Annotated in this window: 51 protein-coding genes (2 of these 51 running past the window's edge); 20 read left to right on the top strand and 31 right to left on the bottom strand. The window is 64.9% G+C overall.

Annotated features, from left to right (window positions below; translation table 11 throughout):
• Positions 1-1580, bottom strand: partial view of an LPS-assembly protein LptD gene (locus ACCD07_RS12805; RefSeq protein WP_413447534.1) — the 5' portion only. The gene continues 682 nt to the left of window position 1, outside the view; only the first 1580 of its 2262 coding nucleotides appear in the window; its start codon is at positions 1578-1580; the stop codon falls past the left edge of the window.
• A 107-nt stretch (positions 1581-1687) separates the two neighbouring features.
• Here ACCD07_RS12805 and ACCD07_RS12800 point away from each other — a divergent pair, with 107 nt between their 5' ends.
• The 5 genes from ACCD07_RS12800 (at position 1688) to ACCD07_RS12780 (ending at position 6747) form a co-directional block, all read left to right on the top strand.
• A complete protein-coding gene (locus ACCD07_RS12800; RefSeq protein WP_353404363.1) occupies positions 1688-2743 on the top strand; it encodes an aminoglycoside phosphotransferase family protein in 1056 nt (351 codons plus the stop codon).
• A gap of 10 nt (positions 2744-2753) precedes the next feature.
• Positions 2754-3488: an N-acetylmuramate alpha-1-phosphate uridylyltransferase MurU gene (murU, locus tag ACCD07_RS12795; RefSeq protein WP_176655725.1), complete on the top strand. Its 735-nt coding sequence runs from the start codon at positions 2754-2756 to the stop codon at positions 3486-3488.
• On the top strand, positions 3488-4822 hold the full coding sequence (locus tag ACCD07_RS12790) for an aminopeptidase P N-terminal domain-containing protein (protein WP_413447533.1): 1335 nt from the start codon (positions 3488-3490) through the stop codon (positions 4820-4822). Before murU ends, ACCD07_RS12790 begins: the two co-directional genes overlap by 1 nt.
• Positions 4819-5958, top strand: a complete 1140-nt coding sequence (locus ACCD07_RS12785) for a UbiH/UbiF/VisC/COQ6 family ubiquinone biosynthesis hydroxylase (protein ID WP_413447532.1) — start codon at positions 4819-4821, stop codon at positions 5956-5958. The genes ACCD07_RS12790 and ACCD07_RS12785 overlap by 4 nt, the downstream gene beginning before the upstream one ends.
• Positions 5959-6123: 165 nt before the next feature.
• Positions 6124-6747, top strand: a complete 624-nt coding sequence (locus tag ACCD07_RS12780) for a hypothetical protein (RefSeq protein ID WP_413447531.1) — start codon at positions 6124-6126, stop codon at positions 6745-6747.
• Between the two features lies 1 nt (position 6748).
• Here the strand turns inward: ACCD07_RS12780 and ACCD07_RS12775 are convergent, their stop codons facing one another.
• The 4 genes from ACCD07_RS12775 to ACCD07_RS12760 form a co-directional block, all read right to left on the bottom strand.
• Complete coding sequence (locus tag ACCD07_RS12775; protein WP_353404372.1) at positions 6749-7513, bottom strand: SDR family oxidoreductase; 765 nt, start codon at positions 7511-7513, stop codon at positions 6749-6751.
• A gap of 98 nt (positions 7514-7611) precedes the next feature.
• Positions 7612-9090 (bottom strand): NAD(P)(+) transhydrogenase (Re/Si-specific) subunit beta, encoded by a 1479-nt coding sequence (locus ACCD07_RS12770; RefSeq protein ID WP_353404373.1) that lies wholly within the window; start codon positions 9088-9090, stop codon positions 7612-7614.
• The gene (locus ACCD07_RS12765) at positions 9087-9416 is read right to left on the bottom strand and encodes an NAD(P) transhydrogenase subunit alpha (RefSeq protein ID WP_176655730.1); all 330 of its coding nucleotides are present in this window, start codon (positions 9414-9416) and stop codon (positions 9087-9089) included. Before ACCD07_RS12765 ends, ACCD07_RS12770 begins: the two co-directional genes overlap by 4 nt.
• Before the next feature lie 26 nt (positions 9417-9442).
• Entirely contained in the window at positions 9443-10555 is a 1113-nt protein-coding gene (locus ACCD07_RS12760; protein WP_353404375.1) for a Re/Si-specific NAD(P)(+) transhydrogenase subunit alpha, read from the bottom strand.
• 274 nt (positions 10556-10829) lie between these two features.
• Here ACCD07_RS12760 and ACCD07_RS12755 point away from each other — a divergent pair, with 274 nt between their 5' ends.
• Both ACCD07_RS12755 and mnmA read left to right on the top strand, forming a co-directional pair.
• Positions 10830-11327, top strand: a complete 498-nt coding sequence (locus tag ACCD07_RS12755; protein WP_176655732.1) for an NUDIX hydrolase — start codon at positions 10830-10832, stop codon at positions 11325-11327.
• A 14-nt stretch (positions 11328-11341) separates the two neighbouring features.
• Positions 11342-12448: a tRNA 2-thiouridine(34) synthase MnmA gene (gene mnmA, locus ACCD07_RS12750; protein ID WP_176655733.1), complete on the top strand. Its 1107-nt coding sequence runs from the start codon at positions 11342-11344 to the stop codon at positions 12446-12448.
• Here the strand turns inward: mnmA and ACCD07_RS12745 are convergent.
• From ACCD07_RS12745 to ACCD07_RS12735, 3 genes are all read right to left on the bottom strand, one after another.
• Positions 12445-12876: a response regulator gene (locus ACCD07_RS12745; protein ID WP_353404376.1), complete on the bottom strand. Its 432-nt coding sequence runs from the start codon at positions 12874-12876 to the stop codon at positions 12445-12447. The two genes, mnmA and ACCD07_RS12745, sit on opposite strands and share 4 nt — an antisense overlap.
• A gap of 34 nt (positions 12877-12910) precedes the next feature.
• Positions 12911-13687 carry a 5'-3' exonuclease gene (locus ACCD07_RS12740; RefSeq protein ID WP_176655735.1) on the bottom strand — a complete coding sequence of 259 codons (777 nt, stop codon included), beginning with the start codon at positions 13685-13687 and terminating at the stop codon, positions 12911-12913.
• 66 nt (positions 13688-13753) lie between these two features.
• Positions 13754-14425: a glutathione S-transferase gene (locus ACCD07_RS12735; RefSeq protein ID WP_413447530.1), complete on the bottom strand. Its 672-nt coding sequence runs from the start codon at positions 14423-14425 to the stop codon at positions 13754-13756.
• A 149-nt stretch (positions 14426-14574) separates the two neighbouring features.
• On the opposite strand from ACCD07_RS12735, the gene ACCD07_RS12730 reads away from it, so the two are divergent.
• On the top strand, positions 14575-16185 hold the full coding sequence (locus ACCD07_RS12730) for an FMN-binding glutamate synthase family protein (RefSeq protein WP_413447529.1): 1611 nt from the start codon (positions 14575-14577) through the stop codon (positions 16183-16185).
• 13 nt (positions 16186-16198) lie between these two features.
• Here the strand turns inward: ACCD07_RS12730 and ACCD07_RS12725 are convergent, their stop codons facing one another.
• From ACCD07_RS12725 to ACCD07_RS12715, 3 genes are read right to left on the bottom strand one after another with little or no spacing between them, the layout of a single operon-like run.
• The gene (locus ACCD07_RS12725) at positions 16199-16474 is read right to left on the bottom strand and encodes a DUF6587 family protein (protein WP_176655738.1); all 276 of its coding nucleotides are present in this window, start codon (positions 16472-16474) and stop codon (positions 16199-16201) included.
• A gap of 2 nt (positions 16475-16476) precedes the next feature.
• A complete protein-coding gene (gene feoB, locus ACCD07_RS12720) occupies positions 16477-18378 on the bottom strand; it encodes a ferrous iron transporter B (protein WP_176655739.1) in 1902 nt (633 codons plus the stop codon).
• Between the two features lie 3 nt (positions 18379-18381).
• On the bottom strand, positions 18382-18648 hold the full coding sequence (locus ACCD07_RS12715; RefSeq protein ID WP_176655740.1) for a FeoA family protein: 267 nt from the start codon (positions 18646-18648) through the stop codon (positions 18382-18384).
• Positions 18649-18875: 227 nt separating this feature from the next.
• Between ACCD07_RS12715 and ACCD07_RS12710 the strand changes: the two genes are divergently transcribed.
• Positions 18876-19088, top strand: a complete 213-nt coding sequence (locus ACCD07_RS12710; protein ID WP_353404379.1) for a bacterioferritin-associated ferredoxin — start codon at positions 18876-18878, stop codon at positions 19086-19088.
• A gap of 67 nt (positions 19089-19155) precedes the next feature.
• Positions 19156-19818 (top strand): energy transducer TonB, encoded by a 663-nt coding sequence (locus tag ACCD07_RS12705; RefSeq protein WP_353404380.1) that lies wholly within the window; start codon positions 19156-19158, stop codon positions 19816-19818.
• Between the two features lie 9 nt (positions 19819-19827).
• On the opposite strand, the gene ACCD07_RS12700 is transcribed toward ACCD07_RS12705, so the two are convergent.
• Together ACCD07_RS12700 and ACCD07_RS12695 are read right to left on the bottom strand one after the other, a co-directional pair.
• Positions 19828-20346, bottom strand: a complete 519-nt coding sequence (locus tag ACCD07_RS12700) for a pyridoxamine 5'-phosphate oxidase family protein (protein ID WP_353404382.1) — start codon at positions 20344-20346, stop codon at positions 19828-19830.
• A gap of 69 nt (positions 20347-20415) precedes the next feature.
• Positions 20416-21096, bottom strand: coding sequence for a Fe2+-dependent dioxygenase (locus tag ACCD07_RS12695; RefSeq protein WP_176655744.1), 681 nt, complete (start codon positions 21094-21096; stop codon positions 20416-20418).
• Positions 21097-21269: 173 nt separating this feature from the next.
• Here ACCD07_RS12695 and bfr point away from each other — a divergent pair, with 173 nt between their 5' ends.
• Complete coding sequence (gene bfr, locus ACCD07_RS12690; RefSeq protein WP_176655745.1) at positions 21270-21743, top strand: bacterioferritin; 474 nt, start codon at positions 21270-21272, stop codon at positions 21741-21743.
• 3 nt (positions 21744-21746) lie between these two features.
• On the opposite strand, the gene ACCD07_RS12685 is transcribed toward bfr, so the two are convergent.
• The 6 genes from ACCD07_RS12685 to ACCD07_RS12660 all read right to left on the bottom strand — a co-directional run bounded on the left by ACCD07_RS12685 (position 21747) and on the right by ACCD07_RS12660 (position 29999).
• Complete coding sequence (locus ACCD07_RS12685) at positions 21747-23072, bottom strand: MFS transporter (protein WP_353404384.1); 1326 nt, start codon at positions 23070-23072, stop codon at positions 21747-21749.
• Positions 23069-24010: a PfkB family carbohydrate kinase gene (locus ACCD07_RS12680; protein WP_353404386.1), complete on the bottom strand. Its 942-nt coding sequence runs from the start codon at positions 24008-24010 to the stop codon at positions 23069-23071. Before ACCD07_RS12680 ends, ACCD07_RS12685 begins: the two co-directional genes overlap by 4 nt.
• A 34-nt stretch (positions 24011-24044) precedes the next feature.
• Positions 24045-25904, bottom strand: a complete 1860-nt coding sequence (locus ACCD07_RS12675) for an alpha-amylase family protein (RefSeq protein ID WP_413447528.1) — start codon at positions 25902-25904, stop codon at positions 24045-24047.
• Positions 25894-28176 carry a TonB-dependent receptor gene (locus tag ACCD07_RS12670; protein WP_413447527.1) on the bottom strand — a complete coding sequence of 761 codons (2283 nt, stop codon included), beginning with the start codon at positions 28174-28176 and terminating at the stop codon, positions 25894-25896. The genes ACCD07_RS12675 and ACCD07_RS12670 overlap by 11 nt, the downstream gene beginning before the upstream one ends.
• Positions 28177-28340: 164 nt before the next feature.
• Positions 28341-29387 (bottom strand): LacI family DNA-binding transcriptional regulator, encoded by a 1047-nt coding sequence (locus ACCD07_RS12665; RefSeq protein ID WP_413447526.1) that lies wholly within the window; start codon positions 29385-29387, stop codon positions 28341-28343.
• Positions 29388-29390: 3 nt separating this feature from the next.
• Positions 29391-29999, bottom strand: coding sequence for a glutathione S-transferase N-terminal domain-containing protein (locus ACCD07_RS12660; RefSeq protein WP_176655751.1), 609 nt, complete (start codon positions 29997-29999; stop codon positions 29391-29393).
• A 110-nt stretch (positions 30000-30109) separates the two neighbouring features.
• On the opposite strand from ACCD07_RS12660, the gene purB reads away from it, so the two are divergent.
• The 5 genes from purB (at position 30110) to ACCD07_RS12635 (ending at position 33994) form a co-directional block, all read left to right on the top strand.
• Positions 30110-31486 carry an adenylosuccinate lyase gene (gene purB / locus ACCD07_RS12655; protein ID WP_176655752.1) on the top strand — a complete coding sequence of 459 codons (1377 nt, stop codon included), beginning with the start codon at positions 30110-30112 and terminating at the stop codon, positions 31484-31486.
• A gap of 134 nt (positions 31487-31620) precedes the next feature.
• Complete coding sequence (locus ACCD07_RS12650; protein WP_413447525.1) at positions 31621-32145, top strand: cytochrome b; 525 nt, start codon at positions 31621-31623, stop codon at positions 32143-32145.
• 26 nt (positions 32146-32171) lie between these two features.
• Positions 32172-32717 carry a YceI family protein gene (locus ACCD07_RS12645; RefSeq protein ID WP_176655754.1) on the top strand — a complete coding sequence of 182 codons (546 nt, stop codon included), beginning with the start codon at positions 32172-32174 and terminating at the stop codon, positions 32715-32717.
• Between the two features lie 22 nt (positions 32718-32739).
• Positions 32740-33306 carry a YceI family protein gene (locus tag ACCD07_RS12640; protein WP_176655755.1) on the top strand — a complete coding sequence of 189 codons (567 nt, stop codon included), beginning with the start codon at positions 32740-32742 and terminating at the stop codon, positions 33304-33306.
• Positions 33307-33427: 121 nt separating this feature from the next.
• Positions 33428-33994, top strand: coding sequence for an NADPH-dependent FMN reductase (locus ACCD07_RS12635; protein ID WP_176655756.1), 567 nt, complete (start codon positions 33428-33430; stop codon positions 33992-33994).
• On the opposite strand, the gene ACCD07_RS12630 is transcribed toward ACCD07_RS12635, so the two are convergent.
• Positions 33995-34738, bottom strand: coding sequence for a hypothetical protein (locus ACCD07_RS12630; protein WP_413447524.1), 744 nt, complete (start codon positions 34736-34738; stop codon positions 33995-33997).
• A gap of 194 nt (positions 34739-34932) precedes the next feature.
• Between ACCD07_RS12630 and ACCD07_RS12625 the strand changes: the two genes are divergently transcribed.
• Genes ACCD07_RS12625 through ACCD07_RS12615 form a run of 3 tightly spaced genes read left to right on the top strand, consistent with a single transcriptional unit; the run spans position 34933 to position 39714 of the window.
• The gene (locus ACCD07_RS12625) at positions 34933-36621 is read left to right on the top strand and encodes a M14 family zinc carboxypeptidase (RefSeq protein ID WP_413447523.1); all 1689 of its coding nucleotides are present in this window, start codon (positions 34933-34935) and stop codon (positions 36619-36621) included.
• A gap of 7 nt (positions 36622-36628) precedes the next feature.
• Positions 36629-38782, top strand: a complete 2154-nt coding sequence (locus ACCD07_RS12620) for an FUSC family membrane protein (protein ID WP_413447522.1) — start codon at positions 36629-36631, stop codon at positions 38780-38782.
• Between the two features lie 17 nt (positions 38783-38799).
• Positions 38800-39714 carry an EamA family transporter gene (locus ACCD07_RS12615; protein ID WP_413447521.1) on the top strand — a complete coding sequence of 305 codons (915 nt, stop codon included), beginning with the start codon at positions 38800-38802 and terminating at the stop codon, positions 39712-39714.
• Here the strand turns inward: ACCD07_RS12615 and ACCD07_RS12610 are convergent.
• Positions 39711-41060, bottom strand: a complete 1350-nt coding sequence (locus ACCD07_RS12610; RefSeq protein ID WP_413447520.1) for a diguanylate cyclase — start codon at positions 41058-41060, stop codon at positions 39711-39713. The genes ACCD07_RS12615 and ACCD07_RS12610 overlap by 4 nt on opposite strands.
• 226 nt (positions 41061-41286) lie before the next feature.
• Here ACCD07_RS12610 and ACCD07_RS12605 point away from each other — a divergent pair, with 226 nt between their 5' ends.
• Positions 41287-41538, top strand: coding sequence for a hypothetical protein (locus tag ACCD07_RS12605; protein WP_353404398.1), 252 nt, complete (start codon positions 41287-41289; stop codon positions 41536-41538).
• A 202-nt stretch (positions 41539-41740) separates the two neighbouring features.
• Here the strand turns inward: ACCD07_RS12605 and ACCD07_RS12600 are convergent, their stop codons facing one another.
• From ACCD07_RS12600 to astC, 10 genes are all read right to left on the bottom strand, one after another.
• Complete coding sequence (locus ACCD07_RS12600; protein WP_176655762.1) at positions 41741-43201, bottom strand: APC family permease; 1461 nt, start codon at positions 43199-43201, stop codon at positions 41741-41743.
• Between the two features lie 342 nt (positions 43202-43543).
• On the bottom strand, positions 43544-44053 hold the full coding sequence (locus ACCD07_RS12595) for a DUF1993 domain-containing protein (protein WP_176655763.1): 510 nt from the start codon (positions 44051-44053) through the stop codon (positions 43544-43546).
• 59 nt (positions 44054-44112) lie between these two features.
• Positions 44113-44637: an EF-hand domain-containing protein gene (locus ACCD07_RS12590; RefSeq protein WP_413447519.1), complete on the bottom strand. Its 525-nt coding sequence runs from the start codon at positions 44635-44637 to the stop codon at positions 44113-44115.
• A gap of 98 nt (positions 44638-44735) precedes the next feature.
• Entirely contained in the window at positions 44736-45725 is a 990-nt protein-coding gene (locus tag ACCD07_RS12585) for a succinylglutamate desuccinylase (RefSeq protein ID WP_413447518.1), read from the bottom strand.
• A gap of 4 nt (positions 45726-45729) precedes the next feature.
• Positions 45730-50454 carry an NAD-glutamate dehydrogenase domain-containing protein gene (locus tag ACCD07_RS12580; protein ID WP_413447517.1) on the bottom strand — a complete coding sequence of 1575 codons (4725 nt, stop codon included), beginning with the start codon at positions 50452-50454 and terminating at the stop codon, positions 45730-45732.
• A gap of 120 nt (positions 50455-50574) precedes the next feature.
• Positions 50575-51912 (bottom strand): N-succinylarginine dihydrolase, encoded by a 1338-nt coding sequence (astB, locus tag ACCD07_RS12575; protein WP_176655767.1) that lies wholly within the window; start codon positions 51910-51912, stop codon positions 50575-50577.
• A 9-nt stretch (positions 51913-51921) separates the two neighbouring features.
• Complete coding sequence (astD, locus tag ACCD07_RS12570) at positions 51922-53394, bottom strand: succinylglutamate-semialdehyde dehydrogenase (RefSeq protein ID WP_413447516.1); 1473 nt, start codon at positions 53392-53394, stop codon at positions 51922-51924.
• Positions 53387-54445: an arginine N-succinyltransferase gene (gene astA / locus ACCD07_RS12565; protein WP_413447515.1), complete on the bottom strand. Its 1059-nt coding sequence runs from the start codon at positions 54443-54445 to the stop codon at positions 53387-53389. Before astA ends, astD begins: the two co-directional genes overlap by 8 nt.
• 13 nt (positions 54446-54458) lie before the next feature.
• The gene (locus ACCD07_RS12560; RefSeq protein WP_413447514.1) at positions 54459-55496 is read right to left on the bottom strand and encodes an arginine N-succinyltransferase; all 1038 of its coding nucleotides are present in this window, start codon (positions 55494-55496) and stop codon (positions 54459-54461) included.
• A 144-nt stretch (positions 55497-55640) separates the two neighbouring features.
• A protein-coding gene (gene astC, locus ACCD07_RS12555; RefSeq protein ID WP_413447513.1) for an acetylornithine/succinylornithine family transaminase crosses the window boundary here: on the bottom strand, positions 55641-56509 show its 3' portion. It continues 376 nt past the right edge of the window; only the last 869 of its 1245 coding nucleotides appear in the window; the start codon falls outside the window, past its right edge — the gene reads right to left on this strand; its stop codon occupies positions 55641-55643.

The raw sequence follows: 56509 nt of genomic DNA, 5'->3' as shown, positions 1-56509 counted from the left end.
AAGGTGGCCGCGTCGGTGTCGAAGGTGGGGAAGCGGCTCTGGTCGCGGTACGGCGTGTTGACGTAGAACAGCCGCGGCTCCAGCGTCTGGGTCATGTCCTTGCCGCCGAACTTGATGTCGCGCTCGAACACCAGGCCCGAGTCCAGCGAGAACGTGGGCACCGCGCGCGACAGGTTTTCCGACTTCTGCGTGCCGTAGGAATCGAGCTGGTAGCTGCCCAGGTTGACCATCACCTTGGGCGTGACGAAGTAGCTCGGCCCGACGATCGGATAGCTCAGCTGCGGGATCGCCACCAGGCGGGTGCCGTTGATCAGGGTCGGGTGGTAGAAGCGCGTCAGCTCGGAATCGAAGGCCCAGTCGAAGCCGCCCGCCACGTCGTACTGCGCGGCGTGGAAATTGACCGCCGGCAGCCGGTCGTAGGGACGCGAGACGAACAGCGTCGGGTCGACCACCGATTCCGGATCCTGCAGCACCTGGTACTTCTGCACGCGCGCGGTCAGGGTCCAGAAGTCGCCGTGATAGTCGGTGCGCAGTTCGCGCAGCAGCTGGCGCTCGGTCGAGCTCGACACGGTCTTGGAAAAGTCGTTCGGGTAGTTGTCGTCCGACGCCGCGCGGATGCTCCAGCCGTACGACCAGCTGGGGCTCAGGTCCTGGGTGTGCGTGGTCCGTATCATCCAGCGGTCGCTCTGGTCGTTCGGATTGGCCTTGGCGTACTCGCGGTCGTGCGGCATGTACTCGATATACGTCTCGCCCTGGTACAGGCCGCCGGCGGTCTCGCCCAGATAGCGGCCGCTGGCGCCGAGCTGGATGCCGCGGTTGGAGATGATTTTCGGATACACGGTCAAGTCGCGGTTGGGCGCGATATTGAAGTAGTACGGCACCGTCAGCTCGGCGCCGTTCTTGGAGCCGAAGCCCGGCGTCGGCGACAGCCAGCCGGAGCGGCGCGCGCCCGACAGCGAGAACGACATGGCCGGCGTGCCCAGGATCGGCACGTCCTTGAAATAAATGATGGTCTTGCCGGCCGTGCCGACGTCGCGGCCGGAATCGAGGTTCAGCGTGTTCGAGCGCAGATACCAGTCCGGGTTGTAGCCCTCGCAGGTGCTGTAGGTGCCGTTGACCACCACCGCCTCGTCTTCGTTGATGAAGTTGATGCGCTCGGCCTTGCCCTGGGCGTGGTTCGCTTCCAGCTTGTACGTCGGGTTGAGCATATAGCCCTTGCCCGTGTCCATGTTCAGCTTGAGCTCGTCGCCGGTGAAATAGTCGCCGAAGCGCCAGATCTTGACGTTGCCCTTGGCTTCGACCTCGTCCTCGACCTGGCGGTAGCAGGCGGTGTCGGCCTTGACGCGGGTCTTGTCCTTGACCAGCTCGGCGTCCCGCTCCAGCGTGATTTCCCGTTCCGGGCGGCCGCCGATGTCCTCGGCCTGGACCGTGGTGACGGCGTTCTTGTCCTCCACCCGCGGCGCGCGCGGCTTGGGCGCGCCGGTCTGGGCGTAGCTCGGCGCTGCCGAAACGGTGACGATGGCAGTCAGGGCATACGCCCAGCGTTGCGAGGTAGAGGGGGGGGCCAGTAGCCAGCGCATGCAACTCATGAAAAGAAGGGATGAAACACCATGACAGGCGATTTTTTGATTTGAATCCCTTATTATATGGGAATCTTCACCTGATACCGGTTTCCACGGCTCGCTTAATGTCTTTATTACAGAATTTAACTTCCGATACATCTTCCGACCCCCGCCTCGAACAGCTGACCGCCTGGCTGGCGACCTTGGGCGTGGTCGACGTGGCCAGCGCCCGTCCGGCCTCGGCCGACGCCAGCTTCCGCCGCTACTTCCGCGTCGATGTATTGCCGAATCAACAAGCCGCGCTGGGCGCCACGCTGATCGTCATGGACGCGCCGCCGGAGCGCGAGAACGTGCTGGCCTATGTCAAGCTGGACGAAATGCTCACCCATGCCGGCGTGACGGTGCCGCGCATCGTCGCCACCGACTACGAGCGCGGCTTCATGCTGATGTCCGACCTGGGCGTGACCACCTACCTGCAGGTGCTGGACCACGACAACGCCTCGACCATGTACGCCGAGGCGCTGGAGGCGCTGGTCAAGTTCCAGCTGACCAGCCAGCCGGGCGTGCTGCCCGAGTACGACCGCGCCTTCCTGCTGCGCGAAATGAACCTGTTTCCCGAGTGGTACATCGGCCAGCACCTGAAGGCCACCCTGAGCGACAAGCAGGCGGCCGAGCTGCAGGGCGTGTTCGAGGCCATCCTGGCCAACGTCACCGCCCAGCAGCAGATCTACGTGCACCGCGACTTCCATTCGCGCAACCTGATGTGGATGGACGCCGGCAACCCCGGCGTGCTGGATTTCCAGGACGCGCTGTACGGCCCGATGACCTACGACCTGGCCTCGCTGCTGCGCGACGCCTACGTGCAGTGGGACGAGGAGCTGGTGCTGGACTGGGCGATCCGCTACTGGCAGCACGCCAAGGCGGCCGGCCTGCCGGTCAACCAGGACATCGACGCCTTCTACAAGGACTTCGAATACATGGCCCTGCAGCGCCACCTGAAGATCCTCGGCCTGTTCTGCCGCCTGAACTACCGCGACGGCAAGGCCCAGTATCTGGGCGACCTGCCCACCGTGATGGACTACGTGCGCAAGACCGCCGGCCGCTACAAGGACCTGAAGCCGCTGCTGCGCCTGCTCGACACGCTGGAAGACAAGCAGCCGCAAGTCGGCTACACCTTCTGAGGCGGCGCGCATGAAAGCCATGATCTTCGCCGCCGGACGCGGCGAACGGATGCGTCCGCTGACCGACACCACGCCCAAGCCGCTGCTCAAGGTACGCGGCCGGCCGCTGATCGTCTGGCATATCGTCAATCTGGTGCGGGCCGGCATCACCGAGATCGTCATCAACCATTCGCACCTGGGCCAGCAGATCGAGGCGGCGCTGGGCGACGGCAGCCAGTTCGGCGCGCGGCTGATGTACTCGCACGAGCCGGTCGCGCTGGAGACGGCCGGCGGCATCGCCCAGGCCCGCCACCTGCTGGGCGAGGAGCCGTTCGTCGCCGTCTCGGGCGACATCTATATTCCCTACTTCGACTTCGAGCAGGTCAAGGACGTGCTGCACGACAAGGACATGTGGGGCAACCCCTACCCCGCCGACCAGCGCGACATCTGCTGGCTGTACCTGGTGCCGAATCCGGACTTCCTGCCGGACGGCGATTTCGGCCTGACGATGTACTCGCTGACCAACGACGGCTCGCCGAAATGGACCTTCGGCAACATCGGCGTCTATCGTCCCGAAATGTTCGACGGCATCGCGCCCGGCGCACACGCCAAGCTGGGACCGCTGATCCGCGCCTACGCCGACAAGAAACAGGTCGGCGGCGAGGTCTACCAAGGCGAGTGGCACAACCTCGGCACCGTGCAGCAGCTCGACCTGCTGAACGCGCCTATCGCCCCCCGCGCACGCGGCGCCAAGGGCGTGCAGTGATGGCGGCCGCCTTGCAAGTCCACATTGAGCGCCGCGCGCGCCTGCTGGCCCACATGCCGCCCGGCGCGGTAGCCGTGCTGCCGACCGCGCCGGAAGTGACGCGCAACAGCGACAGCGAATACCTGTACCGCCACGACAGCTACTTCTACTATCTGACCGGCTTCACCGAGCCGGACAGCGTGCTGGTGCTGGTGGCCGCGCGCGGCGATGCACCGGCCCGCGCCATCCTGTTCTGCCGCCAGAAAAATCTCGAGCGCGAAATCTGGGAAGGCTTCCGCCACGGCCCCGAGGGCGCGCGCGCGGCCTTCGGCTTCGACGCCGCCCACGCCATCGAAGATCTCGACGGCGAGATAGTCAAGCTGCTGGCCGACGCGCCGGCGCTGTACTACGCGCTGGGCAGCCCGCTGGATGCGCAGGTCAGGCTGTGGCTGGCCAACGTGCGGCGCATGGCGCGCACCGGCGTGAGCGCGCCGGCCAGCGCGGTCGACCTGCTGCCGCTGCTGGACGAAATGCGCCTGTTCAAGGACGCCGGCGAACAGGCGACCATGCTGAGCGCCGCGGCCATCTCGTCGCAGGCCCACGCGCGGGCGATGCGGGCCGCGCGGCCAGGCATGTACGAATACGAACTCGAGGCGGAACTGCTGTACGAGTTCCGCCGCAACGGCGCGCAGGCGCCGGCCTACAACTCCATCGTCGCGGCGGGCGCCAACGCCTGCGTGCTGCACTACAGCGCCAACAGCGCGCAGAGCAGGGACGGCGACCTGGTGCTGATCGACGCCGGCTGCGAGCTCGATGGCTACGCCTCCGACATCACGCGCACCTGGCCGGTCAACGGCCGTTTCAGCGCGCCGCAAAAACGCCTGTATGAACTGGTGCTGGCGGCGCAGTCGGCCGCGCTGAAGGCGATCGCCCCCGGCCTGCCCTACTCCGGCGGCCACGAGGCGGCGGTGCAGGTGCTGGCGCAGGGCATGCTGGACCTGGGGCTGCTCGACAAGAACAGCCACGGCAGCCTGGCCGACATCATCGCCGACAAGCGCTACCTGCAGTTCTACATGCACGGCACCGGCCACTGGCTGGGCATGGACGTGCACGACGTCGGCCAGTACCGCGACACCGCCGCCGAAGGCAAGCCGTCGCGCGCGCTGCAGCCGGGCATGGTGCTGACGGTGGAGCCGGGCATCTATGTGCGTCCGGCGGAGGGCGTGCCCGAGGAATACTGGAACATCGGCATCCGCATCGAGGACGATGTGCTGGTGACGCACAGCGGCCACACCATCCTCAGCACCGCGCCCAAGGCCGTCGACGAGATCGAGCAACTGATGCGGCAGCAATGACGGATTCCACTTTCGACGTCGCCATCTGCGGCGCCGGCCCGGCCGGCATGGCGCTGGCCGCGCTGCTGGCCAGGCGCGGCATGGCCCCGAACCGCATCGCGCTGATCGATGCCAGGACGCTGGGGCAGGCCGGCAAGGATCCGCGCTCGATCGCGCTGTCCTGGGGCAGCCGCCAGATACTGGAAGACATCGGCGCGTGGCCGGTGGCGGCCACCGCCATCCACCAGATCCACGTGTCGCGCCGCGGCCAGTTCGGCCGCAGCCTGATCGACCGCGACGAGCACAAGCTGCCGGCGCTCGGCTACGTCACCCGCTACGGCGATCTGGTGACCGCCCTGGGCGCCGCCTGCGAACGGGCCGGCATCGTCATGCTGCGTCCCGCCCGCGTGCAGGCGATCAACGAAGGCGACGACGCCGTCGCGCTGGCGCTGGACGCCGCCGGCACCGCGCGGTCGCTGCACGCAGCCATCGTGGTGCAGGCCGAAGGCGGCTTGTTCAGCGACCAGGAAAGCAAGGCCCGCCGCCACGACTACCAGCAAACCGCGATCATCGCGCAAGTACGTGCCAGCCGGCCGGTCGAGCATCGCGCCTACGAACGCTTTACCGGGCAAGGCCCGCTGGCGCTGCTGCCGCAAGGCGACGAATATTCATTGGTCTGGTGCGTGCGCCCCGAGTCGGCGGCGCGCCTGCAAGGCCTGGACGATGACGCCTTCCTGGCCGAACTGGGCGCCGCGTTCGGCGAGCGCCTCGGCCGCTTCACGCACGCTTCTCCGCGCCTGGCTTTCCCGCTCGGCCTGAACGCGGATCCGCGCGGCACCGTCCGCACCGTCGCCATCGGCAACGCCGCGCAAACGCTGCATCCGGTCGCCGGGCAGGGCCTCAACCTCGGCCTGCGCGACGTCACCGTGCTGGCACGGCTGCTGGCGCAAGGCGCCAATCCGGCGATGCTGGCGCAATTCACCGAACTGCGCCGCCAGGACCGCGACACGACCGTACGCCTGACCGACACCATGGCCCGCGTTTTCGCCAACGATTCGCCGGCCCAGGCGCTGCTGGGCCTGTCGCTGGCCGCCATCGACATGATCGGCCCCGCCCGCGGCGTGCTGGCCGAACTGATGATGTACGGCCGCCGTTGACCTGAGAACACACAGGTGGGCTAGCCCGCCCAACTCCCTGTGGTAAACCCTCGCTTTCGACCTCTCTTTTCCTCTCTTTTTCTTGCCTTACCTCGCTTTTTGAACTTCTTCCAAAATTTGCGGTCTAAAGAAATGAAAAGTGAAGAAAAGAGAGGAGAAAGCAGAATGTTTACCACAGTGAGCGTGCAGTTCTCTACTGATACCCTGCTCCGGCTGGTCGAGCGGCTGCGCCGCGACGGCGGCGTGCAGGACTTGTCCGAAGCAATGAACGCGGCGCTGGAATTCTGGCTCGACGCCAAAAAGGCGCTGCCTCCCGGCTCCGATCCTGGCAACGTGCGCGGCTACCAATGGAAATCGTTGTTTCTGCCTGAAGGCACGATCCTGCGATCGTGGAGTTATGGAGAGCACAACTACGCACGAGTGGAAGGCGACAAGATCATTCACGAAGGGCAATCTGTGACGCCCAACGAATTTGCCCGCTCCTTCGCGCGCACCGCGCGCAACGCCTGGTTCGACCTGTCCGTCAAATTCCCGGGCGAAAAGCATTTCAAGATGGCGAACCTGCTGCGCAAGGAGCAGGCGAAGCAGGAAGAGCTGCGGACGCAAGCGCAGCCCGGGGCTGCGGCTGCCGTGGTCTCTGTCGTGCCCCCGTCTTTACCCGTCCCGGTCCAAGTCAAGCCGGCACCGGAGCCATCCCCCGCTCCGGCCAGAAATACCGACCACGAGCCGGGATGGAATCTTCCAGAGCGGCGCAAATTCCGCTACCGCCTGGAAGACGTGGCCTACTAGACTAGGTGCGGGTGATCGAAGCGCCGCCGTCGACCAGCGAGGCGGTGCCGGTGACGAAGGACGAGTCGTCCGACGCCAGGTACAGCACCGAGCGCGCCAGCTCTTCCGGCTGCGCCACGCGTTTCAGCGCATGCAGGTTGGTGACGAAGGAGGTCGACTCCGGCGTATCGTTCATGTCGCGATACATCGCCGTATCGACGGCGCCCGGCAGCACCGCGTTCACGCGCACGCCCTGCGGGCCGTATTCCGCCGCCAGCGCCTGCGTCAGCCCGATCAGGCCGGCCTTGCTGGCCGCGTAAGCCGCCACGCCCGGGAAGGCGAAGCTGTAGCCGACGAAGGTCGAGGTGAAGATCACCGAACCGCCGCCATGCTTGATCATTTCAGGAACCTGGTGCTTGGCGCCGAGGAAGGCGCTGGTCAGGTTGGCGGCGAGGGTGTCGTTCCAGCCCTGCTCGGAAACGCCGGTGGTTGCGCCCATTTCGCCCAGCGTGCCGGCGTTGTTGTAGGCGATGTCCAGGCGGCCGTAGGCTTCCACCGCGGCGGCGACCAGTTGCGCGTTGAACGATTCGGAAGTGACATCGCCGGCCAGCGCGATGGCGGCACCGCCGTCGGCGACGATTTCAGCAACGAGGGTATCGAGTTCGGCCTGGCGGCGCGCGGCCACCACGACTTTGGCGCCTTCGGCGGCGAACAGTTTGGCGGTGGCGCGGCCGATGCCGGAAGATGCACCGGTGACGATGGCGACTTTGTTTTGCAAGCGGTTCATGGTGAGGCTCCTTGTGGTGGGTTGATGTAGCCATGGTAGGCTTCACCAACACCACCAACAATCACCTCAAAGCTAAGACATCATTCACAAAATGTGAATTACTCCACAGCCTTGACCATGTCCTCGATGACCTTCTTCGCATCGCCGAACACCATCATGGTGTTGGCCTGGTAGAACAGCTCATTGTCCAGGCCCGCGTAGCCGGAGGCCATCGAACGCTTGTTGACGATGATGCTCTTGGCCTTGTAGGCCTCCAGGATGGGCATGCCGGCGATCGGCGATTTCGGATCTTTGGCGGCCGGGTTGACCACGTCGTTGGCGCCGAGGATCAGCACCACGTCGGTCTGGCCGAATTCGCCGTTGATATCCTCCATCTCGAACACCTGGTCGTACGGCACCTCGGCTTCGGCCAGCAGCACGTTCATGTGGCCCGGCATGCGGCCCGCCACCGGGTGGATCGCATACTTGACGGTCACGCCCTTGTGCGTCAGCTTCTCGACCAGCTCCTTCAGCGAGTGCTGCGCGCGCGCCACGGCCAGGCCGTAGCCAGGCACGATGATCACGCTTTCGGCGTTGGCCATGATGAACGAGGCGTCGTCCGCCGAACCGGATTTGACCGGACGCTGTTCCTTCGAACCGCCGCCGCCCGCTTCCGCCGGCGCGCCGCCGAAGCCGCCCAGGATCACGTTGAAGAACGAACGGTTCATCGCCTTGCACATGATGTACGACAGGATCGCGCCGCTTGATCCGACCAGCGACCCGGCGATGATCAGCATCGCGTTGTTCAGCGAGAAGCCGATGCCCGCCGCCGCCCAGCCGGAGTACGAGTTCAGCATCGACACCACCACCGGCATGTCGGCGCCGCCGATGGGGATGATGATCAGCACGCCGAGCACGAAGGCGATCGCGGTCATGATCAGGAACGGCACCCACGCCGGCTCGTTGCCGCCGGCGAAGCAGAACGCCAGGCCCAGGCCGACCATGACGATGGCCAGGATCAGGTTCAGCATGTGCTGGCCGGCAAAGCTCACCGGCGCGCCCTGGAACAGGCGGAACTTGTACTTGCCCGACAGCTTGCCGAACGCGATCACCGAACCGGAGAACGTGATCGCGCCGACGAAGGTGCCGATGAACAGCTCGATGCGGTTGCCGAACGGCAGCGCCTCGCCCACGGCGGCGATGCCGAAGGCGTGCGGTTCCGACACGGCGGCCACCGCGATGCAGACGGCGGCCAGGCCGATCAGCGAGTGCATCGCCGCGACCAGTTCCGGCATCTTGGTCATCTCGACCTTCTTCGCCAGCACCGCGCCGATGCCGCCGCCGACGATGACGCCCAGCGCCACCAGGCCGAGGCCCATGCCGCCGGAAGTGCCCGCCACGGCGGCCGCCGTCGCTTCCGCCTTCAGCTTCAGGATCAGCGCGATCGTGGTGACGGCCGCGATGGCCATGCCCGACATGCCGAACGCATTACCGGTACGCGCCGTGGACGGCGACGACAACCCTTTCAGCGCCTGGATAAAGCACACCGATGCGATGAGATACATCATCGTCACCAGGTTCATGGAGATGAAATTCATGCGTGCTCCTCCTTGATGGCCACGACGGGCTTCGCCTTGGGCTCTTTTTTCTTGAACATCTCCAGCATGCGCTGCGTGACCAGGAATCCGCCGAACACGTTGACGGCGGCCAGCGCCACCGCGACGGTGCCGGCGACCTGCCCGATCACGCCTTCGGTCAGCGAGGCGGCCAGCATGGCGCCGACGATGATGATCGCCGAGACGGCGTTGGTGACCGCCATCAGCGGCGTATGCAGCGCCGGCGTGACGGTCCAGACCACGTGGTAGCCGACATAGATGGCGAGCACGAAGATGATCAGATTGATGATGGTGTGGCTGACTTCCATGATGGTTCTCCTTCTTATTTTCTTACTTATTTTCGTAACAATTCGCCGCCGGAGCACAGCAGCGTGGCCTTGATGATTTCGTCTTCGCGGTCGATCACCAGCTTGTCTTCCTTGTCGATGATCAGCTTGAGGAAGTCCAGCACGTTGCGCGCGTACAACGCCGACGCGTCGGCCGCCACCAAGGTCGCCAGGTCCGGCTCGCCGACGATGTGCACGCCGTGCCTGACCACGGTTTTACCGAGTTCCGACAACGGGCAGTTGCCGCCCTGCGACACGGCCAGGTCGACGATCACCGAGCCCGGCTTCATGGCCTTGACCGTCTCCTCGGAAATCAGCACCGGCGCAGGACGCCCCGGTATCAGCGCGGTGGTGATGATGATGTCGGCCAGCTTGGCGCGTTCGTGCACCAGCTCGGCCTGGCGGCGCATCCAGTCCGCCGGCATCGGCCGCGCATAGCCGCCCACGCCCTTGGCGATTTCCTTTTCCTCGTCGGTCAGCAAAGGCACGTCGATGAACTTGGCGCCCAGCGACTCCACCTGCTCCTTGACCGGCGGCCGCACGTCCGACGCCTCGATGACCGCGCCCAGCCGCTTGGCCGTCGCGATCGCCTGCAGGCCGGCCACGCCCACGCCCATGATCAGCACCCGCGCCGCCTTGACGGTGCCGGCGGCGGTCATCAGCATCGGCATGAAGCGCTGGTAGGTGTTGGCCGCCACCATCACCGCCTTGTAGCCGGCGATGTTGGCCTGCGACGACAGCACGTCCATCGACTGCGCGCGGGTGATGCGCGGCACGGCCTCCAGCGCGAACGCCTGCAGCCCCGCCGCCGCCATCGCCGCGTTGTTGTCCGCGTCGAAGGGGTTGAGCATGCCGATCACCACCGTGCCGGCCTTGATCAGCGCCCGTTCCTCGGCGCTGGGGGCGCGCACCTTCAGAACCACGTCCGCCGCGTAGGCTTCCGCCGCGCCAACGATTTGTGCGCCCGCCGCCGCATAGGCCTCGTCGGTCACCGAGGCCGAAATGCCGGCTCCCGATTGCACGACCACCTGATGCTTGGTTGCGAGTTTCTTGACTGTCTCGGGCGTTGCCGCGACCCGGGTCTCCCCCGGCCGTGTCTCGGCCGGTATGCCTATTCTCATGCTGCCTCCAAAAGGATTAATAAACTGACTAGAATCTAACACGGAATGCCGGGACAGCAACGCCCCTCGTTGGCCCCATCATACCCAATGAATTTTTATCAATAAATAGCGGTTTCATCACATCATTTATTACTATTTATCATGAATTGCCCGCTAAAAGCTTAATCCGACACAAAGCTTGTATCTTTTTGCTACGTTCCCGCCATTCGCCAGCGGCGTTCCAGACCAAATGCCAGGAACAGGCTAAAATGTCGGCTCTTTTCAAGGATGACTCATGCCGCGTATCTGGAAACCCTCTGTGACTGTTGCCGCCATCGTGGAAAAGGATGGCAAGTTCCTGCTGATCGAAGAAGAGACCAGCGACGGCATCCGCATCAACCAGCCGGCCGGCCACCTGGACCCGCACGAATCGCTGGAACAGGCGGTGATCCGCGAAACGCTGGAGGAAACCGCCTACGACTTCACGCCGACCGCGCTGGTGGGCATGTATATGTCGCGCTACACCTCCAACCGCACCGGCGAGGAAGTGACGTATCTGCGCTTCACCTTCTGCGGCGTGCCGGGCGCCCAGCACGACCGGCCGCTGGACGAGGGCATCCTGCGCACCATGTGGCTGACGCGCGACGAACTGGCCGCCTGCGCCGACCGCCACCGCAGCCCGACCGTGCTGCAGTGCGTCGACGAATACCTGGCCGGGCGCCGCGCCCCGCTGGAACTGATACAAACCCACACCTCGGTGTACAAGCAAGCGGTGAGCACCGCGAATGGATAGGCAGGATTAGCAAGATGAGCAAGAAAAAAGTCGTCATCGGTATGTCGGGCGGAGTCGATTCCTCGGTCGCGGCGTGGATGCTCAAGGAACAGGGCTACGACGTGGTCGGCCTGTTCATGAAGAACTGGGAAGACGACGACGATTCCGAATACTGCTCGACGCGCCAGGACTGGATCGACGCGGCCAGCGTGGCCGACGTCATCGGCGTCGACATCGAGGCCGTCAACTTCGCCTCCGAATACAAGGACCGCGTGTTCGCCGACTTCCTGCGCGAATACCAGGCCGGCCGCACGCCCAACCCGGACGTGCTGTGCAACGCCGAGATCAAGTTCAAGGCCTTCCTCGACCACGCCATGCACCTGGGCGCCGACCTGATCGCCACCGGCCACTACGCGCGTGTGCGCCGGAACGGCGAGCGCCACGAGCTGCTGAAGGCGGTCGACCACACCAAGGACCAGAGCTATTTCCTGCACCGGCTGAACCAGGCCCAGCTGTCGAAGACGCTGTTCCCGCTGGGCGAGATCCCCAAGACCGAGGTGCGCAAGATCGCCGAGAAGCTGGCGCTGCCGAACGCGGCCAAGAAGGATTCGACCGGCATCTGCTTCATCGGCGAGCGGCCGTTCCGCGAATTTTTGAACCGCTACCTGTCGTACAAGCCGGGCCCGATGAAGACGCCGGACGGCAAGGTGGTCGGCGAGCACGTCGGCCTGAGCTTCTACACGCTGGGCCAGCGCAAGGGCATCGGCGTCGGCGGCATGAAGGCGTACAAGAACCCTGACGGCAGCAGCGACGCCTGGTACGTGGCGCGCAAGGATGTGGCCGAGAACACGCTGTACATCGTCCAGGGCCACGAGCATCCGTGGCTGCTGTCGTCGCGGCTGCGCGCCGACCAGGCCAGCTGGATCGCCGGCGAGGCGCCGTCGGCGCGCGCGATGTCGGCCAAGACCCGCTACCGCCAGGCCGACGTGGCGTGCGAGCTCGCCCCGGAAGGCGATACCGATTTCGCGTTGAAGTTCATGGATGCCCAGTGGGCGGTGACGCCGGGCCAATCGGCCGTGCTGTACGACGGCGACGTCTGCCTCGGCGGCGGCATCATCGACAGCTCGACCTTCGTCGGCTAAGCCGGCGCGCCGTCGTCCGCCTGCGGCGCATCGGCGGCCTTCGCCAGCGCCGCGCGCTGGCGCTTGACCATCGCGATCACCGTGTTGCGTATCGTATTGAGCACGGTGTCGGCCTTGAACGGCTTGACGATGAAGCCGTTCACGCCCATCGCGTGCGCGGCCTGCACGGTGGCCGCGTCGAATTCGCTCGAGACCATGAAGATCAGGGTCTTCGGCCAGTTGGTCTTGATTTCGCGCACCACGTCCTCGCCGTTTTCGATCTGCTCGCGGGCGATGCAGACGATGTGCGGATGATGCTTGATCAGCAGCGCCAGGCCGCTGGCGCAGGTGTGGGTCTGGCCCACCACGTCGTAGCCGCCGTCCAGCAGCACCGTGTTGAGCAGCCCGCGTGCGACGGCGCTGGTGTCGATAATGACCGCTTTTAACATCTTGCAAACCTTGTTCTAGTGGCCGCGTGCGCGCCTAGAAAGTCTCCCAGGCCAGCATATTCCAGGTCACCCCGACCCGCACGTCCGTTTTTAATTGCACCAATTGTCGAGAAAGATACAGCATTTCGCGTTCTTTTCGTAGTGTTTCGCCCAGCGTGTCCTTCAGAATCCCGGCGCCGGCCATGATCGCGTCCAGAGTGCCGTATGTACGCAACAGTCGGGCCGCCTTCTTGACGCCGACCTTGGACACGCCGGGGATGGAATCGGTGGCGTCGCCCATCAGCGCCAGCAGGTCCGGCAGCTGCTCGGGCGGCACGCCCCACTTCCGCTCGACCCAGGCGTGGTCGTGCCATTCGCTCTTGAAATGGTCCCACACGCGGGCGCCCTGCGCGATCAGGCCGTGCAGGTCCTTGTCGGTGCTGGCGATGGTGGCCTCGCCGCGGCCGTCGGCCAGCCAGCGCAGCACCACCGTGCCGATGACGTCGTCGGCCTCCACCTCCGGCAGCGACACCACGTGCAGGCCGAACTCGCGCAGCTTGTCGTAGAAGGCCGGCAGCGCCTCGCGCAGCGGCGACGGCATCGGCGCGCGGCCCTCGCGGTAGCCGGCGTACAGCTCGTGGCGCCAGGTGCGGCCGCCGAAGTCGAAGGCAGGCAGCACATGGGTCGGTTCGTGGTCGGTGACCAGCTTGCGGAAAGAGGACAGCGCGTGGCGCAGCGCGATCTCGGCCTTTTCCGGGCTGTCGGGTTCGGGGCTGGCTTCGTAGACGCGGCGCACAATATTGAGGCCGTCGATGGCAAGGAGTCTACCCATGTTCAACATCATCCGGGCTTGTTCAAGCCGCCATTCTACCGCACCGCCGCACCGGCCCGGCTTGATCTATTTCAGCAGCTCGTAAGGGCCGCCGCGCTCGAGCGCGCGCTGGAACGCCGGGCGGCTGTGGATGCGTTGGAGGAAGGCGCTCAGGTTCGGCCGGCTCGCGTCCAGCCCGGCGCGCGCGGCGGCCGCCTCCAGCGGAAAGCTCATCTGGATGTCGGCCGCCGTGAACTCGGCGCCGGCAAACCACGGCGTCTTGTTCAGCTCCGCCTCCAGGTAATCCAGGTGCGCCGCGATCTGCGGCAGGATGTAGCTGGTCTTGACCTTGCGGGCGATGGCGCGCGCGATCGGCTTGACGAAGAACGGCGCCGGGCTGGTCTCGACCCGGTCGAAGACCAGCTTCATCAGCAACGGCGCCATCGCCGAGCCCTCGGCGTAGTGCAGGAAGTAGGTCCAGCGGCGCCGTTCCGCCGTGCCGGCCGGCGGCACCAGGCGGCCGTTGCCGTAGGTCTCGATCAGGTACTCGACGATCGCGCCCGACTCGGCCACCACGATGTCGCCGTCGGTGATCACCGGCGACTTGCCCAGCGGGTGGATCGCGCGCAGTTCCGGCGGCGCCAGCATGGTTTTCCTGTCGCGCTGGTAGCGCACGATCTCGTATTCCAGGCCCAATTCCTCCAGCAGCCACAGCACCCGCTGCGAGCGCGAATTATTCAGATGGTGGACTACGATCATGGTCAGCTTCCCGAAAAAAAGAACGGCCGTGCGCCGCAACCCCGCTAGCTTAGCATTGTTGTCCATCTTGCGCGCCCCCGCCATAGACTGATGGATTCCCCTGAGAAACAGCAGTACACTGCCCCCATCAGTGGCCTACCGGAGCGTCCATGAACCTGTTTTCACCGCGTTACCTCGTGTTTGTTGCAGCTGTCGTCACGCTGGCCGCCTCGCTGGCGCTGGGCGCGCCGTGGTGGATTCCGCTGACCGCCGCCGCGCTGACCGTCGTCGGCATCACCGACCTGCTGCAAACCAAGCGCGCGCTGCGGCGCAACTATCCGATCCTGGCGCACTTCCGCTTCTTCTTCGAATCGATACGGCCCGAGATCCGCCAGTACTTCCTGGAAGACGACACGGTGGCCGAGCCGTTCTCGCGCAACCAGCGCAGCATCGTCTACCAGCGCGCCAAGATGGACACCGACAAGCGCCCGTTCGGCACCCAGATGGACGTCTACGCGCCCGGCTACGAATGGATCAACCATTCGATCAGCCCGGCGCCCGAGCAGCACCACGACTTCCGCATCGAGATCGGCAACCACCCGGACTGCCCGCGCGCGCAGCCGTATTCGGCCAGCGTGTTCAACATCTCGGCGATGAGCTTTGGCGCCCTGTCGGCCAACGCCATCCTGGCGCTGAACGGCGGCGCCAAGGCCGGCGGCTTCATGCACGACACCGGCGAAGGCAGCATCAGCCCCTACCACCGCCAGAACGGCGGCGACCTGGTGTGGGAAATCGGCTCCGGCTACTTCGGCTGCCGCAACGCCGACGGCAGCTTCTCCGAGGCGAACTTCGTCGCCAACGCCACCTCGCCGCAGGTCAAGATGATCGAACTGAAGCTGTCGCAGGGCGCCAAGCCCGGCCACGGCGGCGTGCTGCCGGGCGCCAAGGTGACGATAGAAATCGCCACCACGCGCGGCGTCACGCCGGGCCAGGACTGCATCTCGCCGTCCAGCCATTCGGCCTTCAGCACGCCGCTGGAAATGCTGGCCTTCATCGACAAGCTGCGCACGCTGTCCGGCGGCAAGCCGACCGGGTTCAAGCTGGCCATCGGCCATCCATGGGAATTTTTCGGCATCGTCAAGGCGATGCTGGCCAGCGGCATCACGCCGGACTTCATCGTGGTCGACGGCGGCGAGGGCGGCACCGGCGCGGCGCCGGTCGAGTTCACCGACCACATCGGCACGCCGCTGCAGGAAGCCCTGCTGCTGGTGCACAACACGCTGGTGGGCGCCAACCTGCGCGACAAGATCAGGATCGGCGCCTCGGGCAAGATCATCACCGCCTTCGACATCGCCCGCATCCTCGCGCTGGGCGCCGACTGGTGCAATTCCGCGCGCGGCTTCATGTTCGCGCTGGGCTGCATCCAGTCGCAGAGCTGCCACACCGACCACTGCCCGACCGGCGTCGCCACCCAGGACAAGCAGCGCCAGCGCGCGCTGGTGGTGCCGGACAAGACCCGGCGCGTGGCCAACTTCCACCAGAACACCCTGAAGGCGCTGGCGCAGCTGATCGCCGCCGCCGGCCTGACGCACCCGTCGCAACTGAAGCCGCACCACCTGGTGCGGCGCATCTCGACCAACCAGGTCAAGCTGGCGTCGACCCTGCTGCCGTATCTGGAACCGGGCGAGCTGCTGGACCCGAGCCAGCTGTCGCGCCTGTCGCCGGTGTTCGGCCTGTACTGGCCGATGGCGCAGGCGGAGTCGTTCAATCCGCTTTGCTAGGAAGGCGTGGCAATCAGCGCTGCACGTGCAGCTTGATGACGCGCTTGAGCGGCGCGGAGGCGGGGGCGTCGGACGACGCGGACGGCGTGGTCTCGCACGAGCCGCAGCTGGCGCAGCCGTCGCCGCAGCTCGATTTCGTGTTAAACAGTTTAGCCAGTTTGTTCTGGTCGAAGCCGCGCCGGGACAGCAGGTAGACGATCTGCTTGCGCAAGGCCGCCGGCAGGTACTTGGTGCAGAAATGCGCCAGCGCCGCCACCACGATCAAAGCCACGATCACTTGCTGCCACATGGTCAGCCTCCGATAAAGAACAGTGAAATGCGATAAGTCAGGAACGACGCCGTATAGGCCAGCGCGAACATGTAGCCGGCCATCAGCAGCGGATAGCGGATGCTGTTGGTCTCGCGGCGCACCACGCTCAAGGTCGACATGCACTGCGGCGCGAACACATACCAGGCCAGCAGCGACAAGGCCGTCGGCAGCGCCCACGAGCTGGCGATGATGGGCGTCAGCGACTGCGCCAGTTCCTCGCCGCTCTGCGACAGCGCATACACGGTGCCCAGCGCGCCGACCGCCACTTCGCGCGCGGCCAGGCCCGGCACCAGCGCGATGCAGATCTGCCAGTTGAAACCGATAGGCGCGAACACGTATTCGAGACCGCGCCCCAGGATGCCCGCCAGGCTGTAATAGATGGCCGGATGCGTCGCCCCTTCAGGCGCGCCGGGGAAGGAGCTGAGGAACCACAGCAGCACCATCAAGGTCAGGATGATGGTGCCGACGCGCGACAGGAAGATCTTGCAGCGCTCCCACAGGCCCAGCGCCAGGTTCTGCAGATGCGGCCAGTGGTAGTCCGGCAGCTCCAGCATCAGCGGCTGCTGGTGGCTCGAGCCCATGGTGCGCTTCATGAAGTAGGCCACCGCCATCGCCGACGCGATGCCGGCGAAGTACAGCGCGAACAGCACCAGGCCCTGCAGGCTCATGAAGCCGCCCACTTCGCGCTCCGGGATGAAGGCCGCGATGATCAGCGCATACACCGGCAGCCGCGCCGAGCAGGTCATCAGCGGCGCGATCATGATGGTCACCAGCCGGTCGCGCGGATTCTGGATCGTGCGCGCCGCCATGATGCCGGGAATGGCGCAGGCAAAGCTGGACAGCAGCGGAATGAAGGCGCGCCCCGACAGGCCGACGCCGCCCATCAGCCGGTCCAGCAGGAAGGCCGCGCGCGGCAGGTAGCCGCAGTCCTCGAGGATCAGGATGAAGAAGAACAAGATCAGGATCTGCGGCAGGAACACCAGCACGCTGCCGGCGCCACCGAGGATGCCTTCGACCAGCAGGCTGCGCAGCAGGCCGTCGGCCATCGCCCCCTTGATCAGGCCGCCGACGCCGTCGACGCCGGCCTTGATCATGTCCATCGGCACATTGGCCCAGCTGAACACGGCCTGGAACACCAGGAACATCAGCACCGCCAGGATCACCGGCCCCAGCGCCGGATGCAGCACCACGTTGTCGATCTTCTCGGTCAGGTTGCCGGTGTCGTGGAAATCGCTGCTGACCAGCGCCAGGATGCGGCGCACTTCGCGCTGCGTCTCCTCCACGCTGACGGCGTCGATCGCCGACAGCGGCTGCGGCGTGCTCACGTGCAGCGGCCACATCTCGTCGAGCGCGCGCAGCAGCGACTTCTCGCCGCCGGCCTGCACCGCCACCGTCTCGACCACCGGCATGCCCAGCTCCATCGCCAGGCGGTCGGCGTCGATCTCGATGCCGCGCTTCTTGGCCACGTCGACCATGTTCAGCGCCAGTATCATCGGCAGGCCCAGGCGCTTGATCTCCAGCACCAGGCGCAGGTTCAGGCGCAGATTGGTCGCGTTGACCACGCACACCACTACGTCCGGCGATTGCTCGCCCGCGCGCAGCCCGGCCACCACGTCGCGCGTGATCGCCTCGTCCGGCGTGTGGGCAGACAAACTATAAGCACCGGGCAGGTCCAGCACGCGGAAGGCGTTGCCGGCCGGCGAGTTGAACGAGCCTTCCTTGCGTTCGATGGTCACGCCGGCGTAGTTGGCCACCTTCTGGCGCGCGCCGGTCAGGCGGTTGAACAGCGCGGTCTTGCCGCAATTCGGATTGCCCAGCAACGCCACCATCGGCGTCCTGGAGACGACCGGCGCTTCCGGCACTGGTTTTTCTACTGCACCCATGGTTTATTCCGGTTGGATCGAGATCAGCGCCGCCTCGAAACGGCGCAGCGCGAAAGTGGAGTTGCCGACCTTGATCGCCAGCGGCTCGCCGCCCGGCATGCCGCGCTTGAGCATGCGGATTTTCTCGCCCGGCACGAAGCCCAGCTCCATCAGCCGGCGCGCCAGCGTGGAGCCGTCCTCGTGCACGTCGCCGGGGGCGACATGCACCACGGTGGCGCTGCCGCCTACCTTCAGGGCATCGAGAGTGATCAGGGGAACAGCGTGCGTCATGGGCTAAGTCCGTTCAAGGCTTGCCGGCGGGCAGCAAAAACGCGTTCTCGCCGGAAATAAGATACTAGCATTATAAACGGTAATGCGAATTACTTCTATTTGCGCTTGCATCTGGATTCAAGTTGAGGCAGTATACGCTTAATGATAATGATTCGCATTAAGTAGCTAAGAAGCAATCATGTCGCTCTGTTATTTGTTCTCATGTAGCTTAGCCAGAAGGTGTAGCAATGATTGTATGTGTCTGCAACAACATATCTGATCGTGAAATCCGTCAAGCCATGGAGCTGGGCATCACCAGCATGGAAGAACTGTGCCGCGACCTGGGCGTGGCGACCTGCTGCGGCCAATGCTTCTCCTGCGCCGAGGAAATCCTGAACGAGCACCTGGCCGGCGCCGGGCTTCAGGAAACACAATTGAAGCGTCCCGTCTTCACCAACTAAGACTGTCTATATGAACACCATGGTTTATGGCCGGACGGCGCCAGCGCCCTCCGGAGATGCTGTCGGCTTGCCCGCGCAATTGCAGCGGCAATGGCAAACGCGCGGCCGCAAGTTCGCGCCGCTGGCCGCCATCGTCCTCGGCCATGCGTTCATGTTTTACCTGTTCCAGTCGGGCATGCTGCACAAGGCGGCGCACGCGATGATGCCGCAGGTGGTCAACATCACCTTTGTCGCCTCGCCGGAACCGCTGAAAGCGCCCGCGCCGCCGCCCAAGACAGTGCCGGTGGTGCACAAGGCGCCTGCTTACGTGCCGCCGCTGCCCCAGCTGAACATCGTGCAGACGGAACCGGCCATCACCGCCGCGCCGGTGCAGCCGCGCAACAGCGAGCCGGTCGCCGTAGCCGCGCCGGCGGCAACGCCCGCGCCGGCCCATGCGGCCGCACCGGCCGCGCCGAAAACCGTGTCAGGTGTGGAATATGTGCGGGCGCCGCAGCCGGTGTATCCAAGCATCTCGCGCCGCATGGGCGAGAGCGGCACCGTGATGCTGCGCGTGCTGATCGGCGAAAAAGGCCAGGCGGTGCAAGTGGATATCCAGAAATCGTCCGGCTCGGCCAACCTCGACGAGGCCGGCCGCCAGGCCGTGCTGCGCGCGCTGTACAAGCCGTGCTATGAGGACGGCAAGCCGGTGCCCGTGTACGCGCTGGTGCCGATCAACTTCCAGCTGGGCTAAGCCCGGCTCTCAAACGTCCAGGCGCCCCTCGACCGAGTCGTCGAGCGTCTTGCCGATGACGGCGCCGATCAGCATCTTGACGCTGGCCACCGCCCTGCCATGGCGGGTATCCCAATAATAGCCGTAGGTCGGCGCGAACTTGATCAGCGTGATGCGCGGATCGTCTTCGCCGCCGGTAAACCACGTCTTCATCGTAAAGCTCCACAACTCCTTCAGCTTGAGCGGATCGCGCAGCACCGTGGCGATGCCTTCCAGGTGCATGAACTCGGCGTTGCCCGTCCCCTGGAAATACAGCGTGGCCGACGGCTCGACCGCCAGCTCCTGGTTCTTCAGGCTGTCGCTGGCGCTGATGAACCACAGGTTGCCCTGCTCGTCGACCTGCAGCGCCGTCATCGGCCGCGCGTCGCCGGGGCCGCCCTGCGCGTCGCTGGTGCAGAAGAAGCAGCCTGGCGTGCTGTCGACGAAGTCCTTGATTTTCTTGACGGCATCCTCGCCGATCAAGTCCCGATGATGTTCTGTTGTATCCATGGCGATGCGCTCCGGTGGGGATGGTGGACCGATACTACCCCCGGCGGCGTCAGCACATCGTGCTGTTCCTCACACATCGGCCCACATGCGCAGCAGATTGTGATAATGGCCGGTCAGTTCCACGGTGATATCCGAGTCGCCGTGCCTGGCGCGCAGCTTCTGGATGTTCTGGTCCAGCTCGAACAGCATGCCGCGCTTGGCGTCCTCGCGCACCATGCTCTGCGTCCACATGAACGAGCTGACGCGCTCGCCCCTCGTCACCGGCTCGACCCGGTGCACGCTGCTGGCCGGGTAGACGATCAAATCGCCCGCCGCCAGCTTGACCTCGTGCGTGCCGTAGGCATCCATCACCACCAGTTCGCCGCCGTCGTACTCCTCCGGCTCGCTGAGGAACAAGGTGGACGACACGTCGGCCCGCATCGCGTTCGCGGTGCCGGGGCGGGTGCGCACCGCGCCGTCGACATGCATGCCGTAGTGCTCGCCGCCGGCATAGCTGTTGAAGTACGGCGGCAGGATGCGCAGCGGCAGCACCGCGGCGAAAAACATCGGATGCTGGGCCAGCGCCTGCGTGATGAAGCCGCCCAGCTCCTGCGCCAGCGGCGACATGTCCGGCAGCTGGCGGTTGCGCTTGACCTGCGCGCTCTGTTCGCCGGCGGTGGCGCGGCCGTCGATCCAGTCGGCCTGCGCCAGGCGCTGGCGGATTTCCTGCACCTGCGGCTTGGTCAGCACGGCGGGGATATGCAGCATCATCGGACGTCCTTGGCGGTGAGTGGCATGCGAATGTTAATTGTTTTCATTAGCGCCAACAATCTCAGTCCGGGCATATTGCTACAGTTTGGCCGGTTTCTGCCTGCGAGACTACGTGCCGGAAGGTGGTTCGTGGCAAAATGTCAGTATTCCACCACCATTTTAGAAAGCCTCCCATGAAGGGTGACCCAGAAGTAATCCGATTGCTGAATGCTCAGCTGACCAACGAACTCACCGCCATCAACCAGTACTTCCTGCACGCGCGCATGTACCGCCACTGGGGCCTGGAAAAGATCGCGAAAAAAGAGTACGAGGAATCGATCGGCGAAATGAAGCACGCCGACAAACTGATCGACCGCATCCTGATGCTGGACGGCCTGCCCAACCTGCAAGCCATGCACAAGATCATGATCGGCGAAAACACCGAAGAAATGATCGGCTGCGACCTGAAGCTGGAAAAAGGCGCGCAGATCACCGTCAAGGAAGGCATCGCGGCCGCCGAGAAGGCCGCCGACTACGTGTCGCGCGACCTGCTGCTGACGATACTGGAAGACACTGAAGAGCACATCGACTGGCTCGAGACGCAGCTGGACCTGGTCGGCAAGATCGGCATCCAGAACTACCTGCAAAGCCAGATGAACGAGGACTAAGCTCTACGCCGCCTCGTCAAGCCGCAGCTTCGCCTGCGGCTTTTTTATTTTCACCGCCAGCACGGCCAGCGCGCCGCACAGCATCAGCCCGCCGGCCAGCCGGATCACGTTCTCTGGATTGCCGCCCAACAGGCTGCGGTAGTACAGCGGCAGCGTGAAGATCTGGATGATCATCGGGATCACGATGAACATGTTAAAGATGCCCATGTAGACGCCGGTGCGCTCGGGCGGGATGCAGCCCGCCAGCATGACATACGGGTTGCCCATGATGCTGGCCCACGCCAGGCCGATGCCGACCATCGGCACGAACAGCAGCGCCGGCGTATGGATCATCGGTATCGCCAGCATGCCGATGCCGGCCAGCGCCAGGCAGATGCTGTGCGTGACCTTCGGCCCGTGGCGGCGCGTGAACGGCACCAGCGCCAGCGCGCCGATAAACGCGACGAAGTTGTAGAACGCGCCCACCTGCCCGGCCAGCAGGCCGGCGTCGCGGAAACCCTGCGAGCCCTGGTCGGTGGTGCCGTACAGGGTGGTCGACAGCGACAGCATGATGTACTGCCAATAGCAGAACATCGCATACCACTGGAACAGCTTGACCCAGGCCAGCTGCTTCATGGTCGCCGGCATCTCGCGCATCGCGCTGGCGACATCGCCCAGCGTGTGGCGCCAGCCGGCCGGACGCGCGCGGATCTGCGCCAGCTCCGCGCTGCTCAACGGATGTTCGGGCGTGGTCTTCAAGGTCCACAGCACGGAGGCGATCGAGAACACCGCGCCGATCAGGAAGGCGACGATGACGATATGCGGAATATGGCTGCCGTTGACGGCGTCCTTGTTCATGCCCAGCCACACCAGCAGCGACGGCGTCAGGTAGGCCAGCGTCTGCCCCAGGCCGGTGAAAGCGCTCTGCATCAGGAAGCCGACCGAATGCTGCCGCTCATCGAGCTTGTCGCTGACGAAGGCGCGGTACGGCTCCATCGTCACGTTGTTGGCCGCGTCCAGTATCCACAGCAGGCTGGCTGCCATCCACAGCGTGGGGCTGAACGGCATCGCCAGCAGGCCCAGGCTGCAGAGGATGGCGCCGACCAGGAAGTACGGCGTGCGCCGCCCCCAGCGCGTGACCGTGCGGTCGCTCATGGCGCCGATCAGCGGCTGCACCAGCAGGCCGGTCATCGGCCCGGCCAGCCACAAATACGGCAGGCTGGCCTCGTCCGCGCCCAGGTATTTGTAGATCGGGCTCATGCTGCTCTGCTGCAGGCCGAAACTGAACTGGATGCCGAAGAAGCCGATGTTCATGTTGACGATCTGCCAGAACGACAGGCGCGGCTTCATGACACGGCTCCGGCCCGCCACGCGGCGGCCCACGGCAGGTAGAACGCGATATCCGCCGGCACCGCGCCGGAGATGCCGCAAATGGCGCCGGCAAAGGCGTTGGCCCGCGCCAGCGTGAGCGCCAGCGGCCAACCCTGCAATTGCCCGTACAGGAACACGGCCGAGAAGGCGTCGCCGGCGCCGACCGTATCGACGATGCGCACCGGCGCGTGGCAATCCTGGTTGGACGTGACCGTGCCGTCGGCGCCGAAGTGCAGCGCGCCGCGCTCGCCCAGCGTGACGATCAGGCCTTGCAGCGAGAAGATGCGCATCAGCGCCTGACAGGCCTCCACCATCTCGGCGCCGTCGATGGCCTTGGTGCCGGGCTTGGTGTGGGTATACCAGCTGAACAAATCCTTGAGCTCATCCTCGTTGACCTTGACGATGTCCGCCAGGTGCAGCGACTCGAAGGCGCAGCGCTCCGTCACCTGGCCCTCGCGCACGTTCAGGTCCAGATAGCGCTGCGCGCCGGACGCATCGAGCATGGCCCGCAGCGCTGCGCGCGAACGCTCGTGCCGCTGCGCCATGGTGCCGAAGTAGATGACGCCGGGCGCGGCCTGCGCCAACGCGGCCAGCGCCGGCGCCGTTTCCACGTAGTCGTAGGCCTGGTCGGGCAGGATGATGAAGCGGTGGCCGTCCGCGTTGCGCTCGACCACGACGCGGCCGGTGGCCTCCTTCGCATCGATCTGCAGGCCCGCCTCGCTCATGCCGAAGCGCTCGAATTCCTTGCGCACCAGCGCACCGTTCTTGTCGGCGCCGATGCGCGTGACCATCAGCGTGGCCACGCCGAAGGCCGCCAGGTTGCGCGCGACGTTGAACGGCGCACCGCCGACGACTTGCTCGGTGATGAAATCGTCGACCAGCGCTTCGCCGAATACGGCGATGGTTTGTTGGGTCATGCTTGTCTCCACGCCCTGCTTGGGCGATTCTATATTATTTGCGTTCCAGCCAGTACATCGCATACGGTTCCAGCACCAGCGTGCCGCCCGTTGCGCAATTGGCCACGCAATCCCGCCAATCGCCCTGCAGCGCATAGCTTTGCGGCTGGCCGGAGAAATTCATCAGCGTCAGGAAGCGTTCGCCGCGCGCCAGCGCCAGCATGCCGTCCGGCGCATCGTCCAGCAATGCGCGCGGCGCGTTGGCCGCCAGTTCCTCGTGCCGCTGGCGGATGCGCACCAGCCGGGCCAGCGCCTGGTGCATCGCGCCCGGCACCGTGGATGCGTCGTAGCGATGCTTCCAGCGCTGCTCGTCGAACAATGGCCGCTGCAGCCAGCGGCTGTCCATCGCATGCTGCGGGCGATTCAGGTAGCTGTAGTCGTTTTCCATCGCCAGCTCGTCGCCCATGTACAGCACCGGCAGCGCGCCGAAGCTCAAGGCCAGGCCGTGCAGCAGCAGCATGCGGCGCAGCGCCAGCGCGCGTGCTTGCTCGTCGGCCGCGCCCTGCAAGCCCGTCAGCGAGGCGGCCATGCCGTTGCTGCCGTGCGCCGCGTTCGGATCGCTGCTCTGGAAGGCGGCGCCGCTGGCGTAGCTGCCTTCGGCGCCGCTGAAGAAGCGGGCCACGCGCGCGAGGCGCGCCGCGCTGTCGCTGCCGTCGGCGGCCGCTTCCGCGCGCAGCACGTTCCAGCCGATGTCGTCGTGGCAGCGCACGTAGCTGAGCCACGTCGCGGCGGCCGGCAGCGCGGGCGTGTTGCGTATCACCTCGCGCAGCATGCCGGTGTCCTGCTCCGCCAGCCCCACCCAGCCGGCCGCCATCAGGCTGCTGTGATAGGCGATGTGGCACTCCGGCGCGGCGGCGCTGCCCAGGTAGGCCGGCAGCTCGCGTGTCGGCACGATGGCCTCGGCCTTCAGCAGCACGCCCGGGGCGACGATATCGACAATCGCGCGCAGGGCCTGCAGCAGCTGGTGCGCTTCCGGCTGGTTCATGCTGTTGCTGCCTTCGCGCTTCCACAGGAAGGCGGTGGAGTCGAGGCGGAATACCTCGATGCCGCGATTGGCCAGGCGCAGCAGCGCGACGGCCATCTCGGCAAACACCGCCGGGTTAGCGTAGTTCAAGTCCCACTGGTAGGGATAGAAAGTGGTCCACACCCAACCGTCCAGCGCGCCGACAAAACTGAAATTGCCCGGCGCGACTTGCGGGAACACCTGGCCCAGCGTGCGCTCGTAGCGGTCCGGCATATCGCGGTCGACGAACACATGGAACATCGCGCGCGCGCCGGCGTCGCCCACCTTGGCGGCCTGCGCCCAGGCGTGATCGTCGGCCACGTGGTTCAGGATGAAGTCCGAGCACAGGCTGATGCCGGCCGCGCGCAGTTGCGCGGTCAGCGCATCCAGGTCGGCGTTGCTGCCCAGCGCCGGATCGACATCGTCGAAGCTGGAGACGGCGAAGCCGCCGTCGTTCTCGCCCGCGCGCGGGCGCAGGAACGGCAGCAGGTGCAGATAGCTGACGCCCAGCTCCTGCAGGTAAGGGATGCGCGCCGCCACGCCGCGCAAATCGCCGCCGAAGTTCTGCACGTAGGCGCAGTAGCCCAACATGCGCTGGCTCAGGAACCACTCCGGCTGCGCCGCGCGCTGGACATCCAGTGCGCGCAGCTCCGCCGGCCGCGCCGCGTACAACACGCCCAGGGACTCCATCAGATCGCCAAGCCAGGCGTCGAAACCGGCGTGGCCGCCATACAGGCCGGCCAGCAGCCGGCGCAACACCGGCTCGGCCGCCGCCAGCCGCTGCGCGGCCTGCGGTCGCAGATCGTCGGGGAGGGCCGCCAGCAGGCGGCCCGGCATTACTTTAGAAGGCATAGGACAGGCTGACTTTCGCGGCGCGGCCGGAGATCGAGCGCGCGGCATGGCCGTCGCCTTCCACTTCGGTGTAGCCGATCTTGTTAAACAGGTTGTTCACGCTCAGCGACAGGGTGGCCTTCTCCGTCACGCGGTAATTGGCGAAGGCGTTCACCACCTCATACGCCGGCAGCACGATGGTGTGCGCGTCGTCGCCCCACGACTTGCCGGTGCCGATCAAGCTGGCGCCGACGGTGACCTTGTCGAATTCGTAGGTCGGAGCGATCTGGTACACCACCTTGGCCTGGCGGCGCGGCGTGTTGCCGATCACCGCCACGTCGCCGGGCGCGGTGCCGGTGATCTTGGCGTCGGTGTAGGTCATGCCGCCGGTGACACGGAAGCCGCCGATGTTGTACGCGCCTTCCAGCTCGACGCCCTTGGCGTCGTACTGGTTGGAGGTGCTGCGCTGGGTGGTGGCCTCGTAGTTGCTCTCGTCGGTCTTGGCCTGGAACAGCGTGACGAAGGTGCTGATGCCACCGCTGCGCCACTTGACGCCGCCCTCGACCTGCTTGACGGTGTTGATGTTGATCGGCGCGCTGCCGTCGAGCGGCGTGCCGAACAGGATGCGGTCGGCATTGAAGGCCACGCCGTCGCTGACGCGGGCAAACGCCGCCAGGTTGCTGGTCACGCGATAGTTGCCACCCACCGAATACGAATTGTGATTGATCTTGTAGTCGACCTGCTGCTCGGAGGCCGCATCGTAGCGCAGGCCGCCGGTGGCGATGTTGGCGGTGCCGCTGGCGCGCTGGCGGTCCTGGCGCACGCTGGCGTCCAGGTTCAGCGGACCGGCTTCATAGCCCAGGTTCAGGTACGGCGACGTCAGCTTGTATTCCATGTCGACCGCGCGCGAGCAGCAGCCGCCGAAGGCCGGACCGACCAGGCCCGGCGTGGCGTTCGCCGTCTGCAGCAGCGCCGGTTTGTCGCCGCTGGCCTGCATCAGGTATTCGTTGAAGTTCCAGGTCAGGCCCAGCTTCTGCGTCGACAGGTACAGGCCGGCGGTGGTGGTCAGCTTGCTGCCGTCGGCCAGCTTGAAGGTCTTGGCCAGCTTGGTGTCGTTGAGCGTATTGCCGGCGTCGTCGATCGAGGTGTTGAACACCACGGCCGAGAAGGCGCGGCCGGCATAGGCCTTGCCCTTGTTCGGTCCGGTCGCGAACACGTAGTTGCCGACCGTGCCGTTGTTTGCCGCGAACACGCCGGTGAAGCGGCCGCTGTTGCTGGAGACGCGGAATTTGTCGCTCAGGTTCCAGCCCTCGCCCAGGTCGAACGAGCCTTCGAGGCCGACCGTGTCGCTCTTCACCTTCAAGCCGTCGTTGACGTTGGTCGAGACCTTGTTGTTGCTCTTGTCGAGCGTGACATCGCGCACCCAGTACGGCGAATAGAAGGTCACCTTGCGCGGATCGATGCCCGGGATTTCCTGGATCTGCTGGTTCACCACCTGCACCGGCACCGGCAGCGCGGTCGGCGACTTGTCGTCCAGGTGCTTGAACGACAGGCGGATGAAGCCGTTGTCCAGGTCATGCGTGATATTGCCGCGGATCTGGCCGCCGTTCTCGGTGCTCATGCCGGTGTTGCGCACGCCCTCGCCGGTGCGGTAGCTGCCGCCGATGAAGAAGCGCGTCTTGTCGGAGATCGGCGCGCCGTAGTCGAAGTCGAGACGCGTTTCGTCGTAGCCCAGGCCGTGGCTGATGCCGATATGGCCGCCCTTTTCCTCGCCGGTCTTGGTGATGAAGTTGATGATGCCGCCCGGCGCGTTGGTCGCCAGCGTGGAGGCCGAGCCGCCGCGCACCACTTCCAGGTGGTCCAGCGTGCCGTCGATCTTGACGTAGCTGTCCGGCGTGATGAAGTTGAAGTCGCCCGATTGCAGCACCGGCAGGCCGTCTTCCTGGATCTGCACGTAGCGCGCGCCGCCGGCCGAGATCGGCACGCCGCGCACGGTGATGTTGGCGTTGCCCTCGCCGCCCGACGATTCCGAGCGCACGCCGGGCACCGAACGCAGCACCTCGGCCGCGCTCAGCGGCGCGCCGTTCTTGATGGTATCGCCTTCCAGCGTACTGATCGACACGCTGCTTTTCATTTTCGACGAGCCTGCGGTGGTGCCGGTGACCACCACCCGCTCCATGTTGAGGCCGTCGGTGGCCGGTGCGGCCTCCTGGGCCGAGGCGCCGCCCATGTGCAGGACTGCCGTTGCAACAGCGGCAGCGATGCCGCCCAGTTTGAAGGTGCGTTGTTCCATTGTCGTCTCCAGATATTGTCGTTTTGGCCTGCCCTTTTATTGAGCAGATGCGCCATTATTCATCGGATTTCAATTTAATGCAATCGATTGCATAACGCCGCAAAAAAATATTTACATTGCACCTATCTGCCATAGAGCGAAGTCATTGCAATCGGTTGCGTAAATCACACAGAACTGGCGCGGACGATCAATTGGGTGGGAAGTTGCAGCGAAGGCGCCGGGCGGCCGTCGACCAGTTCCAGCAGCTGGGCCACCAGCGCCCGGCCGGCCTCGCGGATCGGCTGCCGCACGGTCGTCAGCGGCGGATGGAAATAGCTGGCCAGCTCGATATCGTCATAGCCGACCACGGCGACCTGGCCCGGCACGTCCAGCCCGTGCTGGCGCAGCGTGTTGATCGACGTCATGGCCATCAGGTCGCTGCCGGCGAAGACCGCGTCGAACGGCACGCCGCGGCGCAGCAACTCCTGCACCGCCTGCTTGCCGCCCTCCGGCAGGAAGGACACCGACACCTGCAGCGCTGGATCGACCGCGATGCCGGCCCGTTCCAGCGCGCGGCACTGGCCCGCGTAGCGCTGGCCCACTTCGGGCAGGTTGATGTCGCCGAAAAAGGCGATGTGCCGGCGGCCCTGCGCGATCAGGTGCGCGGCCGCCAGTTCGCCACCGGTCAGGTTGTCGCCGCCGACGGTGCAGTACAGCTGCTGCGGCAGCTGCGCGCCCCACACCACGATGGGCACGTGGCGCGCGGCCAGCTGGTTCAGCTGTTCATGGTGGCGCCACTGGCCGATCAGCACGATGCCGATGACCCGGCCCGTGTCGAACGGCGCGGCGGCCGCGTCCAGCTCCTCGGCATCGACGCGCGACACCAGCATGTCGAAGCCCAGCTCGGTCAGCGCGTCGGCCAGGCTGCCGAGCATCGACAGGAAGAAGGGATCGGACAGGTGCTGGCGCGTGGCCGAGTCGTAGGGAATGACCACGCCGACGGTGCGGTTCTGCTTCATGCGCAGGTTTTGCGCGCCGATGTTGATGGTGTACTTGAGCGAGCGCGCCAGCTCCATGATGCGCACCCGCGTCTCTTCGCTGACCAGCTTGCTGCCCGCCAACGCGCGCGACACCGTCGACGTCGACACGCCGGCCAGCCGCGCGATGTCGGCCATTTGCAGGCGCCGCTGCTGGGCGGAGCCGTCCGCGTCGGGCGGCGTGGTCTTGGGCATGGCTTACTGCGGCACGGTGTCTTTGAACGACTGGCGCTCGGACAGTTTGTCGTACAGCCGCGCCAAATTGGCGTAGTCGTCACGCCAGCTGATTTCGGGGAAGCGGAACGACAGCCAGCCCAGCGTGCAGCCGACCGCCACGTCGGCCAGCGTGTAGTGGTTGCCGGCGCAATAAGGCTGTTCGCCCAGCTTTTCCGACAGCGACGCCAGGCCCAGGTGCACCTTGCGCATCTGGCGCGCCATCCATTCCTCGCTTTGCTGCTCCACCGGGCGCTTGATGCGCTCCAGGCGCACGCTGACGGCGGCGTCCAGCATGCCGTCGGCCAGCGCTTCCCAGCACTTGATGTCGGCGCGGTCGCGGCCGTTGGGCGGCAGCAACTTGCACACGGGGGTCAGCGTATCGAGGTACTCGACCATCACGCGCGAGTCGATCATGACGTTGCCGTCTTCCATGATCAGGCTGGGCACCTTGCCCAGCGGGTTCAGCTTGTCGATGGTGGTATCCGCGGCCCACACATCTTCCAATTCAAACTCGTAGTCGAGCTTTTTTTCCGCCAAAACGACACGAACTTTGCGTACATAGGGACTGGCGAGGGAACCGATTAGTTTCATAGAGGCTTAGAGTGGAAGATCAGACAACAGTATAACATCGGCGGGGTGGGGGCCGGCCAATGGTAAAATCACGCTTTGCGCAATTTTAACCCTGCCTTTCCTCCCCCATCATGACCACTACTCCTTACTCCACGCTGTCGGCGCTGTCGCCGCTGGACGGCCGCTACGCCGGTAAAACCGATCTGCTGCGTCCCATCCTGTCCGAATCGGGCTTCATGCACCACCGCGTCAAAGTGGAAATCTCCTGGCTGCAGGCGCTGTCGCAGGCCGGCTTCGCTGAAATCAAGCCGTTCTCGGCCGCCGGCACCGCGCTGCTGGACAAGATCGCCAACGAGTTCACCGAACAGGACGCCGCCCGCATCAAGGAAATCGAAGCCGTCACCAACCACGACGTCAAGGCCGTGGAATACTGGCTCAAGGAGCAGGTCAAGGATGTGCCGGAACTGGTGGCCGCGTCGGAGTTCATCCACTTCGCCTGCACCTCGGAAGACATCAACAACACCTCGCACGGCATGATGCTGAAGGCGGCCCGCGACAGCGTCATGCTGCCGTCGCTGACCAAGGTCATCGCCCGCCTGAAGGAAATCGCCATCGACAACGCCGACGTGCCGATGCTGTCGCGCACCCACGGCCAGACCGCCAGCCCGACCACCCTGGGCAAGGAAATGGCCAACGTCGTGGCCCGCCTGCAGCGCGCCATCCAGCGCATCGAGCAGGTCGAGATCCTCGGCAAGATGAACGGCGCCGTGGGCAACTACAACGCCCACCTGTCGGCCTACCCGTCGTTCGACTGGGCGTCGTTCTCCAAGGACGTCATCGAGCAGCGCCTGGGCCTGGTGTTCAACCCGTACACCATCCAGATCGAACCGCACGACTACATGGCCGAGCTGTTCGACGCCTTCGCCCGCGTCAACACCATCCTGCTGGACCTGAACCGCGACATCTGGAGCTACGTCTCGCTGGGTTACTTCAAGCAGAAGACCAAGGCCGGCGAAATCGGTTCGTCGACCATGCCGCACAAGGTCAACCCGATCGACTTCGAAAACTCGGAAGGCAACCTGGGCCTGGCCAACGCCGTGCTCAAGCACCTGTCCGAAAAACTGCCGGTCTCGCGCATGCAGCGCGACCTGACCGATTCGACCGTGCTGCGCAACATCGGCGTCGGCCTGGGCTACACCTTGCTGGCCTACGACAGCTGCCTGCGCGGCCTGAACAAGCTGGAAGTGAACCACGCCCGCCTGGCCGCCGACCTCGACGCCAACTGGGAAGTGCTGGCCGAGCCGGTGCAGACCGTGATGCGCCGCTACGGCATCGAGAACCCGTACGAGCAGCTGAAGGAGCTGACCCGCGGCAAGGGCATCTCGAAAGACGCGCTGCGCGACTTCATCACCGGCCTGGCCATCCCGCAGGACGCCAAGGACCTGCTGCTGGCCATGACCCCGGCCAACTACATCGGCATCGCCGCGTCTCTGGCTAAAGCCATCTGATGTAGCAAAGCAATCTGCTTTACACTAGCCTCCGCGACGCAAGTCCCCCGGGGGCTTTTTTTCGCCCGTCCAGCACGCAATGCATTTCTTTGGTATATTAGTCCTAACACGTACTATTTTCTGGAGCAACGCTTATGCAACGCTATACCAAAACGGCAATGTTGCTGCACTGGCTGACCGCCCTGCTGATCATCGCCGCCTTCTTCCTCGGCCTGACCATGGTCGACATCCCCGGCATCACGCCGACCAAGCTGAAGTATTACTCCTGGCACAAGTGGCTGGGCGTGACGGTGCTGGGCGTGGCCGCCGTGCGCCTGTTGTGGCGCAAGGCCAATATCCCGCCGCCGCCGCTGGCCAGCATTCCCGCCTGGCAGCACAAGGCGGCCGAAGGCATGCACTACCTGCTGTACTTCTTCATCTTCGCGGTGCCGATGTCCGGCTACCTGTACACCTATGCGGCCGGCGTGCCGGTGGTCTACCTGGGCCTGTTCCAGCTGCCGGCCCTCATCGCGCCGAACGCCGAGCTTAAGCCCATCTTAAAGACCGTTCATTATGTTTTGACCATGACGATGGCAGCGGCGGTGGTCGCCCACGCCCTGGCCGCACTGAAGCACCATTTTATCGACCGCGACATCACGCTCAAGCGCATGCTGCCATAAACTTCGCCTACTATTGGAGTCCAACAATGAAAAAACTCGTACTCGTATCCCTGATGGGCGTTGCCCTGGCCGCCAGCGCCGCGGCGCTGAAAACCGATCCCGCCAAGTCGACCGTTTCGGCCGTGTTCAAGCAGATGAACGTGCCGGTGGAATCGAAGTTCAAGAAATACACCGTCGCCATCGACTACGATGCGGCCAAGCCGGACGCCTCCAAGGCCACTGTTGAAGTCGAGACCGCCAGCCTGGACGTCGGCGACGCCGACATGAACAAGGAAGTCGCGAAGAAGGAATGGTTCAACTCGGCCCAGTTCCCGAAAGCCACCTTCGTCTCGAGCGCGATCAAGAGCGCCGGCGCCGGCAAGCTGACCGTGACCGGCAAGCTGACCATCAAGGGCAAGAGCGCCGACATCACCTTCCCGCTGACGGTCAAGGCCGACGGCGGCAAGCAGGTATTCGACGGCGCGCTGCCGATCAAACGCCTGGCCTACAACATCGGCGAAGGCGAATGGAAAGACACCGGCATGGTTGCCGACGAAGTGACGATCAAGTTCCACGTCGTCGCCGGCCAATAATTTTTCACACGGAGAGCGCTACATGAAATTACAGATCCTGATCGCCACGCTGCTGGCCGCCTCGGCCTCGTCGGCCATCGCCGCCACCTACAACATCGACCCGACGCACACCTACCCGAGCTTCGAGGCCGACCACATGGGCCTGTCGGTATGGCGCGGCAAGTTCGGCAAGACCAGCGGCACCGTGACCATGGACCGCGCCGCCAAGACCGGCGCGCTGGACGTGACCATCGCCGCCGACTCGGTCGACTTCGGCATGGACAAGATGAACACCCACGCCAAGACGGCCGACATGTTCAACGTCGAGAAATTCCCGACCATCACCTACAAGAGCAAGTCGTTCAAGTTCGACGGCGACAAGCTGGTCGGCGTGGACGGCGAGCTGACGATGCTGGGCGTGACCAAGCCGGTATCGCTGAAGGTGGACAAGTTCAACTGCATCATGCACCCGCGCTACAAGCGTGAAGTGTGCGGCGCCAACGCGCTGGCCGAGTTCAAGCGCACCGATTTCGGCCTGAACTACGGCACCCCGGCCTTCGCTCCCGAAGTCAAGCTGGCGATCCAGATTGAAGCCATCAAGGCCGACTGAACGCCTGAGCCGGCGTAGCGTTCATCGCCTGCAAGACCCGACCACGCCCCGGCAACGCGGCGTGGTTTTTTTTGCAAATGGGTTACATTAACGTTCCATTCCACCAACCTGAGGAGATGTCATGGCCGCGAAAAAAATCGCCGTAGTGATCGGCAGCCTGCGCAAGGATTCGCTGAACCGCAAATTCGCCCACGAGGTCATCGCGCTGGCGCCGCCATCGCTGGCGTTCGAGATCGTGGAGATCGGCGAACTGCCGCTGTACAACCAGGACCTGGAAGAGAACGGCGCCACCGCGCCGCAGGCGTGGACGCATTTCCGCCAGCGCATCAAGGACGTCGACGGCGTGCTGTTCTTCACGCCCGAATACAACCGCTCGGTGCCGGCGCCGCTGAAGAACGCCATCGACGTAGGCTCGCGCCCTTACGGCAGCAGCGTCTGGAGCGGCAAGCCGGCCGCCATCATCAGCGTGTCGCCGGGCGCGGTCGGCGGCTTCGGCGCCAACCACCACCTGCGCCAGTCGATGGTGTTCCTCGACATGCCGCTGCTGCAGCAGCCGGAAGCCTATATCGGCGGCGCCGCCGGCCTGCTGGGCCCGGACGGCAAGCTGAACAACGACAGCACCAAACAGTTCCTGCAGAAGTTCGCCGCCACCTTTGCCGCGTGGGTAGAGACCAACGCCAGGAAGTGATCAGCGCCTGATCGCCCTGAAGGCAAACCCGGCCGCAGTCAGCGTGGCCGGCTTGCCTGGCGGTGCCGACTCGCGCCGCAGCGCCAGCAGCAAGGGCGTATTCCCGGCCGGCAGCAGCGCCAGGTCGGCGCCCGGCAGGTGCTGCGCCAGCAGTCCCGCCTCGTCCTCGCCCACGCGCTCGCAGCTGACATAGAGCCGGTACGACGCCCAGCTATTGCCCACCTCCAGCATGAATCCGGCGACGTGGGACGTGCCCGGCTGTCCCGGCAACGCCGTCACCCGCAGCCGCGTCTTGCCCTTGCGCAGATGCAGCGTATCCCAGGTTTGCATCGGATAAAACCGCGGCGCATCCGCCGCCACGGCAGCGCCCAGCTCAGCGTTGGTTGACGGCTCGACCATGATCACCGGCAAGCCGCCCAGCGCATCCAGCGGCGCCAGCCCGCCGTAGCGGCCGGCGCTGGCCGGCGTCACCAGCAGCAGGTCGGCTTGCGGCCAGTTGCGCACCGCCTCGGCGCTGTAAGCGTCCGCGTCGGCGCCCACCGTGAGAATATCCAGCCCCTGGAAGCGGATCAGCGCCAGCCCCTTGCCGGCCAGTTGCACACGCCCGGCGGACGTCTGCGGCACCCGGGCGGCCGCGTCCAGCTCGATCACATAACGGGGCCCGATCTGCGCCACGCCCATGCTGCAGCCCAGCGCCAGCAACAGCACCACGATCAATGCCCGCAATCCATACCTGTTCCGCATTGCTTCCTCCCGGCTGACGGCTCACCAGCCAGTAGAACACCGCCACCGCCAGCTTTTCTTGAAGCAACGCAATCGCGGCAGCCGGCTTGCCTGCCGGCGCTCAAAAATCGGGCACGAATGATACAATTCGCCCCTCGACGACGTGCTTATCCAGCGCGCTTCTTCCGCCAACTTCCTCTGAGATCCAGACAGCCATGCACCCAGAAATGCCGACGCCTTACGAAAAGGGCAATCAAAATCAAACCACCTTATGGACTGAATGCATCGCGTTCTACCAGGAGCTGGCGCAGCGCTTCCCGCAAGTGCTGCGGTTTGAGCAGATCGGCGTATCCGACGGCGGCATCGCCGTGCATGCGGGCGTGGTCAGCGCGGACGGCGTGTTCGACCGCGCGCAGATCAAGGCCGAAGGCCGCCCCGTCTTCTTCAACAACAACGGCATCCATCCCGGCGAGCCGGAAGGCGTGGACGCCTGCATGGCCATCGTGCGCGACCTGTGCTTCGAGCCGGCCCGCCTGGCCGCGCTGGGCAAGACGGTGCTGCTGTTCGTCCCGCTGTACAACGTCGACGGCGCGCTGAACCGCGCCAACACCTCGCGCGTGAACCAGGACGGTCCCGAGCAGTTCGGCTTCCGCGGCAACAGCCGCCACCTCGACCTGAACCGCGACTTCATCAAGTGCGACACGCTCAACGCGCAGCTGTTCAACCAGCTGATCGCCAGCTGGGATCCGGACGTCATGGTCGACACCCACACCTCCAACGGCGCCGACTACCCGTACACGATGACCTTGATCCACACGCAGGCGGACAAGCTGGGCTACGGCCTCGGCCCCTTCCTGCGCGAGACCATGCTGCCGCACATCTACGCGCAGATGGAAGCGAAAGGCTGGCCGACCTGCCCCTACGTCAACCCGATCAAGGACAGCCCGGACGACGGCATCGCCGAATTCCTGGAAGTGCCGCGCTTCTCGACCGGCTTCACGGCGCTGCACCACGTGATCGGCTTCATGCCCGAGACGCATATGCTCAAGCCCTTCAAGGACCGCTACGATTCGATGCGCGCGCTGCTGGACGTGACGATGGCCTTCACCGTCACCCACGGCGAGCAGATACAGAAGCTGCGCGCCGAGGCGCGCGAGCAGGCCGCCGGCGCAAAGGAATGGACCGTCAACTGGAAGCTGGACGAATCGAATCCATCGACCTTCCGCTTCAAGGGCTACGAAGCCAAGCGCAGCCCCAGCCTGCTGGGCGACTACATGCGCCTGTCCTACGACCGCAGCAAGCCGTGGGAAAAAGACATCCCCTACTACAACAGCTTCGTGCCGTCGGTCACCGTGCGCGCGCCGAAAGGATACGTGGTGCCGCAAGCCTGGCGCGAGGTGATCGAGCGCCTGCAATGGAACGGCGTCGAGATGGCCCGCTTCGACGAGGCCTCGGTCATCGAGGCGCAGTACTACCATATCGCCGCCGTCACCTCGCGCCCGAACGCCTACGAAGGCCATATGTACCACGACGCGGTGGAACTGGAAGCGCGCACCGGCAGCTTCACCGTGCAGCCGGGCGACTACTTCATTCCGCTCAAGCAGGTGCGCGCCCGCTACGTCGTCGAAACGCTGGAGCCGCAGGGCCACGACTCGTTCTTCCGCTGGGGCTTCTTCAACAGCGTGCTGGAGAAAAAAGAAGCGTTCTCCGACTACGTGTTCGAAGACCTGGCGCTGGAGATGCTGGAAACCGAGCCTGAGCTGAAGGCCAGGTTCGAACAGTGGAAGGCCGCCCATCCGGAACTGCTGGCCAACCAGGACAAGGTCCTCGGCTTCATCTTCGAGCACGGCAAGCGTCACGCCGAGCCGGAATGGCGCCGCTACCCGGTGCTGTCGGTTTTCTAAAACCGCCATGCACTACGCCCTCAACCCGCGCACCTTCTTCTACAGTCATTACTTCTATCTGGGCCTGCGCTTTGCCGCGGGCCTGATCGGCGTGACGCTGATCGCCCTGCAGTTCTCCAATATGGCGACCGCGATGACGGTCTGCATCGGAGCCCTCTGCACCGCGCTGATGGACATGCCCAGCCCGTTGCGCCACAAGTTCAACGAGATGAGCGCCTCGGTGCTGCTGTGCAGCGCCGTCACGCTGCTGATCAGCCTTTGCGCACCGCTGCCATGGCTGCTGATGACGATGCTGGTGGTGATCAGCTTCCTGGCCTGCATGATGGTCGTCTACGGCAAGAAGTCGATGCCGCTGCAACTGGCCACCTTGTTCATCATGACCATGTCGATGGAACACGAGATGACGGTGCGCGAGTCCTTCATCCACACCGGCCTGTTCACGCTGGGCGCCGTCGCCTACCTGGCCTACGCCATGGGCATCTCGTGGATACTGCGCCACCGCATCAAGCAGCAGGTGCTGGCGGAAGCCTTGTTCGAGCTGGCCGCCTACATCGACATCAAGGCCGACTTCTACGACAACCGCTACAACCTCACCGAACAATTCAACAAGCTGGTGCGCCATCAAAGCCTGCTGGCCGACCGCCAGCAGGCGTCGCGCGACCTGATACTGCGCAGCCACCAGAACAGCAAGGACGCCATCGTCGTGCAGACCCACGTCTGCATGCTGGACCTGTATGAGCTGATCCTGTCGACCCACACCGACTACACTCAGCTGCGCCTGCACCTGGCCGATGCGCCGGTGCTGAAAACGCTGCACGACCTGGCTTACAAGGCTGCGCGCGATATCGAATCGGTGGCCTACGACGTCACCCGCAAGAAGGCTTCCTATCCCGAGATCAGCTACGCGCCGGAGCTGGAGGCGGTCGAGGCGGAGCTGGCGGCCCTGCAGCGCCGCATCGACGAGGGCAAGCCGCAGCAGGAGGCGCTGGCCGTGCTGCGCGCCCAGCGCAACAAGATCCGCGCCATCATCAAGATGATCGGCGAGCTGCACCAGGCCAGCCAGAAGGCCTACGACAGCACGCCATTCTGGGTCGACGCCGACATGGGCCCGTTCCTGTCGCAGCAGAAGTACGAGTTCCGCATGATCCTGTCGCACCTGCGCTGGGACTCGCCGATCTTCCGCTTCTCGCTGCGCGTGGCGATGGCGATCTCGGTCGGCCTGGCGGTGGCCGCATGGCTGCCGTATGCGGCGCACAGCTACTGGATCGTGCTGACCATCGTCATCATCCTCAAGCCCAGCTTCAGCATGACCAAGCAGCGCCGCAGCGACCGCATCGTCGGCACCATCGTCGGTTGCGTGATCACCGCGCTGATCATCAAGTTCTTCAACTATCCGGCGGTGATACTCGGCTTCCTGATTTTGTCGACAGTGGCCACGCCGACCTTCATCTACCTGCGCTACCGCTATGCGGCGATCGCCGTCAGTATCATGATACTGCTGCAAATGCACCTGATCGCACCGGGCAACCACGACCTGATCATGGAGCGCCTGATCGACACCTTCATCGGCGCGGCCGTGGCGACGGCGTTCAGCTTCGTGCTGGCCAGCTGGGAATATCAAACCCTGCCGGGCCTGATCCGCGAGGTGTTGGACGTGAACCTGCGCTACATGCGGGCCAGCTTCGATCTGCTGCAAGGCAAGGGCAAGGACGATTTCGCCTACCGCATCGAGCGCAAGCGGCTGATGGACAGCCTGGCCTCGCTCAGCTCCGCGCTGGTGCGCATGCTCGACGAGCCGGCCCGCATGCAGCGCGCGGTGGAGGACATCAATCTGTTCATCGTGCAGAACTACCTGCTGGTGGCCCATGTGGCCGCGCTGCGCGCCATCCTGCGCCGCCACACGAAGGAACTGCCGACGGCGCCCGTCAACGCCATGCTGAGCGAGAGCCACGACCAGGTGGTGCGCATCCTGACGCAGGCGCTGGCGCCGCAGGGCAAGGCCGCCATGACGATGACAGCACCAGCCGCCGCACCGTCCATCGACGAAACCAGCGTGCCGTGGTCCGGCTGGCCGCTGGTCCAGCGCCGCATTCGCCTGCTGCAGGCCGACGCCCTCAAGATCATCGTCCACAGCGAAGCCATCGTACGCGACGTCGCCTAGGCTGATAACATAGGGCGATGAACTCATCGTCCACTTCCTTCAGCACGCGCGACCTGGTGTCCGCATTGTTCGTCGTCCTGATCTGGGGCACCAACTTCGTTGCGATGAAGGTCGGCCTGCGCGACCTGACGCCGTTCCAGATGGGCGCCGGCCGCTACGTCTTCGCCGTGCTGCCGCTGATCCTGTTCGTGCGTCCGCCCAAGCTGCCGGTCAAGTGGGTCGTGCTGTACGGCCTGTTCCAGGGCGTCGGCCAATTCGGCCTGCTGTTCCTGTCGCTGCGGATCGGCATGTCGGCCTCGCTGGCCTCGGTGATCCTGCAGACGCAGGTCTTCTTCACCGCCTTCTTCGGCTTCGCGCTGCTGCACGAACGCGCCAGCCGCGCGCTGCAGGCGGGCTTGCTGCTGGCCGCAGCGGGCCTGGTCTGCTTCGGCATGAACTACGTGCAGCCCGGCCACGCCGGCGCCACCACCGCTGGCGGCTTCGCCCTGTGCCTGGCCGCCGCCGCGATGTGGGCGGCATCGAACATCGTCGTGCGCCGTGCGCAGCAGGCCACGCCGCAATTCGATGTGGTGAGCTTCATGGTCTGGTGCAGCCTGGTGCCCATCGTGCCGTTCGTCGGCCTGTCGCTGGCCTTCGACGATCCCGCCACCCGCTGGCACTGGACCGCCGCGCCTTTCAGCACCTGGATCGCCGTCGCCTACCTTGGCTGGATGGCCACCATCCTCGGCTACGCGATGTGGACGCGTTTGTTGAAGCGCCACCCGGTCAACCGCGTCGCGCCGTTCAGCCTTGGCGTGCCGGTGGTCGGCATCAGCACCGGCATGATCGTGTTGGGCGACGTCATCACCTCCTGGCAGTGGGCCGGCATTACGCTGATCGTGGCGTCGCTGGTCTGCACCATGTTCGGCGGCCGCTGGCTGGACAGGCGCTAGGCGAAGCAGACCCGGTTGCGGCCCGACTCCTTGGCGCGGTACAGCAGCGCGTCGGCCTTCTGCAGCATCGCTTCCGCCGTGCCGGCGGCGATGTCAGCATACACGCCCATGCTCATGGTCACCTTCAGGTCCGGGTGCATTTCATGCCACGGGAAGCCCTCGATCAGGTTGCGCAGCTTGTCGCACAGCGCGGCCGCCTGCGGCAGCTCGGTCTCCGGGAAGGCGATGACGAATTCCTCTCCGCCGTAGCGCGCCACCAGGTCGCTCAGGCGCATGTGGCTGCGCAGGATCTCGCCCACCTGGCGCAGCACCGCGTCGCCGGTGGCATGCGAGAACTGGTCGTTGATGCGCTTGAAGTGATCGATATCGCCGATCACCATGCTGAATGGGCGCTGGTGGCGCACCGCATGGCTGAACAGCGTGGTGGCCTGCTCGTCGAAGTGCCGGCGGTTATGCAGCTTGGTCAGCGCATCGCGCACGCTCAACTCGCGCATCTGCTCCGCCTGCGCCAGGATGGTCTGGTGCGAGTTCTTCAACTCCTCGTGCGAGCGCGCCAGCTTCTCGCTCATGTCGTTGAAGGCGCTGGCCAGCGTCGCCACTTCGTCCTTGCCCTCCACCGGCACGCGCTGCAGCAGCGAGCCGCCGTGCATCGCCCGCACGGCGCCGGTCAGGTGGCTCAGCTTGCGGCTCAGTCCACGGCTCAGCAGCACGCCCAGCACCAGCGCCAGCACCGCGGCGCCCGTCACGCCGGCGATCAGCGCCTCGCGCATCGCCGCCAGGTATTGCAGTTCCTGCTTGCTGGGCGTGAACACGCCTTCCGGCGAGATGTAGGCGGCCACCTGGCCGTTCACCATCACCGGGCGCGCGTCCTTGCGCGAGGCCTCCGGCAGCAGGTCGTCGTGACGATAGACGCCGGCGCCCAGCAGCACACGGTAGTTCGGGCCGGTCAGGATGAAGTGGAAAGGCGGCTCTCCGCCCGCCCCCGGCCCCCGTGGTGGAGGCGGGCGACGGCCTTCCGGCGGCCCGTTCTCCTCGCCACGAGGGCCTTCGGGCGGCGGCCCTTCCGATCTTTGGCCATCTTCCTCGCGCGGTGGCCTGCCGTTATCCGGCCGGCCGTCGGCGCGATGCATATAGTTGTCGAACGGTTCGGCTGCCACGGCCGCCTCCCAGCTGCCATGCTTTTGCAGATAAGCGTTGACGGCGTCGTAGAAATGATCGGCCGCCTGCTGGCGCCGGATCAGGTCGACTTTCTTGGTCATGCCGACGTACGCCAGTCCCCCCACCATCGCCACCGCAGCCAGACCGGTCAGCAGCAAAGCCAGCATGAATTTTGTGCGCAGGGACATCGAAACTCCATCAGATTATTGCCAATTGGACACAATGATACCTCGAACGAACGCGTCCGAGCCAAGAAATACTCACTATAACGTTGCCCATAGGAACGCTTTTCTCATAGGAGAAAGCGCCAGTTATATAGAAAACTTATGGCGTTTATCACAAATCAAAAGTTTTCTTATTACTGAAAGCCGCGCATACTGCACTGCAGCAAACGAACATTCATAGGAGCTTCTGATGAGCACGACCAACCTGACCTACAACGACTTCGCAAGCAATGGCTACCTGAGCAACGTGGCAACTGCCGCCCGCCAATTGATCGCAGCACTGTTCGCTGTCAAGGCAAGTCCAGCCGTAGTGGCGGACGAGGTGGCCGAGATGCACAGCAAGGAAGCTTCGATTTACTGGCTGAACAGCCTGGCCAATGATTGCGAACGTCATTCCCCTAACCTGTCTGCCGAACTGCGCTTCATGGCGTCGCGCGGTTAATTGAACCAATTTTTGAATTTAACTTCCTGGAGATCACCATGCTGACCATTATCGAAAACCTGCCTGCCGCCATCGCCCTGTCCGGCCTCGTTCTGCGCCTGTACCTGGGTGCCAACCCAAGCAAAGACGAAGCGTAAGCTGCGGACGTAAAAAAAGCCCCGGCCGCATTCAGCGCGCCGGGGCTTTTTTACGTCCAGGGCTGTTACTTGTTCAGGTTCGACTTGCGGATGCCGTAGAAGAAATAGGTCACGATCGCGGCGCTCATCCAGATGATGAAGATGGTGTAAGTCGTCAGCGACAGGCCGAACATCAGGTACAGGCAGGCGCAGATGCTCAGGCCAGGCACAAAGTAAGGGCCGAAAGGCACGCGGAAGCCCTTGGTGCCCTTGCCGTTTTCCTTCTTGCGCATCACCGGCACCGCCAGCGACACCACGATGAAGGCCGTCAGCGTGCCCATGCTGACCATGTCCCACAGGAAGGTCGCGTCGACAAAGCCGGCCACCAGGCCCACCACCGTGCAGACGATCAAGGTGTTGTGCACCGGCGATGCCGTGCGCGGGCTCACCTTGCGGAACGATGGCGAGATCAGGCCGTCCTTCGAGATCGCGTACAGGATGCGGGTCTGGCCGTAGATCGTCACCAAGGTCACGCTGAACACCGAGATCACCGCGCCCGCAGCCAGCACCAGCGCCGGCCAGGTCTTGCCGGTGACGTTTTGCAGGATCACGGCGAGGCCGGCTTCCTGCCCAGCGAATTTATAGGCCGGCTGCGCGCCCATCGCCGCCACGGCCACCAGCAGGTAGAACAGGGTCACGATGCCCAGCGCGGCCAGGATGCCGATCGGCACATTGCGCTTGGGGTCGCGCACTTCCTCGCCGGCGGTGGCCACGGTGTCCAGGCCGATGAAGGAGAAGAACACGGTTGCCGCGGCGGCCGTCACGCCGGTCATGCCGGTGATGTGGACGCCGTTGTCCGGGCTGAAGAACGGATGGAAATTGTTTATATCAAAGCCGGAGAAGGCGATCACCACGAAGAAGATCAGGATCGCCAGCTTGATCATCACCATGATCGCGTTGGTGGTGGCCGATTCCTTGGTGCCGCGTATCAGCAGCAGGCAGCACAGGCCCACCAGCAGGATGGGCGGCAGATTGATATGGCCGCCATGGAACTCGATGCCCTTGGCCGTCGACACTATCATCGGCGAGCGCAGCACTTCGGGGATATGCCAGCCGAAGGCGTTGTTGAGGAAGTTGTTCAGGTAGTCGGACCAGCCGATCGCCGTGGCGCTGGCCGCCAATCCATATTCGAGCAGCAGGCAGGCGGCCATGATGAAGGCCAGGAACTCGCCCACCGTCGCGTAAGCGAAGGAGTACGAGGAACCGGACGCCGGAATGCGGAACGACAGCTCGGCATAGCACAGCGCGGTCAGGCCGGCGGTGATCGCGGCGAACAGGAAGGACAGGATCACGGAAGGACCGGCTTTTGGCACGGCTTCGACCATCGTGAAGAAAATGCCGGTGCCGATCGTGGCGCCGACGCCGATCATAGTCAGGGGAAACAGTCCGATGGAGCGGTGAAGGCTGTTGCTGCTTGGGGCGTGTTCTACTGCTGTGGTGTCGACCGGTTTGGTACGGGTCAGTTTCTGGACCAGCGTTTGGTTCACAGGCGGTTCCTTGTGGGAGAGATGTTCGGGCAAAAAAACTAAGCGATTATAGGGCCTTCCGGCCCATCGCCATACAGTAATTTTGTGTTAGAAAAACAACTCAGAGGCCAGACGCCACAAGGGGAAGGTTACAGTTGCTTACTTTTGATACAGCACGATGTATAGATTGAAAACTCGCGCCCGGCTACTCTTGAGTCAAGTGTTACATTCCGTCAAGAAGGAGCCTGCCATGCCTATCCAAAAGATCCCTACCGTATCCCGGCGTTTTCACCCTGCGGTGGCGGGCGCCGCCGTGGCCCTGCTGGGGCTGGCGGGCACCCTGGCGGCGTTGCTGATGCGCGGTTAAGCGAACGGTCCCAGATAGTCGCGTTTCCCCACCGGCACGCCCTGGTTGCGCAGGATGTCGTGCGCGGTGACGATGTGGAAGAAGAAATTCGGCAGCGCGAAGGTCAACAGGTAATCGTCACCTTTGAACTCGGGCTGGAACGAACCAAAATTAAGTTTGATCGTACGCACCTCGCTGCCCGCCAGCGCATCCGCGTCGACGCTGTTCAGATAGGCGATGGTGTTGGCGATGCGTTCCTGCAATTGATCGAACGACGTCTCGTTGTCTTCAAACTTGGGCGCCACCACGCCGCTGAGGCGCTCCACCGACATTTTCGACGTATCGCTGGCGCGCTGCACCTGCGCCGACAGCGGAAGCATATCGTCGGCCAGCCGCGCAGAGATCATCGCATCCGGCACCGAGCCATGCTGCTCCACGTGCGCCTCCGCCTTGTGCAGCAAATCCGCCAGCACATTCAACCCGCGCACAAACACGGGCACCGAAACCTGATGCATCGATAGCGACATAATCTGCTCCTGTTGATTGAATACAGAAGCAGTATAGCCGCTACCCACCATGCGCGCCGTCAGGCCAGCTCGTCGACGTTGTTGCCGATTTTGCTGGCATCGGCAGCCTTGTCCGATGGATGCGAGACATCGTAGACCAGCTGCTCCTGTTCGGAGACCGTGCCATCCTGGTTGGTGTCGGCCGCTTCGTAGGTTTTGGTCGAGCTGCTGGCGCTGCCGGCACCACCTGCTCCGCCCGCGCCTTCAGGAGGTTTGCCACCGCCGTGTGCTCCGCCGGAGCCGCCCGCACCACCCGCAGGACGCGGCGGTGCGAAGGTGCCGCTCTTGATCGCCGTCTCCAGATCGGACTGCGTGATCGAGCCGTTCTTCTGCGTGTCGATGGCGTCGAACTGCTTGGTGGCGTCATCGGCCGATACGCCCTTGGACTCCAGGCCTGACACGAATTCATCCTTGTTGACCTTGCCGTCCTTGTCGGTATCCAGATCGCTGAATACCTTGGATGCAAAGCGCGCCGCGCCCTTGGCGGGATCGAAGGCGGTGGCTTGGGTGCTGCTGCTTGAGATGCCGCTGATTGCTGTCGTCATGGTGCTTACTCCGTAGTTAAGGACAATGCTGCTCCTGTTAACGAACTAATCCATGTAACCATGATCCCGCAAGGTGTAAAGGCGGGTAAAGATCGGGATCAGCTGACGCGTACCACCATCAGCCCGGCCCGCAGGCCGACGCGCACGTCGGGATTGGGGAACACCACCAGCTCCTCGGGATGCTGGACGGTGTAGATCGTGTCGCCGTCGCGGGCGATTTCCTCGCCTTGCTTCAGCGCCGTGAAGTTGTGCGTGTCCTTGCCGAAGGCCATCTGGAACTGGTCGCTCAATTTGATGATCTGGCGCGCGGTGTTGAAGACGTGCGGCTGTTGTTTGGCCTCGCGCCTGGCCGCGCCGCGCAGCAGATCGTCCAGCGCCAGCGAGGCGTCGGCAAATTGCGCGAGGTCGTTCTGGCCCAGCGTGCCGATGCGCCCCAGCTCGATCGTGGTGCCGGCCGCCGCATGGTGCTCGGCCGAATAGTAGCTGTACGTCCCCACCGACGACGGGTTCATGATGACGGCGCCGATGCCGGCCAGTCCCAGCCACTCGATCAGCGTATGCCGCGGCTGGTCCGCGATAATCTCCGGCACGATAGCGAAGGTAGGATAGACCGATGGCCGTATCGCCGTGTGCAGATCCAGGTGCCAGCGCACCGGCCCCGCATCCGCGAAGAAGGCCGTGGTGGCGGCGATCATCACGTCGGCGCGCGCCGCTTCGGCGGTGCCTTCCAGCGACCCGCGCTCCTTGCGGAACATGCGGTTCAGGTCGGCATCGATGAAGCGTTTGCCGGCGCGGATGGCGCCGATATTGCCGACGCAAAGCATCAGGTTGACCGCCAGCGAGGAAGCCTGATGCGACAGGGCGTCCAGCAGATACGCCACCATCTCGATCGGGCCGGTTTCGTCGCCGTGCACGCCAACCGAGACCAGCACGCTCGGACGATCGCCGGCAGCCTTGATGGTCAGGATACCGTCGGCCGGCTGCGCCACCGCAAAACCGGCCGCCGAAAAGCGCTGCGCCACGGCGCTGAAATCCGCTTCAGCGAGCGAGCGTACGGCTTCCGGCAAGGTTGCTGGCAAATCTCCCATCGCCTTACACCACCAGCATCGTGTTGCCGGAGTTGGTCGCTTCGGACAATGCCCACACATCCAGCATCGCCTGCTCCAGGTCCGTCGCCGCCGCATAGCCGGACAGGCCCAGCGTGTTGGCCACGACTTCCACCGCTTCCGACGCGCTGTGGCCCCCGGTCGCATGCTGCAGCACCTGCGACAGCAGGCGTTGCTGCGTGCGGCGCAGCGCGTTCTGCGCATAGCTGCGCAGCTGTTCCTGCGAACGGCTGGTGGCAGGCAGTTTCAAGCCGCGTTCCAGCGTATCGATGCCGACCTGCGCGCGCAGCGCCAGGCCAACCTGCAGGAACGCCGGCAGGTCCATGCCTTCCGGACGCGATACCGACAGCGCGGCAAACACAAACGCCGCCACCGCCTCGATCGCTTCAACCGCTTTCCATGCCAGCACAAACCCGGTGCGCAGGCCGGCGGTGATATCCGCGTCGGACTGACTACCCGCAGGCGTCAGCGCCGCCAGCGTCTCCGGCTTGGCGAACAGCTTGGTCAGTTCGGCCACGCCCGCGCGCAGCTGGTCCGCAGGCACCGTCAGCACGCCTTCGATGACAGACTTCTGCAGCACGCGGGTACGGCCGTCGACCTTGATCGACACGGCGCGCGGCACCTTCAGCGCGTCGGCATCCAGCGTGGCAAAGACAGGCGCCAGGTTCAACGCGGACCATGCCTGGCCCCACGCCAGGATCACTTCCGATTCATCCACGCCATGCTCGCCGGCCAGCTGGCGCAGCATCAATGGACCGCAACGGTTGACCGATTCATTGGCCAGCACGGTCGCCAGGATGGCGTTGGCCAGCGGGTGCGCCAGCGCGGGACGGGTAGCCACCAGCAGGTCCGGGAAGTACGGCTTCAGCACCGACTCGGCCCAGCTCAGGTCCGTCAGCGGCAGCGCCGACAGGATGCGCTTGTAGCGGTTCTTGACGTTGGCGATCACCACCGCCAGTTCCGGCGTGGTCAGGCCACGGCCGTCGGCCTTGCGGCGCGCCAGTTCAGCCACGGATGGCAGCTGTTCCAGTTCGCGCGACAGCGCGCCCTCTTCTTCCAGGAAGGCGATCAGCGATGCGTAGCCGTCCTGCACGGAAGCGTCGGCCTGCGCCTGGGCTTCGCGCACCAGCAACTGCGTTTGCAGCGTGTTGTCGCGCAGGACCAGGCGTTCGATGTCGGCTGTCATTTCGTTCAGCACGCGGTTGCGGTCCGCTTCGCTCAACTGGCCGGCGTTCATTTCCACGTCCAGCCACATCTTCGCGTTCACTTCATGGTCGGAGCAATCCACGCCGGCCGAGTTGTCGATCGCATCGGTGAAGATGCGGCCGCCCGACAGCGCGAACTCGATGCGGCCGGCCTGGGTCGCGCCCAGGTTGCCGCCCTCGGCCACGACCTTGCAACGCAGCTGGTTGCCGTCGACGCGGATATTGTCGTTGGCGCGGTCCTTGACCTGCGCGTGCGATTCGGTCGACGCCTTGATGTAGGTGCCGATACCGCCGTTATAGAACAGGTCCACCGGCGCCAGCAGGATGCGGTGCATCAGCTCTTCCGGCGGCAGCGAGGTTTCCTCGATATCCAGCGCGGCGCGGATCTGCGGCGACAGCTCGATGCTGCGGGCGGTGCGCGGGTACACGCCGCCGCCGGCCGAGATCAGTTCCTTGTCGTAGTCGTCCCACGAGGAGCGCGGCAGCGCGAACATGCGCTCGCGTTCGACGAAGGATTTTTCCATGTCCGGATTCGGATCGAGGAAGATGTGGCGGTGATCGAAAGCGGCGACGATCTTCAGCTTGCGCGACAACAGCGCGCCGTTGCCGAACACGTCGCCCGACATGTCGCCGACGCCGACCATGGTCACAGGCGTGGCGTGGATGTCGTGATCCATTTCGTAGAAGTGGCGCTTGACGGCTTCAAACGCGCCCTTGGCGGTGATGCCCATCTTCTTGTGGTCGTAGCCGTTCGAACCGCCCGACGCGAACGCGTCGCCCAGCCAGAAGCCGCGCTCCACGGCGATGCCGTTGGCGATGTCGGAGAAGGTCGCGGTGCCCTTGTCGGCAGCCACCACCAGGTACGGGTCGTTGCCGTCGTAGCAGACGGTGTCGGCCGGCGAAACGATATTGCCCAGCACGCGGTTGTCGGTCATTTCCAGCAGGCTGGCGATGAACAGGCGGTACACCGCCTCGCCTTCGGCCGCGATGGTCTCGCGCACGGCGTCCTTCGGCATCTGCTTGCAAACGAAGCCTCCCTTGGCGCCAGCCGGCACGATGACGGCGTTCTTCACCATCTGCGCCTTGACCAGGCCGAGGACCTCGGTGCGGTAGTCTTCCATGCGGTCCGACCAGCGCAGGCCGCCGCGGGCGACAGGGCCGCCGCGCAGGTGCACGCCTTCGAAGCGGCGCGAGAACACGAAGATCTCGCGGAACGGACGCGGCTCCGGCACCAGCGACAGATTGCTGGTGTCGAACTTGAAGATGATCTTGTCGCCCTTCTGATTGTTCTGGAAGTAGTTGGTGCGCAGCGTGGCGGTGATCAGGTCGACCATCGCACCCAGCACTTCTTCGCTGTCGGCGTGGTTGATGGCCGGCAGGCGGCTCTTGATGCCGGCCAGCGTATCGAGTGCGGCGGCGCGGGTGGCGGCGTCCAGCGCGGGATTGAAGCGCTGCAGGAACGCGTCCACCAGCTCCTTCACAATCGCCGGCTGCTTGCGCAGCGTTTCAGCGATGTAGCGCACCGAGAAACGGGTGCCGGTCTGGCGCCAGTAACTCATATAGGCGCGCACCAGTTGCACTTGTCGCACGCTCAAGCCGCCTTCGATGACCAGGCCGTTCAGGCGGCCGTCTTCGGCCTCGTTGTTGAACAGCGAGGCAAACAGTTCCTGCGCGACCGGCACCACTTCGGCCTTGGCCAGGTTGGCGGCGCTGGCTGCATCCACCGTCAGGCTGGTGACGAAGCGACGCTGGCCGTCCAGGCGGATCGAGTGCGCCTGTTCGCGGTCGATGGCGACGCCGGCGTTATGCAGCGCCGGCAGGATGGTCGACAGCGACGGTACGCGGTCGACGGAATACAAACGGATCGTGGTGGCATCGGCCTCCGCACCGTTGCCGACGTCGACGCGAACGTCCACGCGCGATGGGTCGGTGTTGGCCAGGATCGCTTCCAGGTCGTGGAAGGCGGCTTGCGGCGCGGTCGAAGCGACGTAGTCGGTCGGCAGCGTGGCGCACATGCGGCGCAGGTGCGCGCGCATCGGCACGTTAGGCACCGCATCGGCCAGCGCGGAGAACTGGTCATGCCAGCCGTCCAGCACCGACAACAGCGGCTGCTGGATATCGGTTTCCAGGTCCAGCGGATAGCGCGCGGCATGGGCGATCAGGTAGACGCGGGCCAGCGGACCGTCGGCCACCAGCGTCTGCGAGCTGACATGCTGGGCACCGGAGCTGGCTTGCAGCGCCTTGGCCAGCGACGAAGCGACGCTTGCGCTGTAACGCTCGCGCGGCAGGTAGACCAGTACATTCAGGTGACGCGCATAGACGTCGCGGCGGGCAAACACCTTGGTGCGCGGCTGCTTGTACAGCGATACCACGGCGCCGCAGACCTCGGCCAGCCATTCCGGTTCGCCTTCCAGCGCTTCGGTGCGCGGCAGCGACTCCAGGATCTCGATGAATTTCTCGGCGCGGAAGCCTTCCTGGCGCACGCCGGCGATGCTCAGCACCTTGGCGACGCGGCCGCGCGCGAACGGCAGGCGATTCAACGGCGTGGCGGTGGCGGCGCGGGTGAACAAACCGACGAAGCAGTATTCGCCAAGGATCGCGCCTTGCGCGTCGGTGTGGCGCACGCCGATGAAGTCCAGCTGCTGGTCGCGGTGCAGCGTGCCTTCGACGTCGGCCTTGACGATGGACAGCGTGTTGGCGCGTTTCGACAGCGTGTCGAAATCGCCGGGAATATTGGCCAGGCAGGTGCCGTAGACCGGATGCGACGTATCCTGCAGCACGCCGATGCGGCTCGGGATGTCGCGCTCCAGTTCGCGCACGCCCGGCTTGACCTGGTAGTAGGCATAGCCGAAGGGCTCGAACCCTTCGGTCTTGGCCCATTCGAGGAAGGCCGCGACTTCCTTGCCTTCGTCGCCGTGGGTGGCGGCTTCGGCGCCGATGCGGCTGAAGTGGGCTTCCATCGCGGCCTTGTCGCGGCGGACCACGGCGGCATCGCGCGACACCATTTCCAGGCGCTCGACCAGCATGCCGATTTCAGCATCCGGCAGGTCTTCGGACAGCAGGCACAGTACGTACGATTCCAGCTTGTCGCCACTCTGGCCGACGGCCGTCACCACGCCGTCCGCGTTACGCGCGACCGGCAGCACCGAATTCAACACGCCGTCGACGCCGACGCGCAGCTTGCGCATCGCCATGACGATGGAGTCCACCAGGTACGGCATGTCATCGTTCAGGATCAGCAGCGCGGTGGCCATGCCGCCGCGGCCGTCCGCGTAGCGCAGTTTGGCGATTTGCGCGCCGGATCCGGTGCGCTTGGAAGCGAAGGTGAAACCATCCCACAAAACTGGCGCCAGGCTGTCGGGCGCGGTGCCCGACAAGTCTTCGTCATCCAGGGAGCCGAGCCAGGCGCTGATCAGCGCCGCGACTTGTGTGCTGTCGCTGGCAGGCTTGCTTGCGTTGACCAAATCCAGCGTCTGTTTGCGCAGGTCTTGTGGCATTTGTTTCATCGTTGCTTCTCCAATACGTTATGAGTATTTTATGTTGCAGAGCCGCGCCGGCTTGTGGCTGCGCGGCGGTGGTCGCGTGTTATTAAACACCAAATCGCCATATGGGGGTGAAATCCCGTTTTACAAATCGTACAGGCCAGGCAGGCCCAAAATACGGCTCAAATCTTCCAGCGCGGCGTGCACCTCGATCGCCAGCGCGGGATCGGCCAGGTCGGACGGCTCCAGGCGGTCGCGGTAGTGTTTCTCGACCCACGCCACCAGCGTGTGGTACAGCGCTTCCGTCATCACCACGCCTTGATGCATGGCCGCCGCTTCGGCGTCGGTCAGCGCCACGCGCAGGCGCAGGCACGCAGGACCGCCGCCGTTGCGCATCGACTGGCGCAGGTCGAAATGTATCAGTTCGTCGACCGCGTTGCCGCTGGCGACCAGGCCTTCGAGATAGGCCGCGACGGCGGCGTTTTCCTGGCATTCCTGCGGGATCACCAGCGCCATCTTGCCGTTGTCCTTGCTCAGCAGCTGGCTGTTGAACAGGTAGCTGTGCACCGCGTCGGCCACCGACACCTTTGCCGTGTCGACGCGGATCGCGTTCAGGTCCGCGCCCACGCCGCCCATCGCGCGGCGCAGCTGCTCGAGCGCGCCCGCTTCGTCGGCGAACGCCTGCTCGTGGTAGAACAGCACATTGCCGTTGCCGACCGCGATGACGTCGTTGTGGAACACGCCCTGGTCGATCACGTCGGGATTCTGCTGGATGTAGACGGTGCGTTCCGCCGACAGGCCGTGCAGCCGCGCGACGGCCTGCGACGCTTCCAGCGTCTGGCGTGCCGGGTATTTTTTTGGCTGCGATGCCGACACGTCGAACTCGGTGCGGCCGTAGACGAACATCTCGACGGCGGCGCTGCCGTGGTCCTTGCACAGGCGCGTGTGATTGGCCGCGCCTTCGTCGCCGAACGCCGGTGTGCCCGGCAAGGCGTCGTGCACGGCGAAGTGCTTGTCGTCCTTGAAGATGGCGCGCAGCGAACGGGCCGACTGCGCGTGCTCGAAAGCGCGGTGCAGCTTGTTGTTCAGGTTGGCGGCGGTGAAATGCGCGCGGCCATCGGCGCTGTCGGCGGATGGGCTGACCGTGGCCGCGTTGGCGGTCCACATCGGCGAGGCCGACCAGGCGCAGGCCAGGATGACCGGCGCTTCCTTGGCGGCCTTCGCCAGCACCTCGGCATCGCTGCCGGTGAAGCCTATGCTGCGCAGCAGGCGGAAATTCGGACGGTCCTGCGGCGGCAACAGCGCCTGGCCAAAGCCGCGCGCGGCCAGCGCGCGCATCTTGGCCAGGCCTTGCAGGGCCGCCAGCTTCGGATTCGAAGCGCTCTTGACGTTGCTGAACGAGGCCACATTGCCGAACGACAGACCGGCGTAGTTGTGCGATGGGCCGACCAGACCGTCAAAATTGAATTCGCGTGCGCTCATGGCAGTTCCTTAGAAGTTCATACCCGGCGACAGCTTCGCAGGCATTTCAAGTACGTTGTTTTCGATCGATGCGACCGGGTAGGCGCAGTAGTCCGCCGCGTAGTAGGCGCTCGGACGATGGTTGCCCGACTTGCCCACGCCGCCGAACGGCGCGCTGCTGGCGGCGCCGGTGGTCGGACGGTTCCAGTTGACGATGCCGGAGCGCGCGCGGACCTGGAAGATCTTCCACAGGTTCTCGTCGTTCGAGATCAGCGCCGATGCCAGGCCGAATTCGGTGGCGTTGGCCGCCTTGATCGCGCTGTCGAAGTCCGCCACGCGGATCACCTGCAGCAGCGGGCCAAACCACTCTTCGTCCGGAATGCCCTGCGCATCGGTCACATCGACGATGCCGGCGGTGACGAAGCCGGTGTTCTCGTCCAGTTGGCGCATCTGCAGCAGGCTCTTGCCGCCCTTGGCCACCATGTCGGCCTGCGCCTGCACCAGTCGTTTAGCGACGGCTGACGAAACCACAGGACCCATGAATGGCGCAGGTTCCGCGTTCGAGGCGCCGACCGTCAGGCGGCTGGCGACATCGACCAGGCGCGCGACGATCGCATCGCCCTCGGCGCCCTGCTTGACAATCAGGCGGCGCGCGCAGGTGCAGCGCTGGCCGGCCGAGATGAAGGCCGACGAAATCGCCATGAAGACGGCGGCGTCGATGTCCTTGACGTCCCACACCACCAGCGGATTGTTGCCGCCCATTTCCAGCGCCAGCATCTTGCCCGGCTGGCCGCCGAACTGCTTGTGCAGCGCGGTGCCGGTCTGGCAGCTGCCGGTGAACAGCACGCCGTCCAGCAGTTCGTTCCGGCCCAGCGCGACGCCCGCGTCGCGGCCGCCGTTGACCAGGTTGATGACGCCCTTCGGTAAGCCGGCCTTCTCCCACAGTTGCACGGTCTTGACGGCGGTGCGCGGCGCGAATTCGCTGGGCTTGAAGACGACGGTGTTACCGGCGATCAGCGCCGGCACGATATGGCCGTTCGGCAGGTGGCCGGGGAAGTTGTATGGACCGAACACGCCGAACACGCCGTGCGGACGGTGGCGCAGCACGGCCTCGCCGTCGGCGACCTTGCTCTGCGTTTCGCCGGTGCGCGCGCCGTAGGCCTGGACCGAGATGTCGATCTTGTTGGCCATGGTGGTCGCCTCGGTGCGGGCTTCCCACAGCGGCTTGCCGACTTCCTCGGAGATCAGCAGCGCCAGCTCTTCGGCGTCCTGCTTCAGCAGATCGCGGAAACGGGTGCAGACGGCGATGCGCTCGGCCAGCGGCGTCAGCGCCCAGGCTTCGAAGGCGCCGCGCGCGGCGGCGCAAGCCTGCGCCACGTCCTGCGCGGTCGATTCCTTGCTGGCCCAGGTCTGCTTGCCGTTCGACGGATCGATGGTGACCAGTTCGGCGCCGCTGCCCGGCAGCCATTCGCCGTTAATGTAGTTGCTTAAAACGTTAGACATGTGGATTCTTCCTCAGATTGAGAGACAGCGTGCGCACGGTATCGCCGGTGTGGCAGTGCAGGAGTTGTTGTTCGGCGTCCGGCAGCGCCACGATGCCGGCGACCGGCACCGACTGCGACAGGATCATGCGGAAATCCTTGAGCGTGGTGTTCGACACCAGCATCGGTTCGGCCACGGCGGTCTCCGGCGCGCAGGCCGAATCCCAGTCGCCGGCCAGGCCGATCTCGGCCAGCGTGCTGTCGCGCATCGCGCGCAGCTCGGACACGCGGGCCTGCAGCACCGGGCCGGCGTCGAAGATATCGACGTAGCCTTCGAAGTACATGCCTTCCTGCTCCAGCAAGCGGCGCGCGGGGGCGGTCGAGGTGTGCACCTTGCCGATCACGGCCTGCGCGTCGTCCGGCAGGTAGGCCACGTACAGCGGCTGGCGCGGCATCAGTTCGGCGATGAAGGACTTCTTGCCGACGGCGGTCAGGTCGTCCACGTGGTCGAAATCCATCTTGAAGAAGTGGCGGCCCAAGCCTTCGTAGAACGGCGAACGGCCGCTCTCCTCCTGGTAGCCGCGCATTTCCGCGATCAGCTTTTCGGTGAACAGGTGCGGGAACTGCGCGATGAACAGGAAGCGGCTCTTCGACAGCAGCTTGCCGTTGTTGCCGGTGCGGTAGTCGGGATGCAGGAACAGCGAGCACAGTTCGGTGCTGCCGGTCAGGTCGTTCGACAGGTACAGCGTGTCCATGCGGGTGAACACGTCGAGCTCGCGGCTCGAGTGCACCAGCGTGCCGATGCGATAGTTATAGAACGGCTCCGTCAAGCCGACCGCGCCCTTGATCGCGCACACGCCGGCCAGGCGGCCCGTGTCGGTATCCTCCATGACGAACATGTAGTCGCGCTTTTCGGGCGGGATGCTCTCGGCGAACGAAGCGACGGCGATCGCCACGCGGTCGCCCATCATCTTCATGTCCGGCTTGAGGGTGGTCATGCCGCTGCCGACCTGCGTGGCCATCACGTACAGGGCGTCGAGGTCTTCGGCTTTGATTGCGCGTACTACTAGCATAGGTTGTCCACTCTTAGATTCTGACGCAGATGACGGTGTCGCCCTCGGCGACCTGAAGCGCTTCCTGCACATCGACAGGCAGCGCCACATTGACTTGCGATTCCAGCGACGGGCAATGCGTGATCACCGCGCGGAAATTATGCTCGGAGCCGGAAGCGACGGCGTAGCGCAGCTGCGGCTCGCGGCCGCGGTCCGGCGATTCGGCGGCGGTGGTCACGCGCCGCTGCAGCGCGCCGGTGAAGGTGCGCAGCGAATTCTTGTGCGCCTGCAGGATCGGGCCGCCGTCGAAGATGTCGATGTAGTCGTCGGCCTCGAAGCCTTCGGCCGTCAGCAGGTTGAACGCCAGCTCGCCCGACGGATGGATCTGGCCCATGGCCGCCTGCGCGTCGCCCGGCAGCAGCGGCACGTAGACCGGATAGTGCGGCATCAGCTCGACGATCAGGGTGCGGTTGCGGGCGCCGCCGATGACGCGCTCGGCGTCGAGGAAGTCCATCTTGAAGAATTTGCGGCCCAGCGCATCCCAGAACGGCGAACCGCCGTCGGCATCGGTCACGCCGGCCAGCGGCACGAAGAAGCGGTCGGCGAAGCGGTGCGGCGCCAGCACGGCGAACATCAGCCGCGCGCGCGACAGCAGCGCCGCTTCCGGCGTGCCGTGTTCGCGCTCGCCGACGTAAAAGCTCGACAGCTGCGAATAGCCGGTCAGCTCGGAGCACAGCGTCAGCGCGTGCACGCTGTGGCTGATGTTCAGGTCGCGCGACACCTGCTGGATCACGTCGTTGCGGAAGGAGAAGTAGGTGCCGTTGGAGCCGGCTGCGGCGAAGATCGCGGCGGTGCCGACGATGGTCTGGTCCTGCGGCGATTCCAGCACCAGCAGGTAGGATTCCTCGCTGGGGATGTCGACATGCGCGGCAAACGACGCGATCGAACGCTCGATCATGGCGACGATTTTCTCGCGCGTTTTCGGCAAGGTGTGCACACCCGGCATGGTCACTGCGGCCAACGCTTCGAGGGCAGCAAGATCCGCAAGTTCTACCGGACGGACTACATACATGGGAACTCCTTAGAAAATGCGAACCGGCCCGGCGAGCGCCGGGCCGTGTAGTCGTCATTCCCGCGCAGGCGGGAATCCATAGAACGCTGGCAACTCAAGCGCGGCATGGATCCCCGCTTTCGCGGGGATGACGGTGGTTTTAACTCAGGCCGCCGCCATCATGCCGTCCAGCGACAGGCGCAGGATGCGGTCGACTTCGGCGATCTGCGCGTCGGAGACGATCAGCGCCGGCGCCAGGCGCACCACGTCCATGCCGGCGATCAGCACCATCAGGCCGTTGCCTTCGGCGGCTTTCTGGATGTCCTTCGAACGGCCTTTCCAGGCATCCGTCACAACCAGGCCCAGCAGCAGGCCGGCGCCGCGCACTTGCGCAAACACTTGCGGGTAGTCGGCGATCAGCTTGTCCATCGTCGAGCGCAGCTTGGCGCCGGCTTCCTTGACGCGGGCCAGGAAGGCCGGCTGGTTGATCGTGTCCAGCACCGTCAGCGCCACGGTCGCGGCCAGCGGGTTGCCGCCGTAGGTGGTGCCGTGGGTGCCCACGCTCAGCGTCTTGGCCAGTTCCTCGGTGGTCAGCATGGCGCCGATCGGATAGCCGTTGCCCAGCGCCTTGGCCGAGGTCAGGATGTCCGGCGTGATGCCGTAAGTCATGTAGTGGAACAGGTCGCCGGTACGGCCCATGCCGCACTGGACTTCGTCGAAGATCAGCAGCGCGCCGGTCTTGTTGCACAGCTCGCGCAGCTCTTGCAGGAAGGCCTTGTCGCCCGGCACCACGCCGCCCTCGCCTTGCAGCGGCTCGACGATCACCGCGCACACGTCGTCGCCGATGGCGGCGCGTGCGGATTCGATGTCGTTATACGTGATGTGCTCGATCGATGGCGGCAGCGGCTCGAAGCCTTCGGTGTACTTCGACTGGCCGCCGACGGACACGGTGAACAGCGTGCGGCCGTGGAACGACTGGTAGCACGACACGATGCGCGACTTGTGCTCGCCGAACTTGGTGTGGGCGTACTTGC

The sequence above is a fragment of the Duganella sp. Dugasp56 genome (assembly GCF_047304105.1).
Classification (GTDB): Bacteria; Pseudomonadota; Gammaproteobacteria; order Burkholderiales; family Burkholderiaceae_D; genus Rugamonas; species Rugamonas hordei.
Note: the sequence above shows the minus strand (reverse complement) of the source record. Positions and strands in the feature narration are given on the sequence as shown.

What these genes read in the sequence shown, in the direction of transcription:
- ACCD07_RS12725 (WP_176655738.1), bottom strand. Translation starts at nt 16,474, where the DNA reads ATGTGGCAGCAAGTGATCGTGGCTTTGATCGTGGTGGCGGCGCTGGCG.
- ACCD07_RS12665 (WP_413447526.1), bottom strand. Translation starts at nt 29,387, where the DNA reads ATGCCCAAGACCACGCCGCCCGACGCGGACGGCTCCGCCCAGCAGCGG.
- ACCD07_RS12740 (WP_176655735.1), bottom strand. Translation starts at nt 13,687, where the DNA reads ATGGGTAGACTCCTTGCCATCGACGGCCTCAATATTGTGCGCCGCGTC.
- bfr (WP_176655745.1), top strand. Translation starts at nt 21,270, where the DNA reads ATGAAGGGTGACCCAGAAGTAATCCGATTGCTGAATGCTCAGCTGACC.
- ACCD07_RS12800 (WP_353404363.1), top strand. Translation starts at nt 1,688, where the DNA reads ATGTCTTTATTACAGAATTTAACTTCCGATACATCTTCCGACCCCCGC.
- ACCD07_RS12775 (WP_353404372.1), bottom strand. Translation starts at nt 7,513, where the DNA reads ATGAACCGCTTGCAAAACAAAGTCGCCATCGTCACCGGTGCATCTTCC.
- ACCD07_RS12610 (WP_413447520.1), bottom strand. Translation starts at nt 41,060, where the DNA reads ATGTCCCTGCGCACAAAATTCATGCTGGCTTTGCTGCTGACCGGTCTG.
- ACCD07_RS12590 (WP_413447519.1), bottom strand. Translation starts at nt 44,637, where the DNA reads ATGACGACAGCAATCAGCGGCATCTCAAGCAGCAGCACCCAAGCCACC.
- ACCD07_RS12680 (WP_353404386.1), bottom strand. Translation starts at nt 24,010, where the DNA reads ATGACCCAACAAACCATCGCCGTATTCGGCGAAGCGCTGGTCGACGAT.
- ACCD07_RS12650 (WP_413447525.1), top strand. Translation starts at nt 31,621, where the DNA reads ATGCAACGCTATACCAAAACGGCAATGTTGCTGCACTGGCTGACCGCC.
- ACCD07_RS12715 (WP_176655740.1), bottom strand. Translation starts at nt 18,648, where the DNA reads ATGACGCACGCTGTTCCCCTGATCACTCTCGATGCCCTGAAGGTAGGC.
- ACCD07_RS12615 (WP_413447521.1), top strand. Translation starts at nt 38,800, where the DNA reads ATGAACTCATCGTCCACTTCCTTCAGCACGCGCGACCTGGTGTCCGCA.
- ACCD07_RS12710 (WP_353404379.1), top strand. Translation starts at nt 18,876, where the DNA reads ATGATTGTATGTGTCTGCAACAACATATCTGATCGTGAAATCCGTCAA.
- ACCD07_RS12635 (WP_176655756.1), top strand. Translation starts at nt 33,428, where the DNA reads ATGGCCGCGAAAAAAATCGCCGTAGTGATCGGCAGCCTGCGCAAGGAT.
- mnmA (WP_176655733.1), top strand. Translation starts at nt 11,342, where the DNA reads ATGAGCAAGAAAAAAGTCGTCATCGGTATGTCGGGCGGAGTCGATTCC.
- astB (WP_176655767.1), bottom strand. Translation starts at nt 51,912, where the DNA reads ATGAGCGCACGCGAATTCAATTTTGACGGTCTGGTCGGCCCATCGCAC.
- ACCD07_RS12640 (WP_176655755.1), top strand. Translation starts at nt 32,740, where the DNA reads ATGAAATTACAGATCCTGATCGCCACGCTGCTGGCCGCCTCGGCCTCG.
- ACCD07_RS12605 (WP_353404398.1), top strand. Translation starts at nt 41,287, where the DNA reads ATGAGCACGACCAACCTGACCTACAACGACTTCGCAAGCAATGGCTAC.
- ACCD07_RS12620 (WP_413447522.1), top strand. Translation starts at nt 36,629, where the DNA reads ATGCACTACGCCCTCAACCCGCGCACCTTCTTCTACAGTCATTACTTC.
- ACCD07_RS12580 (WP_413447517.1), bottom strand. Translation starts at nt 50,454, where the DNA reads ATGAAACAAATGCCACAAGACCTGCGCAAACAGACGCTGGATTTGGTC.
- ACCD07_RS12760 (WP_353404375.1), bottom strand. Translation starts at nt 10,555, where the DNA reads ATGAGAATAGGCATACCGGCCGAGACACGGCCGGGGGAGACCCGGGTC.
- ACCD07_RS12730 (WP_413447529.1), top strand. Translation starts at nt 14,575, where the DNA reads ATGAACCTGTTTTCACCGCGTTACCTCGTGTTTGTTGCAGCTGTCGTC.
- astD (WP_413447516.1), bottom strand. Translation starts at nt 53,394, where the DNA reads ATGTCTAACGTTTTAAGCAACTACATTAACGGCGAATGGCTGCCGGGC.
- ACCD07_RS12765 (WP_176655730.1), bottom strand. Translation starts at nt 9,416, where the DNA reads ATGGAAGTCAGCCACACCATCATCAATCTGATCATCTTCGTGCTCGCC.
- ACCD07_RS12585 (WP_413447518.1), bottom strand. Translation starts at nt 45,725, where the DNA reads ATGGGAGATTTGCCAGCAACCTTGCCGGAAGCCGTACGCTCGCTCGCT.
- ACCD07_RS12625 (WP_413447523.1), top strand. Translation starts at nt 34,933, where the DNA reads ATGCACCCAGAAATGCCGACGCCTTACGAAAAGGGCAATCAAAATCAA.
- ACCD07_RS12695 (WP_176655744.1), bottom strand. Translation starts at nt 21,096, where the DNA reads ATGATGCTGCATATCCCCGCCGTGCTGACCAAGCCGCAGGTGCAGGAA.
- feoB (WP_176655739.1), bottom strand. Translation starts at nt 18,378, where the DNA reads ATGGGTGCAGTAGAAAAACCAGTGCCGGAAGCGCCGGTCGTCTCCAGG.
- ACCD07_RS12785 (WP_413447532.1), top strand. Translation starts at nt 4,819, where the DNA reads ATGACGGATTCCACTTTCGACGTCGCCATCTGCGGCGCCGGCCCGGCC.
- astA (WP_413447515.1), bottom strand. Translation starts at nt 54,445, where the DNA reads ATGCTAGTAGTACGCGCAATCAAAGCCGAAGACCTCGACGCCCTGTAC.
- ACCD07_RS12780 (WP_413447531.1), top strand. Translation starts at nt 6,124, where the DNA reads ATGTTTACCACAGTGAGCGTGCAGTTCTCTACTGATACCCTGCTCCGG.
- murU (WP_176655725.1), top strand. Translation starts at nt 2,754, where the DNA reads ATGAAAGCCATGATCTTCGCCGCCGGACGCGGCGAACGGATGCGTCCG.
- ACCD07_RS12660 (WP_176655751.1), bottom strand. Translation starts at nt 29,999, where the DNA reads ATGAAACTAATCGGTTCCCTCGCCAGTCCCTATGTACGCAAAGTTCGT.
- ACCD07_RS12755 (WP_176655732.1), top strand. Translation starts at nt 10,830, where the DNA reads ATGCCGCGTATCTGGAAACCCTCTGTGACTGTTGCCGCCATCGTGGAA.
- ACCD07_RS12745 (WP_353404376.1), bottom strand. Translation starts at nt 12,876, where the DNA reads ATGTTAAAAGCGGTCATTATCGACACCAGCGCCGTCGCACGCGGGCTG.
- ACCD07_RS12675 (WP_413447528.1), bottom strand. Translation starts at nt 25,904, where the DNA reads ATGCCTTCTAAAGTAATGCCGGGCCGCCTGCTGGCGGCCCTCCCCGAC.
- ACCD07_RS12685 (WP_353404384.1), bottom strand. Translation starts at nt 23,072, where the DNA reads ATGAAGCCGCGCCTGTCGTTCTGGCAGATCGTCAACATGAACATCGGC.
- ACCD07_RS12770 (WP_353404373.1), bottom strand. Translation starts at nt 9,090, where the DNA reads ATGAATTTCATCTCCATGAACCTGGTGACGATGATGTATCTCATCGCA.
- ACCD07_RS12630 (WP_413447524.1), bottom strand. Translation starts at nt 34,738, where the DNA reads ATGCGGAACAGGTATGGATTGCGGGCATTGATCGTGGTGCTGTTGCTG.
- ACCD07_RS12790 (WP_413447533.1), top strand. Translation starts at nt 3,488, where the DNA reads ATGGCGGCCGCCTTGCAAGTCCACATTGAGCGCCGCGCGCGCCTGCTG.
- ACCD07_RS12670 (WP_413447527.1), bottom strand. Translation starts at nt 28,176, where the DNA reads ATGGAACAACGCACCTTCAAACTGGGCGGCATCGCTGCCGCTGTTGCA.
- ACCD07_RS12560 (WP_413447514.1), bottom strand. Translation starts at nt 55,496, where the DNA reads ATGTATGTAGTCCGTCCGGTAGAACTTGCGGATCTTGCTGCCCTCGAA.
- ACCD07_RS12595 (WP_176655763.1), bottom strand. Translation starts at nt 44,053, where the DNA reads ATGTCGCTATCGATGCATCAGGTTTCGGTGCCCGTGTTTGTGCGCGGG.
- ACCD07_RS12645 (WP_176655754.1), top strand. Translation starts at nt 32,172, where the DNA reads ATGAAAAAACTCGTACTCGTATCCCTGATGGGCGTTGCCCTGGCCGCC.
- ACCD07_RS12700 (WP_353404382.1), bottom strand. Translation starts at nt 20,346, where the DNA reads ATGGATACAACAGAACATCATCGGGACTTGATCGGCGAGGATGCCGTC.
- ACCD07_RS12735 (WP_413447530.1), bottom strand. Translation starts at nt 14,425, where the DNA reads ATGATCGTAGTCCACCATCTGAATAATTCGCGCTCGCAGCGGGTGCTG.
- purB (WP_176655752.1), top strand. Translation starts at nt 30,110, where the DNA reads ATGACCACTACTCCTTACTCCACGCTGTCGGCGCTGTCGCCGCTGGAC.